Annotated in this window: 52 protein-coding genes; 27 read left to right on the forward strand and 25 right to left on the reverse strand. The window is 62.7% G+C overall.

Annotation, left to right across the window (positions count from 1 at the left end; all coding sequences use genetic code 11):
• Positions 1–1,139: porin (locus NKH93_RS30730; RefSeq protein WP_352974892.1), on the forward strand; the 1,139-nt coding region annotated here is incomplete at its 5' end.
• Between the two features lie 230 nt (positions 1,140–1,369).
• Here the strand turns inward: NKH93_RS30730 and NKH93_RS30735 are convergent.
• A complete protein-coding gene (locus NKH93_RS30735; protein ID WP_352974894.1) occupies positions 1,370–3,037 on the reverse strand; it encodes a tetratricopeptide repeat-containing sulfotransferase family protein in 1,668 nt (555 codons plus the stop codon).
• A 119-nt stretch (positions 3,038–3,156) separates the two neighbouring features.
• Between NKH93_RS30735 and NKH93_RS30740 the strand changes: the two genes are divergently transcribed.
• Positions 3,157–4,269: a pyridoxal phosphate-dependent aminotransferase gene (locus NKH93_RS30740; RefSeq protein WP_352974896.1), complete on the forward strand. Its 1,113-nt coding sequence runs from the start codon at positions 3,157–3,159 to the stop codon at positions 4,267–4,269.
• A 32-nt stretch (positions 4,270–4,301) separates the two neighbouring features.
• Here NKH93_RS30740 and NKH93_RS30745 read toward each other — a convergent pair whose 3' ends face one another.
• Positions 4,302–4,802: a MarR family winged helix-turn-helix transcriptional regulator gene (locus NKH93_RS30745; RefSeq protein ID WP_352745063.1), complete on the reverse strand. Its 501-nt coding sequence runs from the start codon at positions 4,800–4,802 to the stop codon at positions 4,302–4,304.
• A gap of 199 nt (positions 4,803–5,001) precedes the next feature.
• Here NKH93_RS30745 and NKH93_RS30750 point away from each other — a divergent pair, with 199 nt between their 5' ends.
• From NKH93_RS30750 to NKH93_RS30800, 11 genes are all read left to right on the forward strand, one after another.
• Positions 5,002–5,280, forward strand: coding sequence for an acylphosphatase (locus NKH93_RS30750; protein ID WP_352974898.1), 279 nt, complete (start codon positions 5,002–5,004; stop codon positions 5,278–5,280).
• A 145-nt stretch (positions 5,281–5,425) separates the two neighbouring features.
• Positions 5,426–6,088: a TetR/AcrR family transcriptional regulator gene (locus tag NKH93_RS30755; protein ID WP_352540763.1), complete on the forward strand. Its 663-nt coding sequence runs from the start codon at positions 5,426–5,428 to the stop codon at positions 6,086–6,088.
• Between the two features lie 47 nt (positions 6,089–6,135).
• On the forward strand, positions 6,136–7,299 hold the full coding sequence (locus NKH93_RS30760; RefSeq protein WP_352566160.1) for an isovaleryl-CoA dehydrogenase: 1,164 nt from the start codon (positions 6,136–6,138) through the stop codon (positions 7,297–7,299).
• A gap of 82 nt (positions 7,300–7,381) precedes the next feature.
• The gene (locus NKH93_RS30765) at positions 7,382–7,774 is read left to right on the forward strand and encodes an AbrB/MazE/SpoVT family DNA-binding domain-containing protein (RefSeq protein ID WP_352540761.1); all 393 of its coding nucleotides are present in this window, start codon (positions 7,382–7,384) and stop codon (positions 7,772–7,774) included.
• Complete coding sequence (locus tag NKH93_RS30770; RefSeq protein ID WP_352827042.1) at positions 7,771–8,154, forward strand: type II toxin-antitoxin system VapC family toxin; 384 nt, start codon at positions 7,771–7,773, stop codon at positions 8,152–8,154. Before NKH93_RS30765 ends, NKH93_RS30770 begins: the two co-directional genes overlap by 4 nt.
• A 4-nt stretch (positions 8,155–8,158) precedes the next feature.
• Positions 8,159–9,766 (forward strand): carboxyl transferase domain-containing protein, encoded by a 1,608-nt coding sequence (locus tag NKH93_RS30775; protein ID WP_352974901.1) that lies wholly within the window; start codon positions 8,159–8,161, stop codon positions 9,764–9,766.
• Between the two features lies 1 nt (position 9,767).
• Positions 9,768–10,298, forward strand: coding sequence for an O-acetyl-ADP-ribose deacetylase (locus tag NKH93_RS30780; RefSeq protein ID WP_352616871.1), 531 nt, complete (start codon positions 9,768–9,770; stop codon positions 10,296–10,298).
• 115 nt (positions 10,299–10,413) lie between these two features.
• Positions 10,414–10,788 carry a hypothetical protein gene (locus NKH93_RS30785; protein WP_352471111.1) on the forward strand — a complete coding sequence of 125 codons (375 nt, stop codon included), beginning with the start codon at positions 10,414–10,416 and terminating at the stop codon, positions 10,786–10,788.
• 29 nt (positions 10,789–10,817) lie between these two features.
• Positions 10,818–11,198 carry a hypothetical protein gene (locus NKH93_RS30790; RefSeq protein ID WP_245274740.1) on the forward strand — a complete coding sequence of 127 codons (381 nt, stop codon included), beginning with the start codon at positions 10,818–10,820 and terminating at the stop codon, positions 11,196–11,198.
• 43 nt (positions 11,199–11,241) lie between these two features.
• Positions 11,242–11,616: a hypothetical protein gene (locus NKH93_RS30795; RefSeq protein ID WP_023677798.1), complete on the forward strand. Its 375-nt coding sequence runs from the start codon at positions 11,242–11,244 to the stop codon at positions 11,614–11,616.
• Positions 11,617–11,727: 111 nt separating this feature from the next.
• Positions 11,728–13,716, forward strand: coding sequence for an acetyl/propionyl/methylcrotonyl-CoA carboxylase subunit alpha (locus NKH93_RS30800; RefSeq protein ID WP_352974903.1), 1,989 nt, complete (start codon positions 11,728–11,730; stop codon positions 13,714–13,716).
• A 99-nt stretch (positions 13,717–13,815) separates the two neighbouring features.
• On the opposite strand, the gene NKH93_RS30805 is transcribed toward NKH93_RS30800, so the two are convergent.
• A complete protein-coding gene (locus NKH93_RS30805) occupies positions 13,816–14,937 on the reverse strand; it encodes a branched-chain amino acid ABC transporter substrate-binding protein (protein ID WP_352974905.1) in 1,122 nt (373 codons plus the stop codon).
• A 390-nt stretch (positions 14,938–15,327) separates the two neighbouring features.
• A complete protein-coding gene (locus tag NKH93_RS30810; RefSeq protein ID WP_010915070.1) occupies positions 15,328–15,594 on the reverse strand; it encodes an SEL1-like repeat protein in 267 nt (88 codons plus the stop codon).
• 459 nt (positions 15,595–16,053) lie between these two features.
• Here NKH93_RS30810 and NKH93_RS30815 point away from each other — a divergent pair, with 459 nt between their 5' ends.
• From NKH93_RS30815 to NKH93_RS30835, 5 genes are all read left to right on the forward strand, one after another.
• Positions 16,054–16,398 carry a DUF2147 domain-containing protein gene (locus NKH93_RS30815; RefSeq protein ID WP_023677801.1) on the forward strand — a complete coding sequence of 115 codons (345 nt, stop codon included), beginning with the start codon at positions 16,054–16,056 and terminating at the stop codon, positions 16,396–16,398.
• A gap of 210 nt (positions 16,399–16,608) precedes the next feature.
• Positions 16,609–16,761: a hypothetical protein gene (locus NKH93_RS30820; protein WP_023677802.1), complete on the forward strand. Its 153-nt coding sequence runs from the start codon at positions 16,609–16,611 to the stop codon at positions 16,759–16,761.
• 41 nt (positions 16,762–16,802) lie between these two features.
• Positions 16,803–16,997: a hypothetical protein gene (locus tag NKH93_RS30825; RefSeq protein ID WP_352454349.1), complete on the forward strand. Its 195-nt coding sequence runs from the start codon at positions 16,803–16,805 to the stop codon at positions 16,995–16,997.
• 80 nt (positions 16,998–17,077) lie between these two features.
• Entirely contained in the window at positions 17,078–18,580 is a 1,503-nt protein-coding gene (locus NKH93_RS30830; protein ID WP_352540756.1) for an AMP nucleosidase, read from the forward strand.
• Positions 18,581–18,660: 80 nt separating this feature from the next.
• Positions 18,661–19,698, forward strand: a complete 1,038-nt coding sequence (locus NKH93_RS30835; RefSeq protein ID WP_352974908.1) for an endonuclease/exonuclease/phosphatase family protein — start codon at positions 18,661–18,663, stop codon at positions 19,696–19,698.
• A gap of 30 nt (positions 19,699–19,728) precedes the next feature.
• Here the strand turns inward: NKH93_RS30835 and NKH93_RS30840 are convergent, their stop codons facing one another.
• The 3 genes from NKH93_RS30840 to NKH93_RS30850 all read right to left on the reverse strand — a co-directional run bounded on the left by NKH93_RS30840 (position 19,729) and on the right by NKH93_RS30850 (position 22,408).
• Positions 19,729–20,328, reverse strand: coding sequence for a DUF922 domain-containing protein (locus NKH93_RS30840; protein ID WP_352974909.1), 600 nt, complete (start codon positions 20,326–20,328; stop codon positions 19,729–19,731).
• Between the two features lie 111 nt (positions 20,329–20,439).
• On the reverse strand, positions 20,440–22,119 hold the full coding sequence (locus NKH93_RS30845) for an electron transfer flavoprotein-ubiquinone oxidoreductase (RefSeq protein WP_352974910.1): 1,680 nt from the start codon (positions 22,117–22,119) through the stop codon (positions 20,440–20,442).
• 106 nt (positions 22,120–22,225) lie between these two features.
• Positions 22,226–22,408, reverse strand: coding sequence for a hypothetical protein (locus NKH93_RS30850; protein ID WP_198023574.1), 183 nt, complete (start codon positions 22,406–22,408; stop codon positions 22,226–22,228).
• Here NKH93_RS30850 and NKH93_RS30855 point away from each other — a divergent pair.
• From NKH93_RS30855 to NKH93_RS30865, 3 genes are all read left to right on the forward strand, one after another.
• Positions 22,359–23,003, forward strand: a complete 645-nt coding sequence (locus NKH93_RS30855; RefSeq protein WP_352974912.1) for a hypothetical protein — start codon at positions 22,359–22,361, stop codon at positions 23,001–23,003. The genes NKH93_RS30850 and NKH93_RS30855 overlap by 50 nt on opposite strands.
• Positions 23,004–23,040: 37 nt before the next feature.
• Positions 23,041–23,922, forward strand: a complete 882-nt coding sequence (locus NKH93_RS30860) for a uracil-DNA glycosylase (RefSeq protein WP_352501793.1) — start codon at positions 23,041–23,043, stop codon at positions 23,920–23,922.
• A 105-nt stretch (positions 23,923–24,027) separates the two neighbouring features.
• Entirely contained in the window at positions 24,028–24,843 is an 816-nt protein-coding gene (locus NKH93_RS30865; RefSeq protein WP_352471021.1) for a helix-turn-helix domain-containing protein, read from the forward strand.
• Here the strand turns inward: NKH93_RS30865 and NKH93_RS30870 are convergent, their stop codons facing one another.
• Together NKH93_RS30870 and NKH93_RS30875 are read right to left on the reverse strand one after the other, a co-directional pair.
• A complete protein-coding gene (locus NKH93_RS30870; RefSeq protein WP_502896524.1) occupies positions 24,844–25,821 on the reverse strand; it encodes a DMT family transporter in 978 nt (325 codons plus the stop codon).
• Entirely contained in the window at positions 25,818–26,042 is a 225-nt protein-coding gene (locus tag NKH93_RS30875) for a hypothetical protein (protein WP_352685916.1), read from the reverse strand. Before NKH93_RS30875 ends, NKH93_RS30870 begins: the two co-directional genes overlap by 4 nt.
• 154 nt (positions 26,043–26,196) lie before the next feature.
• Here NKH93_RS30875 and pepN point away from each other — a divergent pair, with 154 nt between their 5' ends.
• Entirely contained in the window at positions 26,197–28,842 is a 2,646-nt protein-coding gene (pepN, locus tag NKH93_RS30880; protein ID WP_352974915.1) for an aminopeptidase N, read from the forward strand.
• Between the two features lie 188 nt (positions 28,843–29,030).
• Positions 29,031–31,358: a PAS domain-containing sensor histidine kinase gene (locus tag NKH93_RS30885; protein ID WP_352974916.1), complete on the forward strand. Its 2,328-nt coding sequence runs from the start codon at positions 29,031–29,033 to the stop codon at positions 31,356–31,358.
• A 51-nt stretch (positions 31,359–31,409) separates the two neighbouring features.
• Here NKH93_RS30885 and NKH93_RS30890 read toward each other — a convergent pair whose 3' ends face one another.
• From NKH93_RS30890 to NKH93_RS30955, 14 genes are all read right to left on the reverse strand, one after another.
• Positions 31,410–31,892 (reverse strand): EF-hand domain-containing protein, encoded by a 483-nt coding sequence (locus tag NKH93_RS30890; RefSeq protein ID WP_352974918.1) that lies wholly within the window; start codon positions 31,890–31,892, stop codon positions 31,410–31,412.
• 145 nt (positions 31,893–32,037) lie between these two features.
• Positions 32,038–35,004, reverse strand: coding sequence for a bifunctional [glutamine synthetase] adenylyltransferase/[glutamine synthetase]-adenylyl-L-tyrosine phosphorylase (locus NKH93_RS30895; RefSeq protein ID WP_352974919.1), 2,967 nt, complete (start codon positions 35,002–35,004; stop codon positions 32,038–32,040).
• A complete protein-coding gene (locus NKH93_RS30900) occupies positions 35,004–36,473 on the reverse strand; it encodes a sensor histidine kinase (protein WP_352974920.1) in 1,470 nt (489 codons plus the stop codon). Before NKH93_RS30900 ends, NKH93_RS30895 begins: the two co-directional genes overlap by 1 nt.
• Before the next feature lie 6 nt (positions 36,474–36,479).
• On the reverse strand, positions 36,480–37,154 hold the full coding sequence (locus NKH93_RS30905) for a response regulator transcription factor (protein ID WP_254819962.1): 675 nt from the start codon (positions 37,152–37,154) through the stop codon (positions 36,480–36,482).
• A 399-nt stretch (positions 37,155–37,553) separates the two neighbouring features.
• Entirely contained in the window at positions 37,554–39,110 is a 1,557-nt protein-coding gene (locus NKH93_RS30910; RefSeq protein WP_352540748.1) for a Do family serine endopeptidase, read from the reverse strand.
• A 116-nt stretch (positions 39,111–39,226) separates the two neighbouring features.
• On the reverse strand, positions 39,227–39,691 hold the full coding sequence (locus NKH93_RS30915; RefSeq protein WP_084641257.1) for a cytochrome c-type biogenesis protein: 465 nt from the start codon (positions 39,689–39,691) through the stop codon (positions 39,227–39,229).
• Entirely contained in the window at positions 39,688–41,676 is a 1,989-nt protein-coding gene (locus NKH93_RS30920) for a heme lyase CcmF/NrfE family subunit (RefSeq protein WP_352471013.1), read from the reverse strand. The genes NKH93_RS30915 and NKH93_RS30920 overlap by 4 nt, the downstream gene beginning before the upstream one ends.
• A 14-nt stretch (positions 41,677–41,690) precedes the next feature.
• On the reverse strand, positions 41,691–42,134 hold the full coding sequence (gene ccmE, locus NKH93_RS30925; RefSeq protein ID WP_352471012.1) for a cytochrome c maturation protein CcmE: 444 nt from the start codon (positions 42,132–42,134) through the stop codon (positions 41,691–41,693).
• 3 nt (positions 42,135–42,137) lie between these two features.
• Positions 42,138–43,274: a c-type cytochrome biogenesis protein CcmI gene (gene ccmI / locus NKH93_RS30930; protein WP_352471011.1), complete on the reverse strand. Its 1,137-nt coding sequence runs from the start codon at positions 43,272–43,274 to the stop codon at positions 42,138–42,140.
• Between the two features lie 276 nt (positions 43,275–43,550).
• Entirely contained in the window at positions 43,551–43,985 is a 435-nt protein-coding gene (locus tag NKH93_RS30935; protein ID WP_352471010.1) for an RT0821/Lpp0805 family surface protein, read from the reverse strand.
• A gap of 121 nt (positions 43,986–44,106) precedes the next feature.
• Positions 44,107–45,534, reverse strand: a complete 1,428-nt coding sequence (locus NKH93_RS30940; RefSeq protein ID WP_352471109.1) for an ATP-binding protein — start codon at positions 45,532–45,534, stop codon at positions 44,107–44,109.
• Between the two features lie 10 nt (positions 45,535–45,544).
• Positions 45,545–46,210 (reverse strand): response regulator transcription factor, encoded by a 666-nt coding sequence (locus NKH93_RS30945; RefSeq protein ID WP_023718390.1) that lies wholly within the window; start codon positions 46,208–46,210, stop codon positions 45,545–45,547.
• 64 nt (positions 46,211–46,274) lie between these two features.
• Positions 46,275–46,574, reverse strand: coding sequence for a hypothetical protein (locus NKH93_RS30950; protein WP_352471009.1), 300 nt, complete (start codon positions 46,572–46,574; stop codon positions 46,275–46,277).
• A 380-nt stretch (positions 46,575–46,954) separates the two neighbouring features.
• Entirely contained in the window at positions 46,955–47,365 is a 411-nt protein-coding gene (locus NKH93_RS30955) for a DUF3168 domain-containing protein (protein ID WP_352471008.1), read from the reverse strand.
• A 276-nt stretch (positions 47,366–47,641) separates the two neighbouring features.
• Between NKH93_RS30955 and NKH93_RS30960 the strand changes: the two genes are divergently transcribed.
• Together NKH93_RS30960 and NKH93_RS30965 are read left to right on the forward strand one after the other, a co-directional pair.
• On the forward strand, positions 47,642–47,875 hold the full coding sequence (locus tag NKH93_RS30960; RefSeq protein WP_352974921.1) for a hypothetical protein: 234 nt from the start codon (positions 47,642–47,644) through the stop codon (positions 47,873–47,875).
• 25 nt (positions 47,876–47,900) lie between these two features.
• On the forward strand, positions 47,901–48,092 hold the full coding sequence (locus NKH93_RS30965) for a hypothetical protein (protein WP_352501784.1): 192 nt from the start codon (positions 47,901–47,903) through the stop codon (positions 48,090–48,092).
• Positions 48,093–48,122: 30 nt separating this feature from the next.
• Here NKH93_RS30965 and NKH93_RS30970 read toward each other — a convergent pair whose 3' ends face one another.
• A complete protein-coding gene (locus NKH93_RS30970) occupies positions 48,123–48,389 on the reverse strand; it encodes a DUF1488 family protein (RefSeq protein ID WP_254819951.1) in 267 nt (88 codons plus the stop codon).
• The gene (locus tag NKH93_RS30975; protein WP_352471005.1) at positions 48,386–48,658 is read right to left on the reverse strand and encodes a hypothetical protein; all 273 of its coding nucleotides are present in this window, start codon (positions 48,656–48,658) and stop codon (positions 48,386–48,388) included. Before NKH93_RS30975 ends, NKH93_RS30970 begins: the two co-directional genes overlap by 4 nt.
• A 242-nt stretch (positions 48,659–48,900) precedes the next feature.
• Here NKH93_RS30975 and NKH93_RS30980 point away from each other — a divergent pair, with 242 nt between their 5' ends.
• The gene (locus tag NKH93_RS30980; protein WP_352471004.1) at positions 48,901–49,239 is read left to right on the forward strand and encodes a co-chaperone GroES; all 339 of its coding nucleotides are present in this window, start codon (positions 48,901–48,903) and stop codon (positions 49,237–49,239) included.
• 101 nt (positions 49,240–49,340) lie between these two features.
• Positions 49,341–50,139 (forward strand): chaperonin GroEL (gene groEL / locus NKH93_RS30985; protein ID WP_352974923.1); only part of this gene is annotated, 799 nt, incomplete at its 3' end.

The raw sequence follows: 50,139 nt of genomic DNA on the forward strand, positions 1-50,139 counted from the left end.
GCCTTCTTCTCGGCTCCGCTGCGGCACTGATCGCAGTTTCCGGTGCGCGCGCCGCCGACGCCGTCGTCGTCGCCGAGCCGGAACCCGCTGAATACGTCAAGATCTGCGACGTCTACGGCGCTGGCTACTTCTACATCCCCGGCACCGAAACCTGCCTGCGCATCGGCGGCTACGTCCGCTATGACATTGGCATCGGCGACGTCGGCTCATTCGACGGTGCAAAGACTACCGATCAGCAGGACGGCGACTCGCAGGATACCTACTACAAGCACGCCCGCTTCACGCTGAAGACCTGGACCGGCCAGGAAACCGAGCTCGGTACCTTGAAGACCTACACCGAGACCCGCTTCAACTGGGGTAACCACAACGATTACCTTGATGACAACTTCAATGGCGGTACGAGTGTTTCGCTGAACTTTGCCTGGGTCCAGCTCGGTGGTTTGCGCGTCGGTAAGGACGAATCGGCCTTCGATACCTTCATCGGCTACGCCGGCAACGTCATCCAGGATACGCTGGTCCCTTACGGCGGCTTCGACACCAACGTCGTCCAGTATTACTTCGATGCTGGCAACGGCTTCTCGGCCGTGGCTTCGTTGGAAACCGGTTCGGGCAGTGCCGCCGCAGATCCTGGCATTTTCCAAGACAGCAACAGCGGTAATGATTCCATCGACAGCTATGTCCCGTATGTCGTCGGCGGTCTCAAATACACGCAGGGCTGGGGCTCGATCACCGGTGTTGCCGCCTATGACAGCACCTGGGAAGAGTGGGCCGGCAAGGTTCGCCTCGACGTTACGCCGATACAGAACCTGACACTGTTCGTCATGGCCGGTTACGGTTCTGACGACAACATCGACCGCAACTTCTACAAGCAGTGGGGCGGCAACTGGGCAGTCTGGGGTGGTGGCACCTACACCATCAACGAGAAGACCTCGTTCAATCTCCAGGCCTCGGTTGACGACGACAAGAACTACGGCGTCGCGGCTAACGTCGCTTACGACATCGTGCCCGGCTTCACGATCACGGCTGAAGTCGATTGGGCCCACGACGGTCAGTTTGATAAAGCCTATGATCGCAACTGGACCAATGCCGACGACAAGGACAGTATTGGCGGCATGCTCCGCTTCCAGCGCTCATTCTAACAGTCCGAGCCAGATTGAGATTGAACCCGGCGGGCGACCGCCGGGTTTTTCTATCAGGGCGACTCCGCTATCAAGCCGCGTGAGCATGGCGCCGGTTACAGGTCGCGATCGTTCTCTGCCAGTTGCTGAGAAATTCTACCGACTGATATCTGGCCGCACGCTGGAAATCAGCCGTAAGCCTGCGCGGTTCAGATATCACGATCCACGCAATGTGGACCGCCAACTCCAAATCAAATCTCGGCGAGATCGCCAAGCGACTGGATCAGCGGCTGGATCGTACTCTCATACTTTTTCCAGCGTTTGACCGATGATGTATAGATCGGCTGCCGCACCTGCCAGCGGCTGGGGGTATTGACCGACCTGTCCTTCTCGAAAAAGCGAAGGCAGGAATCGTCCCACGGCAAGCCGAGATGATCGATGAGACGGCGCGATTGAGCCTCCTGATCCGCAACCAGCGTTTCGTAGCGGCTTTCGAAGATACGTCCGGGAAAGATCTTGTCCCAATGCCGTATCAGACGATCATATTCCCGGTAATACAGTCCGAGAGTCTCAAGGTCGGCGTTGTAACCATGCTCCTTGCTGAAATTCAGGACGAAGCACGAGACGCAATTGTCGATGGCATCGCGGCGGCAATGAATGATGCTCGCGTTGGGAAAGAGAATTCCGATCAAGCCGACAAGCTCGAAGTTGTGAGGCATCTTGTCGACGATGCGCAACGCGCCAGGCGCGTGTTGACGCAGATAGGACAGGTATTCTTCGGCCAGCGCTCTCGACTGATCCCTCGTCATCGACATGATCGAACTGCGCAGGTCCTCATCCGAGTGCGTTCTAAAGCCCATCGAGCTTGCGATTCGCCGCAGCTTCGTAAGCTCCCCGGCGCCATGAACATCCGGATGGCTCGCACAGATTTGCTCGGTGAGCGTCGTCCCCGACCGGGGCATGCCCAGCACAAACACGGGCAACGCGGACGGGCTACCGTGGCCGGCTTTGGTTGCCAATAGTGACGGGGTGAATATCCCGATCATGGAATCGACACTGCGGCGGTAGGACGCCAGGTCATAATCGTGGCCAACGGCCTTTTTTGCCTTCTGGAAGTGATCCATCGCCTCTTCATAACGCTGAAGATCGTTCAGCACTTTGCCTGCGGCGTGATGGAGCTGCGATGCAATATCCGGGTCAAGCTTGGGATTGGAGAGTTCGCGCAGGATAGAGTCGAGCTCGGCAGGTTTTTCGGTGAATTTGCGCGTGTCGACCAGGCTATTGTAGGCCTCTCCAACATCGACGCGACGTTCGATTGCCTGCTTCAGATACGCTCCGGCTTCGTCCATGCGACCGACGCTGGTGAGCGCACCAGCCAGACCAATCCGGACCATGGGATGGTCGCCGTTGATCTTTAGCGCCTTCTCGTAAAGGGGCAAAGCCATCTCGGCCTTGTCGAAGTTGACGTAGGCACGTGCTAGTCCGCAAAGCGCTTCCACCAGGTCGGGCTTCAATTCGCAGGCGCGCTGCAGGTGCCTGATCGCAAGCAAGCTGTCGCCAAGCTTCAGACCGGCCTCTCCCAGGCTAAGGTGGAAATATGGATTTTCAGGCGCCTGGCTTGCCGCCCGTGCGAAATATTTGAGAGCCAACTCATCGTCGACACCGAGCCCCAGCGTGCCGAGGATATACAGCGAAAGCGGGTGGTTGGGCGTGCGGGCGAGAACGCGATGGCATAATTCCTCGGCCTCCGGGAGTCGCTTGGCTTGCTGGAGTTCGAGCGCCTGTCGCAACAACATGTCGTCGGCCTGCGCGCGCGACGGCGGTTTCGCTTTCGGCGGTTTCGCTTTCGGCGGCTGCACTTTCGGCGCCGGGCGGGACTTTATGTGCTTGGACCAAGCGGGCGGCAGTCGGTTGCTCATCATGTCTCGCTAGCAAAATGATCCGGGAGAATCCAGCCTGACGTGCCCGCCTGCCGCGGAACTTGCGCAGGCCAAGCCGGCAGGCTAGCAAGAAGGCCCCCTTTCGAACGAGCCCTATCATGCGCCTGCGCCCTCCCCTTACGCCGCTCATCGACGCGCTTCCCTCCACGGTGCCGTTTGTCGGCCCGGAGGCGCAGGAGCGTGATCGCGGCCGCGCCTTTCGCGCCCGCATCGGCGCCAATGAGAGCAGTTTTGGCCCTTCCCCGCGCGTCGTTGCCCGCATGGCTGAGATTGCCGCCGACATGTGGATGTATTGCGACCCCGATAATCACGATTTGAAGGTAGCTGCCGCCGGGCATCTCGGCGTCGGCGCCGAAAACGTCGTCATCGGCGAAGGCATAGACGGGCTGCTCAGCCTGGTGGCGCGCATGTATGTGGCGCCCGGCGACGCGGTGGTGACCTCGCGCGGCGCCTATCCGACCTTCAACTTTCATGTTGCCGGCGTCGGCGGCCGGCTGGTCGCAGTGCCCTACGAGAACGATCGGGAAAACCTCGACGGCCTGCTGGCGGCAGTGGCCAAGGAAAAGGCGCCACTGGTCTACCTGTCCAATCCGGACAATCCGATGGGCAGTTGGTGGGAAGCCGCCGAGCTCAGCCGCTTCATCGAAGCCTTGCCGGAGACCACAATGCTGGTGCTCGACGAAGCCTATGGCGAATTAGGGCCAGCCTCAGCGCTGCCGCCGATCGATGTCGCGCGGCCGAACGTCATCCGCATGCGCACCTTCTCCAAGGCCTATGGGCTGGCCGGCATACGCTGCGGCTATGCGGTGGCCGAGGCCCAGGTGATTCGGGACTTCGAGAAGATCCGCAACCACTATGGCGTCAGCCGCATGGCGCAGATCGCCGGTGTCGAGGCGCTTGCCGATCAGGCCTGGCTGGATAGCGTGGTGGCGCGGGTCGCCGCCGGCCGCCGGCGTATCGCCGCAATAGCCGAGGCGAACGGGCTGAAGCCGCTGGCTTCGGCGACCAATTTCGTCACCATCGACTGCGGCCGCGACGGCGCTTTCGCACTGAAAGTGCTGCAGGCGCTGTTGTCACGCGACGTCTTCATCCGCAAGCCGATGGTGCCGGTTCTCGACCGCTGCATCCGGGTCAGTGTCGGCCTCGACCACGAGCTCGACATCTTTGCCGAGGAACTGCCTGGCGCACTGGCGGCAGCGCGGGGGAACTGAAGAGCGCAACGCCGGGATTCCAGTGCTGCCCGCTATTTCTCCCCGAGCAGGCGCATGACGCGCTTCAAGGCGTCCGATAATTCGGCAGCCGCGTCATCGGCGAGGCCGGCCGTCAGCCGGGCGAGGTCGCGATCCGCCGCAGCCTGAAGCCTGGCGAGCTCAGCACTTCCGCGAGCGGTCAGCGACAGGATACGTCTGCGCCGATCGGCTGGGTCAGAGCGTGTCTCGGTCAGGCCAGCGGCGGCGAACCTCCTCAGGACGCGCGAGACATAGGCCGGATCGAGCCGGAGTTCGGCAGCGATTTCGGAGGCCGCCGGCCGGAGATCGAGGTGGAACGCCCGTGCAAGAAACCCTGCCTCACCGCCGCTATTGGCGACAGCGCGGGATCGGCCGCCCAATTCGAACAGCAGCCGCGCCTCGCCCAGCGTATAGGCGCTGTGCGTCAAGGTCAGGTCGAGCAGCCCGATCAGGCGCGTGTAGAAGCGATTGAAGCCACGTATCTCCGCGACAAGGGCATTCCGATCGGCCGGCATGTCGACCTCCTTCGGACGGACCGCTCCGTCAGGGCCATGATCGCCTATTATTTGACTTAGTCAATCATCGGCGGAGGCGCCACCCATCTCGCAGTGCGAAATCTGGCGGATAGCGACCGGAGAGAAACCTTCGATGCACGTTGCGCGGTTGAATTTGCGCGGCGATGCGCCAGACTCGATTCAAAGGATGGAGAGCGCGATGACCGATCGTACGGTGCAGGTTCGCATATACGGCAAGGTGCAAGGCGTCAGCTACCGGGTTTGGGTGCGGCGCGAGGCGTCGGCGCTTGGCCTTGCCGGGTGGGTGCGCAACGAAGTTGACGGCTCGGTGACAGCCTTGATTGCAGGGACCGATGCGGCGGTCTTGGCAATGATCGAACGGCTTCGGCAAGGGCCCCCAGGGGCAGCGGTTTCGAAGGTCGATGTCGAGGAGATCGAGGCTCGCGACATGTCGGCCGATTTCAGGATTGTTGCCTAGCAAGGCATGGTCCTGCTCATTCGCTTCCATCGCACAAAGTTCTCGAGGGTGCAGATAGAGCAAATCTGAAGCCATTGCCCTGCCCGGACGCGCCTCTTGAATTAATTGAACGTTTGTTTTATTTTCCGCGAAAAGGCGGCTTGTCATGGCGCGTACGACCGGTTCCGACGGAGAGAAGACCGAAGCTGCGGTCCGCGAGGCGGCAGTCAGCCTGATTGCGCGTCTCGGCTACGAGGCGATGTCGATGCGCCAGCTGGCGGCCGAGGTCGGCGTCCAGGCAGCGGCGCTGTACCGCTACTTCCCGACCAAGCAGGACCTTCTGTTCATGCTGATGCGTGAGCATATGGAAGGCTTGATCGAGGCGTGGCGCGCAACACGCCCTGTCGGCGCTGATCCGGCAGCGCGGCTTGCCGCTTATGTCGAAAACCACATCGCTTTCCATATCGAACGCCGCCACTCCACCCATGTCTCGAACATGGAGCTGCGCAGCCTGTCGCATGAAAAACTCACGCAGATCCTGCGCATGCGCACGGCCTACGAGAAGGAGCTGCGCGCCATCCTGCGCGACGGCGTCGAAGCGGGGTTATTCAGCATCGAAGACACCGGGCTCACCGCCATGGCGCTGATCCAGATGATGACCGGCGTCATTGTCTGGTTCCGGCCGGGCGAGCGGCTGTCGATCGCCGAAGTCACCGCTACATATCTGGCAATGACAATGCGCCTTGTTGGAGCAAAGAGCGATGGCGCGTCAACGAGCTACGACGCCGCGCCTCTATTCGGGCGCGCAAAGGACGCTCTAGCAACTTGATTTCGCGCATGATCCCGATTTCGGGATCGTGCGCCGGGAGGAACGGCATGTACATGCATACGCTCAACTTCGGGCTTGACGAAGACATCGAGGCGCTGCGCGACCTGGTGCGGCGCTTCGCCCAGGAAAAGATCGCACCGATCGCCGCCGAAATCGACCGCTCGAACGAATTCCCGGCACATCTGTGGGCCGAACTCGGCGGGCTCGGCCTGCTCGGCATCACCGCCGATCCCGATTTCGGCGGCACCGGCATGGGCTACCTTGCCCATGTCGTGGCGATGGAGGAGATTTCGCGCGCCTCGGCCTCGGTCGGCCTCTCCTACGGCGCCCATTCCAACCTCTGCGTCAACCAGATCAACCGCTGGGCAACGCAGGCGCAGAAGGAAAAGTATCTGCCATCGCTCTGCAGCGGCGAAAAGGTCGGCGCACTGGCGATGTCGGAATCGGGTGCCGGCTCCGATGTCGTGTCGCTGCGCCTGCGCGCCGAAAAGCGCAACGACCGCTATGTGCTCAACGGCACCAAGATGTGGATCACCAACGGGCCGGATGCCGAGACGCTGGTCGTCTACGCCAAGACCGATCCGGAACTCAATTCGCGCGGCATCACCGCCTTCATCGTCGAAAAAGCCTTTGCCGGTTTTTCGGTGGCGCAAAAGCTCGACAAGCTCGGCATGCGCGGCTCGAACACCGGTGAGTTGGTGTTCGAGAATGTCGAAGTGCCATTCGACAATGTGCTGCACGAGGAAGGGCGCGGCGTCGAGGTGTTGATGTCGGGCCTCGACTACGAACGCGCCGTGCTGGCCGGCGGGCCGGTCGGGCTGATGGCAGCGTGCCTCGACGTGGCGATACCTTACGTGCATGAACGCAGGCAGTTCGGTCAGCCGATCGGCGAATTCCAGCTGGTGCAAGGCAAACTCGCCGACATGTATGCGACGATGAACGCGGCGCGCGCCTACGTCTATGCCGTAGCCGCCGCCTGCGATCGCGGTGAGACGGCCCGCAAGGATGCTGCCGGCTGTATTCTCTTCGCCGCCGAAAAGGCAACGCTGATGGCGCTCGACGCCATCCAGCTTTTGGGCGGCAACGGCTACATCAACGACTACCCGACCGGCCGGCTTTTGCGCGACGCCAAGCTCTACGAGATCGGCGCCGGCACCAGCGAAATCCGTCGCTGGCTGATCGGACGAGAAATCATGGCGGAGGGCGCCTGATGGCGTCTTTTTGAGATTTTGCCAGAAGCCGCACGATGTGGCATACATGGGGTAATGTGCCACAATCCAGGCGAGACGGACCATGGCTGGCAGAACGGGAAAGTCCGGATTTGACGAAGACCCGCAAGCACGGTTCGATGCCGGCGCTCGCAAAGCGCCGTTTCGGCTTCCGGCGAAACGCGAGCGTGTCAAGCTTGGCGAGGGCGGGCGCTTCGTCATCCCTGCCGCGATGCGCGAGCAGATGGGCGTGAAGCCTGGCGAGGATATGATCCTGCATGTCGAGAACGGCGAGCTGCGGGTAAGATCGTGGCTGCAGAATCTGCGACGCGTCCAGGCCGAATTGTCAGCGTTGAAACAGCCCGGTGAAAGCGTCGTCGACGAATTTCTGAAAGAGCGACGGGAAGAGCAGCGTCGAAGCGACAAGCGTCTCGACCGTCTTCACGCCGAAGGGACGACGGGAAAGCGGACGAAATGAAGCCCTACGTCATGGACAGTTCGGCGGCGCTCGCAATCCTGCTCAACGAGAAAGGCACCGACAATGCTTTGGGGTTCGCGCCGGACGCACAATGCAGTTCGGTCAATGCGGCCGAAATCATCGCCAAGCTGATCGACAAGGGACGCAGCATGGAACAGGCCGCGGACGACCTCGCCAGTCTCGGCATGCCGATCGCCGTTTTCGACGACGCGATGGGCATCGCCGCCGGGCAGCTTCGCCAATTGACGCGGCATCGCGGCTTGTCGCTGGGCGATCGGGCTTGCCTGGCGCTGGCAATTCGCGAGAATGCCATTGCCGTCACCGCTGATCGCGATTGGGGCGACCTCGATGTCGGCTGCAAGATCGAGCTGATCCGGTAGCGCCATGGCCCCCCTCACCTCGCAGATGTCGCCCGCCTCCGATATTTTCCGCGGCAATGCCGAGCGCATGCGGGCGCTGGTCGCCGATATTGCTGAAAAAGCCGCCGCCATCGAGCGCGGTGGCTCGGAAGAGGCGCGTGAGCGGCACGTCTCCCGCGGCAAGCTCCTGCCGCGGCAACGCCTAGCCCAATTGCTCGATACAGGCTCGCCCTTCCTCGAAATCGGCCAGTTCGCGGCATGGTCGATGTATGGCGAGGACATCCCTTCGGCCGGCCTCATCGCCGGCATCGGCCGCGTCGAAGGCACCGAAGTGATGGTCGTCGTCAACGACGCCACGGTGAAGGGCGGCACCTATTATCCGCTGACGGTGAAGAAGCATCTGCGTGCACAGGAGATCGCATTGCAGAACAATCTGCCTTGCGTCTATCTGGTCGACAGCGGCGGCGCCAATCTGCCCAACCAGGACGAGGTGTTTCCCGACCGCGATCATTTCGGCCGCATCTTCTACAACCAGGCCAACATGTCGGCCGCCGGCATTCCGCAGATCGCCTGCGTCATGGGCTCGTGCACGGCCGGCGGCGCCTATGTGCCTGCGATGTCGGATGAGACAATCATGGTGCGCAACCAGGCGACCATCTTTCTCGGCGGGCCGCCGCTGGTGAAGGCGGCCACCGGCGAGGACGTCACCGCCGAGGACCTCGGTGGCGCCGACGTGCACACAAGGCTTTCCGGCGTTGCCGACCACTATGCGCTCGACGACGAGCATGCGCTGGCCATATGCCGGCGTATCGTCAAAAACCTGAATCGGAACAAAAATGTAAGCCTGGCCTTGCAGAAATCGATTCCGCCGCTTCACGATCCACATGAACTCTACGGCATCGTGCCGACGGATCTGCGCCAGCCCTATGACGTGCGCGAGGTAATCGCCCGCACCGTCGACGGCTCCGAGTTCGATGAGTTCAAGCAGAATTATGGCACCACGCTGGTCACCGGTTTCGCCCATCTCAGCGGCATGCCGGTCGGCATCGTCGCCAACAATGGCGTGCTGTTTTCGGAAAGCGCGCTGAAGGGCGCGCACTTCATCGAGCTGTGCTGCCAGCGCAAGATCCCGCTGATTTTCCTGCAGAACATCACCGGCTTCATGGTCGGGCGAAAATACGAGGCCGGCGGCATCGCCAAGGACGGCGCCAAGCTGGTCATGGCGGTCGCAACGGCCAAGGTGCCGAAGGTGACCGTGATCATCGGTGGCTCGTTCGGTGCCGGCAATTACGGCATGTGCGGACGCGCCTATTCGCCACGCTTCCTGTGGATGTGGCCGAATGCCCGCATTTCGGTGATGGGCGGCGAGCAGGCGGCAACGGTGCTGGCCGTGGTCAAGCGCGAAGGCATCGAGCGCAAGGGCGGGGAATGGAGCGCTGAGGAGGAAGCGAAATTCAAGAAGCCGATCCTGATGAAGTACGAGCACGAGGGACACCCGCTCTATTCGTCGGCAAGGCTCTGGGACGACGGCATCATCGACCCGGCCAAGACCCGCGAGGTGCTGGCGCTCAGCCTTTCGGCCGCGCTCAACGCCGAGATCGAGGAGACAAAATTCGGCGTGTTCAGGATGTGAGATGAGCGAAATCGGCCAGAGGATTCGCATTCAAACCGGCGACATCACGAAGCTGGCGGTCGATGCCATCGTCAACGCCGCCAATACCTCTCTTCTCGGAGGCGGCGGCGTCGACGGCGCTATCCACCGCGCGGCCGGCCCCGAGCTTGTGGCAGAATGCCGGACCTTGCATGGCTGCAAGGTCGGAGACGCAAAAATCACCAAGGGCTACAGGCTGCCCGCGCGCTACGTCATTCATACGGTCGGGCCGGTCTGGCAAGGTGGCAGCAAAGGAGAAGCCGAACTGCTCGCCTCCTGCTATCGCCGGTCGCTCGAAATCGCCGCCGCAAAGGACTGCCGGACGGTGGCGTTTCCTGCGATCTCGACCGGGGCCTACCGCTATCCGAAGGATCAGGCGACGCAAATTGCTGTCGGGACCGTGAGCGCCTTCATCGGCCAGAACATCGCTCCGGCAACCGTCATTTTCTGCTGCTTCGACGAGCCGACGGCCGAATTGTATCAGCGGGTCGTCGCTGCACTCGGCAGGGTGTGACCCTGCGCGGGAGACAACCCACCACATCTCCAGACTATTTTTTGCTTCTCGATCTGGCCAGACGAAAGAATCACGGCTATTGATCATCGCAAATACCAATGGGGATTGGGCGAAGATGAGGCGGCGGGTTTTTCAGAGAACAACTGCGCATATACTTGCGGCGTTGCTTATATTAGCGACGCCTGGCATCAGTGCAGCGGAGTCGCTGGCGGGAAGCAAGGGCGAGACCCGTTTCTATCCCTATTTGCCGCAGAGCCCGAAGGATCCGTGTACCAGGGCCTACAAGGCCTATGTAGCGGCCGGCGGCCATTCAGCCTATGCAACCACTCCGTATTCCCGGGTGCGTTTTCTGTACATCATCTGCGGCTCGCGCTTGAATGCACCGTCACAGCAAGCTGCCGAAGAATTGGCGTTGAAATCCTGTCAGGCCGCCCGCAACAGTTACAGAGTTACAACAGGCGGCGGCTGCGAAATCGCTGCCTCCAAGTAGGCGAATATATTTCAGTGTTTGGGGTTCAAATGGGTTTGGCAATGAAATCTTTATCAATCAAGCGAGCAACCATGTCGGTACTTGCACTGCTTGTGGCCTCTGCACCGAATGTCGGCGCCGCCGAATCGCTGGCGGGAAGCAAGGGCGACAGCCGCTTTCCGGTCTATTTTGCACCGGGTACAATCGGAGGCTGCGGCAAGAATTACAAGGACTATGTGGCGGCTGGCGGTCACTCGGCCTATGCGATGACGCCATTCAACTGGGCAACCGAATTCACTATTTGCGGTGCTTATCTGAATGCAACATCCCAGAAGGCTGCGGAGGCGCTGGCGTTGAAATCCTGCCAGTCCGCGCGCAGCAAGTACAAGGTCACGACTGCAGGGGCCTGCGCCATAGCTGCCTCCAAATAGACCGACACTCGTCGGCCTTCGACATATTCAATGGGTGGGAAAAATGAAATCTATAAGCGTCAAACAAGCAGTCTTCTCGCTAATAACCGGGTTGCTTCTAATCTCGAGCCCCAATGTCGGCGCGGCGGAATCGCTGGCTGGAAGCAAGGGCGACGTCCGCTTCTACCCGTATTTTCCGGCGACCGCGGATCGGCCATGCACCAAGGCATATAAGGCCTATGTCGCGGCCAGCGGCCATTCAGCTTATGCGACCACTCCGTATTCCCGGGTGCGTTCGTTGTACATCCTGTGCGGCTCGCGCTTGAATGCGCCCTCGCAAAAGGCTGCCGAGGATATGGCGATGAAATCCTGCCAGGTCACCCGCGACCGTTACAGGGTCACGACCGGGGGAGCTTGCGAAATCGCGGCCTCAAAGTAGGCAGGCCTCGCTTGCCTACCCTTTGACCGCCAGACTACAAAGCAGGGCATTGCCGCAGTTCGCGTGACGAGAATTCGCGCCGTTGGCGGCAGCTCTGCCTGTGGAGGCCCGATGTTCGCCAAGATCCTGATCGCCAACCGTGGCGAGATCGCCTGCCGGGTGATCCGCTCGGCACGCAGGATGGGTGTGCGCAGCATCGCCGTGTATTCCGACGCCGACGCTCACGCCCTGCATGTCGAAATGGCCGACGAAGCGGTGCATATCGGCGCCTCTCCCGCCAACGAAAGCTATCTGCGCGGCGACAAGATCATCGCGGCGGCCTTGGCCACAGGTGCCGAGGCCATCCATCCGGGCTACGGCTTTCTTTCGGAAAACCCCGATTTCGTCGACCAGGTGGTCGCGGCGGGGCTGATCTTCATTGGCCCGTCGGCGGCCTCGATCCGTGCCATGGGACTGAAGGACGCGGCCAAGCGGCTGATGGAAAAGGCCGGCGTGCCTGTCGTTCCGGGCTATCACGGCGAAGCGCAGGAGATCGTGTTGCTCGCCTCCAAGGCGCGCGAGATAGGCTACCCCGTACTGATCAAGGCGCGCGCCGGCGGCGGCGGCAAAGGCATGCGGCGCGTCGAGCATCCCGATGAGTTTTCGGAAGCACTGTCGGGCGCGCGGCGCGAGGCGAAAGCCGCGTTCGGTGACGACCGCGTCTTGGTGGAAAAATATGTCGACAAGCCTCGCCACATCGAAGTGCAGGTGTTTGGTGACAATTTCGGCAACGCCGTGCATCTTCACGAACGCGACTGCTCGGCGCAGCGCCGCCACCAGAAGGTGATCGAGGAGGCGCCTGCCCCCGGCATGACGCCGGCACTGCGCAAGGCGATGACGGAGGCGGCGGTGAAAGCCGCCAAGGCAATCCACTATTCCGGCGCCGGTACCGTCGAGTTCATCGTCGATGCCTCGCAAGGTCTGAAGGCCGACCGTTTCTGGTTCATGGAAATGAACACCCGTCTGCAGGTCGAGCACCCCGTCACCGAAATGGTTACCGGCATCGACCTGGTCGAGTGGCAGTTGCGGGTAGCCGCCGGCGAAAAACTGCCGAAGACGCAGAGCGAGATCGCGCTCTCCGGCCACGCCTTCGAGGCGCGCATCTATGCCGAGGACGCGGCAAGAGGGTTTTTGCCGGCGACCGGCACCTTGCACCATTTGAAATTTCCGCAGCCGGCACCGGTGGGTGCGACCATGCGCGTCGAAACCGGTGTACGCGCTGGCGATGCGATTTCGCCGTTCTACGATCCGATGATCGCCAAGCTGATCGTTCATGGCAAGGACAGACGGACGGCGCTCATCGCGCTTGGCACGGCACTGTCGCAGACCGAAATCGCCGGCTCGACGGTCAACACTGGCTTTCTTGCCGCGCTGACCGCTGATGCGGATTTTGCGGCGGGCGATGTCGATACCGGCCTGATCGCCAGGCACCAGCAGGCGTTGACGGCGGTTCCGCCGCCGAGCGGTGAGACGATTGCCGCCGCGGCACTTGCCGCGTCCGGTGCGCGCGACTTGCCGTCCTCGGACGATCCCTGGTCGTCACTGGCCGGCTATGCGCATTTCCACGCTGTAGCGCGGAGCACCCTGCTGAAGTTTGGCGAGCAGGAGATCGGCGCGCGCGTGTCGGTGCGGCCGGACGGGCGGTTCGAGGTGGCGCTGGATGCGCCCTATGACAGCGTCAATTCGCGGGATCTCCGCGCGGCGCCTCGCCTCGCCCGCTGGCCGGGCCACGTCACGGTCTTCGATGGCGCCATCGGCTACGGTTTTGCCGTGCCGGATCCGCTGGCCCGAGCCGACGAAGCCGCCGCCGCTTCCGTCAGCCTGCGCGCTCCAATGCCCGGCCTGGTCAAATTGGTGCGTGCAGGCAAAGGCGAGTCCGTGATCAAGGGCCAGCCGCTGCTGATCCTGGAGGCGATGAAGATGGAGCACACCATTGCCGCGCCCCATGACGGGGTTATCGCCGAGATTGCTGCCGAAGGCGCGCAGGTAACCGACGGGACCGTGCTGGTTCGCTTTGTCGAGGAACCTCAGTTGACTGCTGTTTCCCTATCCACGAAGTGATCTCGAACGCGTGACAAAGGCGTCGCCAAAAAAAATGTGGCCGGGTTTGACCCCCGGCCATGTTCGATTACAGCAGCGCGTCTTGCGGCGCCGCGGCCATCACGGCTGGATCGGCGCGTATTTGCCGTCATGCCACTGGTTGATGTCGTAGCTCGCGTTCTTGAGGTCGCCCTTCTCGTCGAAGGTGACCGAGCCGACAACCGTGCTGATCGGCTGGCCGTTCTTTAACGCTTCGGCGACTTTTGCCGGATCGTCGCTGCCGGCGCGTTTGATGCCTTCGGCGAAGGCCTGGATCACCGCATAGGAAAACAGCGTGAAGCCCTCCGGCACGAAGCCGCCGGCCTTGATCTTGGCGATGGCTTCCTTGGCTTCGGGCTTCGCCTGCGGGTCCGATGGGAAGACGAACATGGTGCCTTCGCCGGCCGGACCGGCAACCTGCCAGAATTCCGGCGAAGCGATCGAGTCCGGCATGATCAACTGGAACTTGAGGTTCTGCTCCGCCGACTGGCGCAGGATCAGGCCGGCTTCGGGGTGATAGCCGCCGAAATAGACGACGTCGGCTTTCAGCTCCTTGAGCTTGGTAACAAGAGCGGAATAGTCCTTCTCGCCAGCGTTGATGCCCTCGTAGAGGATTTCATTGAGACCGTTCTGGTTCATCGTTGCCTTCACGGCATCGGCCACGCCCTGCCCATAGGCGCTCTTGTCGTGCAGGATGACGACTTTCTTGCCGGCATATTTCTTGGCGATCCAGGGACCGATGAAAGCGCCCTGCGCATCGTCGCGCGTGTAGAGGCGCATGATCGTCGGCCAGCCGGCTTTCGCCGCTGCATCGGTCAACACCGGGTTCGAGGAAGCCGGACTCATCATCAGCGCACCGGCTTCGGCGTAGACAGCGGAGGCCGGGATGCTGGAGCCCGAGCAGGCGTGGCCATCGATGAACTTGACACCGTTGGCGATGATGCGGTTGGCGACCGAAACCGCCTGCTTCGGATCGCACTGGTCATCCTCGATGTCGAGCTTGATCTGGCGGCCGTCGACGCCGCCCGCCGCGTTGATCGCGTCGGCGGCGGCTTGCGCGCCTTGCTTAAACTGATCGCCGATGTTGGCAAGCTGACCGGTCATCGGTCCGACCACCGAAAAGGTGATGTCATCGGCGAAGGCGACCGGCGCGGTCATCATCAGGCCAAATATGGCTGCGCTGAAAATACTGAATTTCTTCATGGTGACACAACTCCTCCACTCTCGCGCGACCATCCCGGCCGCGCCTCTTCCAGAATGGCGGGAGAATTTCATCCTTCACCGGAGCTGTCTAGACGCATCGTCGGCGCTCGATTGGGCCTGTAATGCGCTGTTCCAAAGACAAAGCCGCGCCAGCCTTGTTCCGGCCGGTCGCAGCTTTTCTCATCGAGTTCCCGAGGTATCCCCACCAGGATCCGCTCGCCTTCCCTGTTTGTACGGTTTATGGCGCGGCTCGTCCGCCGTGTTCTTGATCTTGTTGGCCCGGCCGTCTTGCGCGGCCTTGATTTTTCGGGCCCGGCCCTCTGCGCGGCCTTGACCCGAAGCGTCCCTGTCGTGAGGTCAGTACCCCTTGTGAGGTCGATGCCGGCGAATTCAGTGCATCGTCATCCATTCGCGAGCTTCGCGCAGCGCCTTGGCGATCTCGACCTTCGACATGGCGGCAGACAATTCGGAGCGCAGTTCCGCGGCGCGGGCCGAACCCTTGATCGCGGCGATGTTGAACCATTTGTGGGCGGCGACGACGTCGGTCTCGCAATCGCGGCCAGTCGCATACATCATGCCCAACTCGAAAAGAATATCGGCCTGGGCGGTTGCCCCCATGGCGCCGAAGCCGGCTTCAAGCATTTCAAAACGTGCCATTTCAAATCCCCTGTTCTGGCTCCCGAGAGCTGTCTCCGTATGTCCCTCGGTGTCCTTGATTACCGTCGGGGGCGGCCGCTCTTTCGATGCTTTCGAGAATGCCCCGGAGGCTTGAATCCGTCGTTAAATGGCTTGCTTAATTTGAGGAAAACAAAGCTAAAACAAGAGGTAAACACGAAAATTCGTTAAGGATACAAAGCCAGCAATCGCGCCGGTTTGCACAAGATTTGAAGAAAACTTGCGAGGCGCGGATCAAGACTCCGCTAACCACAGAAGACAAAGACGTGTGCGGCCCGTTTCATTTTTCGCCGGCGCGGCCGTTCGGGAGCGGGCAAAAACCCGCAACCCTTCCGTGGCGGCACCGCTTTTGTTTTTCCGGGAGCTGGACTAGCTTACGTTTGCGTAAGGGGCAGACACCCGGGACGGAGCCCGATTGGACTTACCTGAGGGAGGAAAGACATGTTTCGACAAGTGAGCCTGGCCCTCGCGGCCGCAATAATGATGACCGGCGCGGCATGGGCCGATCCGATCGAAGGCAATTGGAAAACGCAAGCCGGATCGACTGCCGCCATTTCGGGTGGCGGCGGGGCATTTTCGATTACGCTCAAATCCGGCAAATTTGCCGGCAAGAACATCGGTTCACTGAAGGTTGCCGGCGACAACAAATATGCCGGCACGATAACCGACCCGGAAACCGACAAGACCTATTCGGGCAAGGCTTCGCTTTCCGGCAGTTCTCTCAAGATGAGCGGCTGCGTGCTCGGCGGGCTGATCTGCAAGAGCCAGACCTGGCACAAGCTCTGATCGTGCCCTTCCTGCCGGGGTGAGCGGGGCCAGTCGGCCCCGTTTTCATGTTATCGGTCTCGCAGCCATGGTGTCGCCATGGGTCGCTGCACTCACAGCGGACCCTCTCAGAGATCATCAACCATTTTTGAACCGCAGATGAACGCCGGGATCAGAGCCGGTTCAGCCGGGGCAAGGCATTGTCATGCGTGTTGAAGGAGACACCGCGCAATGCTTGCCCGCCGCTTCACCATCGTCTGCCTGCTGATGAGTCTGTTCGGCATGTTGTTCGCCGTCCTTGTCGCCGAAGCCGGCCGGCCGTCCCGCTCCTGGGACGTCGCCAGTTCCTGCCGACTCGGTTGCTTGAACCATCTTCACCACTGAAACGACAAAGAGCTGAACCTTTAGAGAAAAGCAAAACGCCAATGAACCGCCTCGCCGCCAACACCCTCAAGACGCTTCGGCTGCTGCCGCGCGCGGCGCTCATCCTGACTGTTCTTTCGGTACCGGTACTGGCCGTGCCGACGATGCGCACCAATGCCGGCTCGACGATCGAGGCGCCTGCGTTGAGGAAGTCAGGCCTCGGCTTTGTGCTGCTGGTTAGCCTGCAGCGCGGTTAGCAGACCGAAAAACGCCGACAGCGCGTATTGAGGCCGCCTTACCCCCTCCCAACCGCGCGTCCAACTCTCTATATTGGGTCATGGAAAAGCGAATCTATCCCCAAGCCATTGAATCGGTGGTCACGCCGGAGCCGTTTGGCCGGCAGAGCTTCAACGACGCCAAGAAGGCGGTCGCCGCCCTACAGGTGCTTTACGACCGCAACACCAAGTTCCTGCGCGATTCATTTACCGCGCTCGCCGCGGGCGGCGACAACAACAAACGCTACCGGGCTTTCTATCCGGAGATCGGCGTCACCACGAGTTCCTTCACGCAAATCGACTCGCGGCAGGCCTATGGCCACATGCCGACGCCGGGGCATTTCTCAACCACCGTCACCCAGCCTGCTCTTTTCGAAAGCTACCTCACCGAACAGCTTCGGCTGATCATGCGCAACCACGGCGTTCCCGTCACGGTTTCGGAATCGACCACTCCCATCCCGCTGCATTTCGCCTTCCTCGAAGGCACGCATGTCGACGGGACTGCTGCCGAGCGCATCAAACGGCCGATCCGTGACCTGTTCGACGTGCCGGATCTCGACGGCACCGACGACCAGATCGCCAACGGCACGTTCGAAGTGGCATTGGGCGAGGCACGGCCGCTGGCGCCGTTCACCGCGCAACGCATCGACTATTCGCTGCACCGGATGTCGCATTATACGGCGACCAGTCCCCAGCATTTCCAGAACTTCGTGCTGTTCACCAACTACCAATTCTACATCGACGAATTCGTCGCCCGTGCACGCGAATTGATGGCCAATGGCGGTGATGGATATGTCGAGTTCGTCGAGCCGGGCAACATCGTGACCAAAGCAGGGGACGGCGCGCCCGGTGAGGGTGCTGCGCCGCCTCGCCTGCCGCAGATGCCGGCCTATCATCTGAAGAAGCCGAATCATGGCGGCATCACCATGGTCAATATCGGCGTTGGGCCTTCCAACGCCAAGACGATCACCGACCATATTGCGGTGCTCCGGCCGCATGCCTGGGTGATGCTCGGCCATTGCGCCGGCCTGCGCAACACGCAGGCGCTCGGGGATTATGTGCTGGCCCATGCCTATGTACGAGAAGACCATGTCCTCGACGACGATCTTCCGGTCTGGGTGCCGATCCCGCCGCTAGCCGAAATCCAGGTGGCTCTGCAGGAAGCGGTCGCCGAGGTCACCGGGCTTTCCGGATATGATCTCAAGCGCATCATGCGCACTGGCACCGTCGCCACTATCGACAACCGCAATTGGGAGCTGCGCGACCAGCGCGGGCCGGTCCAGCGGCTGTCGCAGTCGCGGGCGATCGCGCTCGACATGGAATCGGCGACGATCGCCGCCAACGGCTTCCGCTTCCGGGTGCCCTATGGCACGCTGCTTTGCGTATCCGACAAGCCGCTGCATGGCGAATTGAAGTTGCCGGGCATGGCGACCGAGTTCTACAAGCGGCAAGTAGCGCAGCACCTGACCATCGGCATCAGGGCGATGGAGAAGCTGGCTGAAATGCCGATGGACCGACTGCATTCGCGCAAACTCAGGAGCTTTTCGGAAACTGCCTTCCAGTAAATGCCGAATCGCATGTGTCGGTCCAGGTCAGGACATTTCGTCATCTTGATTGAGCCGCACTTCTGCCGATAGACAAAGCGATGGCACGTGTTCGGGACATGACGGTTGCGCTGGCATTCGTCGCAATGCTTGCACTCTCGGCCGCGCTGGTGGCCGGGTTCTTCGGATCGCTGCATCCGGCCCTCGATTCCTTTGCTCATTTCCGCGTCCATTTTTCGGTGCTGATGGCGCTTTGCGCGCTGCCGCTGCTCGCCACCTCGTTTCGCCTGCAGGCCGCGGCCGCATTGCTGTTTGCGATAGCCTCCTTTGCCACCACGCAGAATGCCTTGCCGCTTTCGCGGCTATGGCAGGTGCAGGCCGCCTACGAAGCCAAACTCGGTGACGAGCCAGTCTACCGCCTGCTGCAGATGAACCTCAGGTTCAACAATCCAACGCCTGAGAAGGTGCTGTCGCTGATCGGCCGGACCCAGCCTGATGTTATCACCCTCGACGAGGTGTCCGAAACGTGGAAGGCAAAGCTTGGGCTGCTATCCGGCGGCTATCCCTACCGGATCCTCTGCCCATATCCCAATGGCGTGTTCGGCGTTGCGCTGCTGTCCAGACGACCGTTTGGCATAGGCACGGAGCCGCACTGCGACAGCCGCGGCGCGATGGCGATCGCCACGGTCGATTTCGGCGGAACCGACGTCGATGTCGCCGCCATCCACCTCACCTGGCCATGGCCGCACAACCAATCACGGCAGATTGGAGGGTTGTCCGACGAAATCGCCTCGCTTGGCGAGACGTCGATCCTGGCAGGCGACTGCAACGCAGCGCCATGGAGCGCCGCCGTCCGGCGCGTCGCATCGCTTGGCAAGCTGACTGTAATGCCGTCGGTCGGGCCGACCTGGCTCTACAGAAGGCTGCCGGATTTCCTGCGCTTCGCCGGACTGCCGATCGACCAGGTCTTCAGCAAGGGCGCCATTGTTATCCATTCGGCGTCGACCCTTGAGGACACCGGCTCAGACCATCTGCCGGTGCTGGTGGAGTTTTCGCTTCGGTCGGATGAACAAAAGCCGCTCGACGAGCACCAGACGGCGACCGCGCTTGCGGCGCTGCCTGGCGGGACGCGAAGCTGAAAATCCGCAGTCCAATCTCGACCTGGCTTATTACTGGCCCACAAAAGCGCGGATGAGGTGCTCGACAGGGCCGCCGTCGCGATGCTCGTGCACATCGAAGGCGATCTGCTTTGCCTCGTATTCGGCATAGATGGCATTGATCCGGCGCTTTGCCTCGCGACGTGCCTCGAAACAGTGCGGGTCATCACCGACTGTCAGCCCTCGAACCGACTTTTCGGTGGCCCGCATCATCTGTCTGGCGATGCGGCCATGGGTCTCTTCATGGGCGCGAACGCCAGCGAAGAACCACTTCCAGCGCTTCTGCAGCGCAGGCGACGTGGCTGAGACTAGTTTGGGATAGGTATAGAAGAGATTGAGCGTCCCGTTGGCCTGGCGCAGGCGGCAGACGCCGTTTTTTTCCCGTTGGGCGTCGAAGGTCCAATCATCGACGCTGTAGCCGGTCTGCGCGATGGCGTGGGTCATGAAGCCGTGCTTCGGCCCACTGCGATCCATGGCCTCGATCAGGGCCGCGCCGGTGGTTCCGGCAATGTTGTAAGTTCGTGTCTTGACCAGCACCTTAGTGCCGGCCAAGGCTGCAGGGGCGCACAATGCCCCGATCGCCACAACGCTCGTCAGAACTGCCAGGCGCATTTTTCCTTCCTCCCTGTCGCCGCAGAAAGGAAACACAGGCAGGCGGTTTATTCAACAATCCTACGGTTGCGCTGCTCCTCATCTTGTTTAGTCCGGAGCAAACCTTGTGACTTACATGTTCTGGTAGACCGGGCCCTCGCCGCCCTGTGGCGGCACCCAATTTATGTTCTGGTTCGGGTCCTTGATATCGCAAGTCTTGCAGTGCACGCAGTTCTGCGCGTTGATGACGAAGCGCACATCCTTGGCCGCAGGATCGGCGGCGGCATTGCCATCCTTGTCGACCCATTCGTAGACGCTGGCCGGGCAGTAACGCGTCGAGGGTCCCGCATAGACGTCATGCTCAGAGCGCTTCTGCAGGTCCATGTCGGCGACGAGCAGATGCACCGGCTCGTTCTCCTCGTGGTTGGCGTTGGACAGGAACACCGACGACAGCCGGTCGAAGGTCAGCACCCCGTCCGGCTTCGGGTAGGCGATCTTCTGGTGCGCGGCGGCCGGTTCCAGCGTCGCATAGTCGGCCCTGCCGTGCTTCATCGTGCCGAAGGGCGAGAAGCCGAACAGCGTGTTCAGCCACATGTCGAGGCCGCCAAGGCCGACGCCGACAATGGTGCCGAAGCGCGACCATAGCGGCTTGACGTTGCGCACTTTCTTCAGGTCCTTGCCGATATCGGTGGCGCGCCAGGCGGCCTCGTAGGAGGCCAGCTCGTCATTGGTGCGGCCGGCGGCTATCGCATCACAGACATGCTCGGCCGCCAGCATTCCGGAGAGCACGGCATTGTGCGAGCCCTTGATGCGCGGCACGTTGACGAAGCCGGCTGCGCAGCCGATCAGCGCACCGCCAGGGAAGGACAGTTTCGGCACCGATTGCCAGCCGCCTTCGGTGATGGCGCGGGCACCATAGCCCAGCCGCTTGGCACCCTCGAAGGTGCCGCGGATCGCCGGATGGGTCTTGAAGCGCTGAAACTCGTCAAAGGGCGACAGATAGGGATTCTTGTAGTTCAGGTGAACGACGAAGCCGACTGCCACCTGGTTGTCCTCGAGATGGTAGAGGAAGGAGCCGCCGCCGGTCTTCAAATCGAGCGGCCAGCCGAAGGAATGCTGGACAAGGCCCGGCCGGTGGTTTTCCGGTTTGATCTGCCAGAGTTCCTTGAGGCCGATGCCGTATTTTCCGGGCTCACGACCGTCGGAAAGGTGGTATTTGGCGATCAGTTGCTTGGCCAGCGAGCCGCGCGCGCCCTCGCCGATCAAGACATATTTGCCCATCAGCGCCATGCCCGGCGCAAAGCCCGGACCGTGCGTGCCGTCCTTCTCGACGCCCATGTCGCCGGTGACGACGCCAGTGACCGCACCGGCCTCGTTGTAGAGCAGGCCGACCGCGGCAAAGCCCGGATAGATCTCGACGCCCAGCGCCTCGGCCTTGGTCGCCAGCCAGCGGCAGACATTGCCGAGCGAGACGATATAGTTGCCGTGATTGTTCATCAGCGGCGGCATCAGGATATTGGGCAGACGGAACGAACCGGCGGGGCCGAGAACCAGGAAATGGTCGTCGGTGACCGGCGTCCTGAAGGGATGACCCTCCTCTTCGCGCCAGCCGGGCAGCAGCCGGTCGATGCCGATCGGATCGACGACGGCGCCGGACAGGATGTGCGCGCCGACTTCGCCGCCCTTTTCCAGCACGACGACGGAAAGCTCGGGATTGACCTGCTTGAGACGGATCGCGGCGGCGAGGCCGGCCGGGCCGGCGCCGACGATGACCACGTCGAATTCCATGCTTTCGCGTTCGATATCGCTCATCGATCCCTCACTGGCTCGCTATTCCCGGCATCTTGCTGGCTCACGCGCTGCATAGCGCATCAAATAGCGACGGGAAACCGGCGCGGACGTGACAATACCGATTTCATCAAAAAGTCGCGTCCTGCCGCACAGATTCGCGGTGACGAGCATCAATCTTCAATCCTATTCCGTTTGCACAGATATGTCGCACTGATGTTTTTAATTGTTCGACGGCTTGCTTATCGGCCATACTTCCCGCCATGCGCATATTCGGGCCGGCTGGCTTTTCATCGACGCGCTTTTTTTTCACGCCCGGCCGGTTTTGCCGTGCGGCGCTCTTGGCGCTTCTGCCACTGACGGCCCTCGATGCCAGTGCCGAGCAGCAACTGGTCTGGGCGACCGGCGCCTATTCCTTTTCCGACGAGCGCGGCGGTTTCCGCATCACCGGGGCTTCCGGCATCGGCACGAAAGAGGATCCGCTGGTCATCACCGAAGAGCTGAATTCAGCGACGCCGGTAACGCTGGCCATTCGCACGACAAGGCCGATCCAGCCGTTCGGCAAGGCGGGAGACTTCGCCAATGGTCTGATGTATATGCGCATCGACGTGCTCAACAATAGCGGCCAAGCCTGGGTCGAGTTCCAGTTCGAACTCCAGGAGATCCTCGACCAGCCGAGCGTGTTCGGCGACGGCCTGTCGTTCGACCAGCGCAACAAAACGCCCGAAAATATCTGGTCGAGCAGCTACGCCGATTTCGACCGCAATTTCGAACCGTATGACCGCCTGCTGTTCAAGAACGGCAAGATCGATCCGCTGAAGACCGCCAGCTTCTATTTCCTGATCACCGACTACACGCCGCGCTGGACGTTCTATCTGGTGCAGGATCCGCGCATACCGTCGAGCTGAACTTGCAAATTCAAGCTCCGCGGCCGAATGTGAAACCATGACTGCCGCCCCCCACACTAGCCGAGCCGATCTCGCCGAGCTGCTGGCCTTCTACGCCAGCGCCGGCGTCGACGAGGCACTTGAAGAACAGCCGGTAAACAGGTTTGCAGAAGCCAGGCCGCCCGAGCGGGTGCCTGCGGCGGCCGCTCTGCCGGCCGGTGAAAACGCATCGCCTCATCGCTCGACGAGCGTGTCGCGCGGCGAAATGGGCGAGAGACCGAATACGGCACCGGCAGTGCGAACGTCCCCGGCCATGTCAACGGTGCCCGACGAGGCGCAGGCGGCATTGGCGCGGCAACTGGCGAGATCGGCGGCAAACCTCGACGAGCTTCGCCAGCACATGGCGGCATTCGACGGCTGCAATCTTAAATTCACCGCCAAGAACCTGGTGTTCGCCGACGGCAATCCGACTGCCGCGGTGATGCTGGTCGGCGAAGCGCCGGGCCGCGACGAGGACATAGAGGGCTTGCCGTTCGTCGGCCGCTCGGGCCGGCTGCTCGACCGCATGCTGGCCGCGATCGGTCTTGACCGGACATCTGCCTACATCGCCAACGTGATTCCCTGGCGGCCGCCGGGCAACCGCACGCCGACGCCGCACGAGACCGAGATCTGCCGGCCGTTCATCGAGCGGCAGATCGAACTGGTCAATCCGAAGGTGCTGGTCAATCTCGGCGGCCCGTCGGCAAAGACCCTGCTCAACACCTCCGAAGGCATATTGCGGCTGCGCGGCAACTGGCGCGTCCACACGACCCCGTCTGGCGTCGCCATTCCCGCCATGCCGACCCTGCATCCGGCCTATTTGTTGAGAACGCCTGCGCACAAGAAGCTGGCGTGGCGGGATTTCCTCGAAGTGAAGGCGAAGTTGCGGGCACTTGGGTAACGGTGCAGAACGCGTCTTCCGTCCTCCCCTTGCGAGGAAGGAAGGGCGGCATCATGATCTCGCAGGTAATTGAAATGCGCCCACTGCCGGCCTAGTCATCTCGTTATGACAGCAGCCCAGATTTCCGCCGGCAGTCTCATTCGCGAATGGCGTACACGCCGGCGCATGAGCCAGCTCGACCTCGCCATGGAGGCCGAGATCTCGCAGCGGCATCTGAGTTTCGTTGAAAGCGGCCGCGCCGCACCCTCGCGTGACATGGTGCTGCATCTGGCGGAGCAGCTTTCGATCCCGCTCAGGCAGCGCAACCAGCTGCTGCTGGCCGCCGGCTTTGCCCCGAGCTTCAGCGAACGACCACTTGACGATGCCTCGATGGCACCGGCGATGGCGGCGGTCGAGACCGTGCTCAAGGCGCACGAGCCGTTCCCGGCGCTTGCCGTCGACCGGCATTGGAACCTGGTGTCGGCGAACGCCGCCATCGGCCCGTTCCTCGCCAATGTCGCCGACGCCTCCCTGCTGAAGCCGCCGGTCAACGTTTTGCGCCTCAGCCTGCATCCCGGCGGCATCGCGCCGCGCATCGTCAACCTTGCGGAATGGCGGACGCATCTTCTGGAGCGGCTGAAGCGGCAGAACGACGCTGCCGCCGATCCGGTTCTGGTCGAGCTCGAGCGCGAGCTTCGGGCCTATCCGTCCGGCCTTAAAAGCAGCCGGCCGGCGCCGGTCGAACCGAACGCGATTGTCCATCCGCTCAAGCTTGCCCATGGCGACGCGGTGCTGTCGTTCATCAGCACCATCACCGTGTTCGGCACGCCGCTCGACGTGACGCTGGCGGAGCTGGCGATCGAATCTTTTTTCCCCGCCGACGAGCAGACGCGGGCGGTGCTGATGCGGCTGGCGAAAGAGCGGACCGACGCAGCGGGCTGATCACCCTTCCGGCGCGACGGCCTTGCGGGTGCGGGTGCGTTCGAGACCCAGCTGGCGCTCGCGCCAGATGATGAAAATCCCCGCCGCAACCACGATCATGCCGCCGACCAGCATGTTGATCGTGGCGATATCGCCAAAGACCAGATAGCCGACGACGACGCCGAGGATCATCGAAGTGTATTCGAAAGGTGCTACGACGGAAGCCTCGGCATGGCGATAGGCCGAGGTCATCAGAATCTGGCCAAGCCCGCCGCAAAAACCCGCGGCAATCAGAAGCCCCGCCTGTGCTGGCGTCAGCGCCTGCCAGCCGAATGGCAGCGAAAGCAGCGCCATGACGCTCGCGGTTACCGAAAACCACAGCACGATGGTCGCCGTCCGCTCGCTCTGGACGAGGTTGCGAACCAGGAGCATGGCGATGGCCGAGATCGCCGCGGCTATCAGGGCGGCGATGACGCCAAGCACCTCCTGATCGCCAAGGGCAGCGCCCGAACTGAGCAGCGTCAGTTCCGGCCACGAGATGATCAGCACCCCGACCAGGCCGACGGCAACCGCACTCCAGCGATAGATGCGGATGGCTTCGCCGAGGAAGATCGAACTGAACACCACGACCAGCAGCGGCTGCGCGTAGTTCAGTGTGATCGCCTCCGGCAGCGGCAGCCGCGTCAGCGCGAAGAAGCCGAGCCCCATGGCACAGACACCGACGACGCCGCGCGCAATGTGGTTGAGCGGGCGCTTTGTCGAAAAGGCGGTTCCGAGTTTTCCCTGGAAGGCGAGGAAGGCGATGATCGGAAAAATGGCAAAGAAGGAGCGGAAGAAGACGATCTGGCCCGCCGGCACGGTGCCTGCCGCCTTGATGCAGGACGACATGCCGACGAAGACCGCCACCGATACGATCTTGAGCAAGATCCCGGTCAGCGTGCTGTGCTCGCCGGCAAGGTCGCCAGCTGCAAGCACTGGCAAGTCCGGTCTGGCTGTCACGCCCCTTTTGCTTCCTCGATCGCCGCCCAGATGCACGCCGGCGTTGCCGGCATGTCGATATGCCTGATGCCGTAGGTGCGGTAGAGCGCGTCGGTCACCGCATTGAGCGCGGCAGGCGTCGATCCGATCGTACCCGCCTCCCGCGCGCCCTTGATGAAGGCCATATCCTCGCGACGCGACAAAGAGGCGCTCGTTCCGAATTTCGGCGTGACGACGGTCATGGAAGCCTCGCGATGATGCTTGGGAAATGATCGCCTGAAATAGACGTCGCTGCAGTTTTGTCGAGGGAACGTTTCGTGTAAAGAGCGCAGACTTCAAATTATTTGGACCAGCGGACCCGCCCGCCGCTCCCGGATCGACAGGAAAAATCAAGGAATGCGCACAGATACCGGCCAGGTCTTCAAGCTCGAAGACTATCGCCCCAGTGATTATCTCATTCCGGAAACCAGCCTGACTTTCCGCCTTTCGCCTGAAGCAACGCATGTGACCGCCGTGCTGACGGTCGAACGCCGCGACGGGATTGCGGCGTCGGTGCCACTGGTGCTGGATGGCGACGGGCTGACGCTCCGCGGCATTGCCATCGACGGCCAGGAGCCGAGCCCTGCGGATTTTCTCGTCACGCCCGATCAACTGACAATCATCAGCCCCCCTGCGACAAGGCGCTTCCAGCTAAGAATTGAAACCGTGTTGGCGCCGGCGCAGAACGAAGCGCTGATGGGCCTCTATCGCTCGAGCGACGTCTATTGCACGCAATGCGAGGCCGAAGGCTTTCGCCGCATCACTTATTTCCTCGACCGTCCCGACATCCTGTCGGTCTATACGGTGCGTATCGAAGCTGAGCGCAATGAGGCGCCGCTGCTTTTGTCCAACGGCAACCCGGCCGATCGCGGCGAGCTTGCCGGCGGCTGGCACTATGCGGTCTGGCACGACCCCTTCCCCAAGCCGTCCTATTTGTTTGCGCTGGTGGCGGGCGACCTCGGCAAGATCTCAGACAGTTTTGTCACCCTGTCTGGCCGCAAGGTCGAGCTCGGAATCTATGTCGAACCGGGCAAGGAGAGGCTCGCCGGCTACGCCATGGACGCTTTGAAACGGTCGATGAAATGGGACGAGGAGGCATTCGGCCGCGAATACGACCTCGATGTCTTCAACATCGTCGCTGTGTCCGACTTCAATATGGGAGCAATGGAGAACAAGGGTCTCAACATCTTCAACGACAAATATGTGCTGGCCGACCAGGAAACCGCGACCGACGCCGATTTCGCCAATATCGAGGCCATCATTGCCCATGAGTATTTCCACAATTGGACAGGTAACAGAATCACTTGCCGCGACTGGTTCCAGCTTTGCCTGAAGGAAGGCCTGACCGTTTTCCGCGACCACGAATTCTCCGCCGATCAGCGCTCGCGCGCCGTCAAGCGCATCGCCGAGGTTCGTACGCTGCGCGCCCATCAGTTTCCCGAGGACCAAGGGCCGCTGGCGCATCCGGTCCGGCCTCGCCGCTACCGCGAGATCAACAATTTCTATACGGCGACGGTCTACGAAAAAGGCTCGGAAGTCGTGCGCATGATCCATACCATCCTCGGCGCCGAGACGTTCCGCGCCGGCATGGACCTCTACTTCGAACGTCACGACGGCCAGGCAGCGACGATCGAAGACTTCATCAAAGTGTTCGAAGACGTCTCGGGTCGCGACCTGTCGCAGTTTTCGCTGTGGTATCATCAGGCCGGTACGCCGAACCTGACCGTCAGTTCGGCGTATAATCCGGCAGCGCGGGAATTCACGCTCGAAATCGAGCAGTCGGTGCCGCCAACGCCGTCGGAAAGCCGCAAGCGGCTGATGCACATTCCGCTTGCCTTCGGCCTGGTTGGCGCCGGTGGCGAGGCGATAGCCCACAGCGGCGCCGAAGGGGCGAACGTCGAGGACGGTGTCATCCATATCCGCAAACGCCGCCATATCGTCAGGTTTTCCGGGATTGCCGAGCGTCCGGCCATGTCGCTCAACCGCGGCTTTTCGGCGCCGGTGACGCTTTCGGTCGAGCAGCGGCCCGACGACCAGTTTTTTCTGGCTGGCCACGACAGCGACGCCTTCTCGCGCTGGCAGTCGTTCAACACGCTTTTGACTGATGCGCTGATTGCCGGTTTCCGCCAGATCCTGGACCACAGGCCAACCGAGATCAGCGCCCGGCTGACCGAGCTTGCCGGCAAGACAGCCGGCGACGAAGCACTCGAACCCGCCTATCGGGCACTGGCCCTGGCGCTGCCCGGCGAGGCCGATATCGCCCGCGACATCGGCAAGAACATCGACCCCGACGCCATTTTCGCGGCGCGCGAGGCGCTGGCAGTTGCGATCGCCGAGGCCAACCGCGAGATATTCTCCAAACTTTACGATCGGCTCGCCGACAATGGCCCGTTCAGCCCGGACGCGGCCAGTGCCGGGCGGCGGGCGCTGCGCAATGTCCTGCTGGACTATCTCTCCTTGCTGCCGGGAGGTGCGGGACTCGCTGCCGGGCACTTCCAATCGGCGACCAACATGACGGATCGGGCCGCGGCGTTGACCGTGCTTGCGCACCGTCACCACGGCTCACCGGAGGCAACCAAGGCGCTGGCCGATTTCGAGGCGAAATATGCAACCGATGCGCTGGTCATGGACAAATGGTTCCAGACCCAGGCCAGCGTGCCCGGCCCGCAAACCGTGGACGCGGTGCGCGCCTTGACCAGCCACCCAGCGTTCTCGATGGCCAACCCGAACCGGGTACGGGCACTCATCGGTACGTTTTCCAGCGCCAACCAGACCGGCTTCCATCGCGCCGACGGCGAAGGCTACCGGCTTTTCGTCGAAACGGTGCTGCAGGTCGAAAAACGCAACCCGCAGGTGGCCGCCAGGCTGGCGACGGCGCTCAGGTCGTGGCGCTCGCTCGAACCGGTGCGGCAGGCCAAGGCAAGGGAGGCGTTGCTTTCGATCGCCAATACCGAGAAGCTGTCGGCCGATTTGCGAGACATCGTCGAGCGCACCCTGGCGTAAGCGACCTCCGTTGTCCCCTTGTGGGAAAAAGGGAAGACCCCCCGAAAACCCAGTTATTTTAGTCGATTTTTAATCTTTTTTCGCCGCGCCTCTGGACAAGGCGAATCACCTTTGATTCTTTAGTGACGATTCGGAAGTGCGGCGTTGCCGGATCGTCAAGCGGGACAGAAAATCGGGGAGTGCCATTTATGGCGAAGGCGGACGCGTGGGGCGCGCCCGGTGGGACGGCTTTTGGGCGGCGCGAGGCGCGAAGCGACGGTCTCGCGGGCAATACGCGGCTCATCGCCGAACCTGCCTACCGACGGCTGCTGGCAGCCGAGCCGCTGTTGCGGCGATCGATACCGGCCCTCATTATCATGTTTCTGTTGATCATCGCAGTACTGCGCTTTCTGTCACTGATGAACGAGCGCGACGAGATCGAGCGCGACGCCAAGGCGATCCTTGCGCTGGCCGCCGGCCAACTGGCCAGTTCGATCGCTGCCGATGCGACCATGGGTTCCACGCCCGGCGCGATCCAGGACCTGCTGGAGAGCACCGGTCGTCAGGGCGCGATGGGCCGAAGCCACGTACTGGCGATCACCGATAGCGCCTTCAAGATCATTGCCGTATCGCCGCAGTCGATGCACTGGGAGGGCCGGTCGCTCGATGGCGTCGTACAGGGCGGGCAGCCGCTGTTCATGTTCGGCGACCGCGCCGGGGTGATGGAGGTCAGCATCGGCGGACAGGACTGGTACGCGGCAGTGAGCCTGGCGAATGGCCGAAGGGGTGCCGCGGCAGCGTTCGTGCCGCGGGAGGCAGTTTTTGACGCCTGGCGCAAGACGGTCTCACTCAACGTCACGCTGTTCGTGCTGACGGCCGGTGTGCTGATCATCATCCTCTACGCCTATTTCGGCCAGGCGGCGCGCGCCCAGGCCGCCGATCGCATCTATCTCGAAGCCCACCAGCGCATCGACATGGCGCTGGTGCGCGGCCGCTGCGGCCTGTGGGATTGGGACATGGTGCGCGGCAAGATGTACTGGTCGCGCTCGATGTACGACATGCTGGGCTACGAGCCTTGTGACACGATGCTGTCGTTCGGCGAAGTCGATGAAATCATTCATCCCGAGGACGGCGATTTGTTCGAACTCGCCAACAGGATCGTCGCACGCGAGATCGACCATATCGACCAGGTGTTCCGGATGCGCCATGCCGACGGGCAATGGGTTTGGATGCGCGCAAGAGCACACGTTATCGACCCGGAAGCGCCGGAGATCCAGCTGATCGGCATCGCCGTCGACGTCACCGAGCAGCGGCATCTGGCGCTGCGCTCCGAAGCGGCGGACCTGCGCCTGAGGACGGCCATCGAAAACATCAACGAATCTTTCGTGCTGTGGGATTCGTCCGAGCGCCTGATCATGTGCAATTCCAAATACCAGCAGGACAACGGCCTGTTGGATCGCGACGTGATGCCGGGCGCTCCGCGCGCCGTTCTGGAGGAACGCATGCTGGCCTTCGCCTCGGAGCGGCGGCTTGCCAACACCAACGGACCGCAGGGAGGCGTTACCTTCGAGCGCCAGCTTGCCGACGGCCGCTGGCTGCAGGTGAACGAGTTGCGGACAAGGGACGGCGGTACCGTCTCTGTCGGCTCCGACATCACCCAGATCAAGCTGCACCAGGAGAAGCTGGTCGACAGCGAGCGCCGGCTGATGGCGACAATCCATGACCTCAGCCTTGCCCGCCGCGCGGAAGAAGAACGGGCGCGCGAGCTCGTCGAACTCAATCGCAAATACATGAAGGAAACCGAGCGCGCCGAAGCGGCAAACCGGGCCAAATCCGAATTCCTGGCCAACATGTCGCACGAGTTGCGCACCCCGCTCAACGCGATCATCGGCTTCTCGGAACTGATGGAGCGGCGGCTGTTCGGGCCGCTGGGCTCGCCGCGCTACGAAGAGTATGCCACCGACATCAACGGCAGCGGCAAATATCTTCTCGGTGTGATCAATGACATCCTCGACATGTCGAAGATCGAGGCCGGCCAGTTCGCCCTGGATCAGGAAGAAATCGATCTCTGCCCGCTCATCAGGGAGACGGTTCGCGTCGTTTCTCTGCAGGCGGCCGAAAAGTCGATCACCGTCGAAACCCGCATCGCCGATTCGCTGACGCTGTTCGCCGACCGCAGGGCGATCAAGCAGATCCTCATCAACCTTCTGTCCAATGCGGTGAAGTTCACCGGGCAAGGCGGCCACATCTCGGTCAGAGCCCGCAGCATTTCCAGCGCGCTGATCCTGACGATCGAGGACAATGGCTGCGGCATCCCGAAGGCGGCGCTGAGCAAGCTCGGGCGGCCATTCGAACAGGTGCAAAACCAGTTCTCCAAGAGCCATGCCGGCTCCGGCCTCGGCCTCGCCATCTCGCGCTCGCTGGCCGAGCTTCAGGGTGGCGCGTTGAAGATCCGCTCGACCGAAAGCGTCGGCACGATCGTCTCGGTACGCATCCCGATCAAGAAAGCCGCGCAGGCGGTCAGGGCGGCTGCCTGAATGACAAAATAAGGCTCCGGCGGCTCACACCGCCGGAGCGTTGTCAAATTCTCACTGCACGCCGTCAGTGTCATCATTGCCCCCGCCGTCCCATTGGCGGTGACCGCCGGGAAGACCCTTCGGCAGTTCGTTCTTCTCGATTTTCCCGTCATTGTCACGGTCGAGCATGGCAAAGACCTTCTTCTGGCGGCTTGCGATGTCATCGGCGGTCAGGGTGCCGTCGCCCTTGGTGTCGTAACGGGCGATGATGCGCCTGGCCATCTGCTCGAAGCGTGCTTTCTCCAGCGCGTCGGCGAGCTGTGCCACGGTCAGCTTGCCGCCATTGTCGGCGACCATCTTCTTCAGCCGCGCGTTCATGGCGTCGGAGAACTGGTCGAAGGTGATCGTGCCGTCATTGTCCTTCATGACCTTGCCGAGGCGCATCATCATGCCGTCGCGCGGCCCGGCCACGGAGTGCTCGTCTGCATAGGCAGCGGTGCCGACGGCGCCGGCCAGGGCTGCGAAAACGAGTGCAAGTCTGGTTGTCTTTCTCATGGTCTTCTCCTGTTGCATCGTCACCCCCGATGCTAGAGCGGCGGACCTTCAATCCCCCGCTCTATCTCTTTGATTGAACATCGGAACCTCCCAAAGCAGGTCGCAATTTTGGGCCCGATGCTCTCGCCCGTACGGCTGGTTGCCGTCACGGTTGTTTCGCACGAAGCAGAAGGTTGAAATCCTTTCTGACCTTCTGCGACGTCTCCTTGAGGTGCGCTTCAAGCACCCCGAAATCCGGCAGGTCGGTGACCGCAAGAAGCAGATCGGAAAGCCCTGGCGGAACGTCGTCGCGTTCGAACGCGCCGGTGAGGCAAAGCCGTATCATCTGGGTCAGCGCCAGATAGAGCGAATAGGCATCCACCAGTTCCTGCCTGACCTGGGCGTTGGCGAAATCCGGCGCCAGGCGCGACAGGACCTCAGCCGTGCCGGTGGCCCTGCGGCCTGCCTCGATCTTTCCCGTTATCAGCGCAACCTGGGCAATGAATTCGAGATCGATGAGGCCGCCCGGGATCAGCTTGATGTCCCAGGGATCGCGCGGCGGCTTCTCCTTGTCGACCATGGCGCGCATCTCGGATGCCTCGGCCATCACCTTGGCTGGATCGCGCGGCAGAGCGAGCACTGCGGCAACGTCCCCTTCGATCTCGCGGCAGAGCTCGGCATCGCCGCCGATCGCGCGGGCGCGCGCCAGCGCCATGTGCTCCCATGTCCAGGCGTCCTGGCGCTGATACTTCTTGAAGGCCTCGACATGGGTGGCCACCGGCCCCTTGTTGCCGGACGGCCGCAGGCGAAGGTCGAGCTCGTAGAGCACGCCCTCGGCGGTCGGCGCGGAAACGGCGGCGATCAGCCGCTGCGTCAGCCGGCTGTAGTAATGCGACGGGGCAAGCGGCTTGTCGCCGTCGGACTCCTCCGCATCGGCGTCGTGATCGTAGAGCAGGATGAGGTCGACGTCGGAGCCCGCCGTCAGTTCGCGGCTGCCGAGCTTGCCCATGCCGAGCAGCGCGACCCGGCCGCCGGCAATATAGCCATGACGCAAAGCGAATTCCGCCATCACCGCCTGCAATGCCGCCTCGATGGTCAGATCGGCGAGATCGGAAAAAGCGCGGCCGGCGCGCGACGGGTCGATCGACCCGGCAAGCAGCCTGACGCCGATCAGGAATTTTTGCTCCGAAGCAAAGATGCGCAGCCGGTCGAGCACGTCTTCATAGGCTCTGTCGCCTTCGAGGAAGGCGGCAAGGCGCGCCGACAGATAGGCGCGGTTTGGCAGTTCGCTCAGCAGCGCCGGATCGAGCAGCCCATCGAAGACATGCGGCCGGCGCGTGATGATGGCGGCCAGCCGCGGTGCCGCGCCCATGATAGTCGCCATCAGCTTCAGCAAAGCCGGATTCGACTGCAGCAGCGAAAACAGCTGGATGCCGGCAGGCAGGCCGGCAAGGAATTCGTCGAAGCGGATCACTGCCTCGTCCGCCCGCCGCGTCTGGCCGAAGGCTTGCAGCAGCGCCGGCGTCAGTTCGGTCAGCCGCTCGCGCGCCTCCGCCGACCGGGTGACGCGGTAGCGGCCGAAGTGCCAGCCGCGGATAACCCGGCAGATGTCGCTCGGCCGCTGGAAGCCGAGCCGCTGCAAGGTCTGCAAGGTATCGGGATCGTCGACGTCCCCGGTAAAGACCAGATTGCCGATGCCGGCCGAAAGCTCCGGCGCGGTTTCGAACAGCGCTGCGTAGTGGCGCTCGACCTGGTGCAGCGCCGCGCGGAACGTTTCGGCAAAGCCTGCCGCATCGGCAAAGCCCAGCATGCGGGCGACGCGCTCCAGCCCCTCTTCGTCCTCCGGCAGGATATGCGTCTGCTGGTCGGCAACCATCTGGATGGCATGTTCGACGCGGCGCAGGAACCAGTATTGCCTGGTGAGCGCATCGCGCGCGTCGGCGGTGATCCAGCCGCGCGCGGCGAGCTCGCCGAGCATCGGCACGGTCTCGCGGCCGCGCAGTTCGGGAAAGCGGCCGCCGGCGATAAGCTGCTGGGTCTGGACGAAGAACTCGATCTCGCGGATGCCGCCGCGACCGAGCTTGACATTGTGGCCTTTGACCGCGACCTCGCCATGGCCTTTGTGGGCATGGATCTGGCGCTTGATCGAATGGACGTCGGCAATCGCCGCATAGTCCATGTATTTGCGCCAGATATAGGGCTGGAGTTCCTTCAGGAACGCGGCGCCGGCGGCAAGATCGCCAGCCACCGGGCGGGCCTTGATCATGGCGGCGCGCTCCCAGTTCTGGCCGCGCGCCTCATAGTAGCGCAGCGCCGCCTCGACCGGGATCGCCAGCGGCGTCGAGCCGGGGTCGGGACGAAGCCTGAGATCGGTGCGGAAGACGTAACCGTGCTCGGTGCGGTCCTGGAGGATACGAACAAGCCGGCGGGTCAGGCGCGAAAACAGCTCTGTGGCATCGAGCGGATCGACGACGGCAGGCGCATCGGGGTCGAAGAAGACGACGAGGTCGATGTCGGAGGAGAAGTTCAGCTCAAGCGCGCCGAGCTTGCCCATGCCGAGCAGGATCCAGCCCGAGCGTCGCGCCGGATTTTTGGCATCCGGCAATCGGAGCTTGCCTTGCTCATGCGCGTCGCGGAGCAGGAAATCGACAGCCGCACGCGTGCAGGCGTCGGCAAGGTCGCTCAGTCGCCGCACCGTCAGCGAGGTCTCGGCCTCGCCGGCGAGATCGGCCAAGGCGATCAGGAAATGCGCCTCCGCCTTGCATTGGCGCAGCTCCATCATCAGGCTGCTTTCGGAGACGGCCTCTACGCGTGCTGCCTTGTCGACCGCGGCGCCGATCGATGACAGCCGCGCCTCGACGCTCCCGTCGAAAAGCGCATCGAGTATCCGTGGCCGGCGGCGCGCGGTATCGCGCAGGAACGGCGACAGGTCGAACACGGCGGCGAGGAAATCCTGGACGACCCCCTTGCCGGCGAGAAATTTCGCCAGTCGCGGCAGTTCCTTTTGCCGCGCGGCGTCGGCGATCTCCGACAATTCCTGCCTGGCGCGGCTTGCATCCAGCGGAACGAGCTCTACCGCTGGCTTCAACAGCCAGTCCGTTTCGAGGCGTCGCACTGCCATCCTCGCAACCATCAGCGATCCTCCCGCCCGGGAAAACTCATGACGACCGACAATCCGGGATTGCCGGGCAGAAGCTCAAGCCGTCCATTGTGGAATGTCATGATCGCCTTGGCGAGGCTCAAGCCAAGGCCGGAACCCGGCTGCGAGCGGCTCTTTTCCAGCCGCACGAAACGCTCGGTCACCCTGGCGCGGTCGACATCGTCGGGAATGCCCTGGCCGTTGTCGGAGACGGCGAGTCTGATCTCGCTACCGACACGCTCCAGCGTCACGCGAACCGTAGGCCTGGAGGTCGAGTCGGTCGAATATTTGATCGCGTTGTCGACGATGTTGGACAGCGCCTGGCCAATCAGCTCGCGATTGCCGTTGACGGCGAAGGAACCTTGCACCGAAGTTTCGAGCGTCACGCCCGCCTCCTCCGCTACCGGCTCGTAGAGTTCGACGACGTCGTGCACGGCAGCGGCCAGATCAACCCTGGTGGTGCTTTCCGAGGAATAGCCAGCTTCCAGTCGCGAGATCATCAGGATGGCGTTGAAGGTCTTTATCAGCTGATCGGATTCGGCGATCGTTCCTTCCAGCGCCTGCCGGTAGTCGCTGGTGTTGTGCTTGCCGGAAAGCGTCGCCTCGGCGCGATTGCGCAGCCTGGTGAGCGGCGTTTTCAGGTCGTGGGCGATGTTGTCGGAGACCTGCTTCAGGCCCTCGTTCAGCGTGGCGATCCTGGCCAGCATGGAATTGAGGTTTTCCGACAGCCGGTCGAACTCGTCGCCGGCGCCGGTGACCGGCAGCCGGCCGGAAAGATCGCCGCCCATGATGCGGCGGCTCGCCTCCGACACGCTGTCGATGCGCTTCAGCGCCGCGCGCCCGACGAAGAACCAGATCAGCAGCCCGCCGACGCCCATCATACCGAGCGCCAGCATCAGAGCGCGGCGAATGACGGCGCGGAAGCGCTCCGGCTCGCCGAGGTCGCGGCCGACCAGCATGATCATCTGGTTGGGCAGGCGCAGCACCAGGGCAATGGCGTTATGGCCCTTCTCGCCTTCGGCCTGTACTTCGCTCTGGGCGGGCTCGTTCGGGTCGGAGACCGGGTTGCGCTGCCGCTCGAGCTCGCCCTCGCCGAAGCGGCGGTAGGAGAACGGCTCGGTGGTCCAGCCCTCGGCCTCGATCACGCCCGGCTCCAGGCTCTGCACGTTTCCGGTCAGGATCTGGCCGTTGGCATCGGCGATCAGATAGAGATTGGCGCCGGGCTGGCGGGAGCGCTGCTCGACGACGCGGACCAGCAGCGGCAGGCCGCCGCGCTGATAGGCGCGGGCGAGGCCGAGCACCTCGTCGTTGATCGTCTCCTGCGTCTGGGCGGTCAGCATGCGCGCCGAGAGCGAGGTCATGTACAAGACCAGCAACACCGCGCACAGCGCAAAAAGCAGAAGATAAAGCGCTGAAAGCCGCGCTGCCGTCGTCTTCATGATGGCCGGCACGGAAAGAGCCATGGGGTTCTAGCCGCTTTTCAGCATATAGCCGGCGCCGCGAACCGTGTGCAGGATCGGCTTGTCGAAGCCCTTCTCGATCTTGCCCCGCAGCCGCGAGATATGAACGTCGATGACGTTGGTCTGCGGATCGAAATGGTAGTCCCAGACATTCTCGAGCAGCATGGTGCGCGTCACCACCTGGCCGGCATGGCGCATCAGATATTCGAGCAGGCGGAACTCGCGCGGCTGCAGCGTTATCTCGCGCCCGGCGCGGCGCACCGAGTGCGACAGCCGGTCGAGTTCGAGATCACCGACCCGGTAGACGGTTTCGGCTTCCCTGGCGCTGGCGCGGCGGTTCAGCACCTCGACGCGGGCGAGCAGTTCCGAAAAGGCGTAGGGTTTGGTCAGATAGTCGTCGCCGCCGGCGCGCAGACCGGTGACCCGGTCGTCGACTTCGCCGAGCGCCGACAGGATCAGCACGGGTGTCGTATTGCCCCGGGACCTGAGCCCGGCAATGACGGACAGGCCGTCGCGGCGCGGCATCATGCGATCAACGACCATGACGTCATAGTCGCCGGAATCGGCGAGCGCGAAGCCGGTTTCGCCGTCGCCGGCGACATGGGCGGTATGGCCGGCCTCGGCGAACGCCTTCTGCAGGTAGTCGGCTGCCTCGCGATCGTCTTCTATGACGAGAATCTTCATAGAACCGTTATACGCGATTTCGCTGGAAGATTGAGTGGCCGGCATATGCATCGTGGCCTTCTCCATGGCGTATCGCGAACAAATTGATTCAGGGATACGCGGTAAGTCTTTGTTTTAGCATGTCGTAGCCTAAAACCGCTTCACGCCTTGAGCGGCATGTTCGAGCGGCAGCGGGCGATGGGAAGCCCGCTGCCGCTGGGGCGGAACACGATGACTGACGAACGTATTCAGGCCCCGTGCTTTCCCGTGCGGCGGCTCGGGGGTGTTGAAAACCGCCGCACCGGAAAAGTCGACCACTAGAGCGCCGCGCGTCCTCTTGAACGCGCAAAGGGCGCTCTAGCACCTTGAATCGGCGCATGTGCCTTTCCGAAAACGGAATACGTGTTCGGGGTCATGCGCTCAGCCCTTGGCGACAGGCAGTGCGACGAAGCGGTTGCTGTCGTCGCGGGTGATCTGCATCAGCACCGCCTTGCGGCCGGACTTCACCGCGTCGGCCATCGCCTTGTCGACGTCGCCGGCGCCGTTCACTTCCGCCGAATTGACGGAGGTGATGACGTCGCCGGGCTGGATGCCGCGATCGGCGGCATCGCTGTCGGGGTCGACATCGGTCACCACAAGGCCCTTGCCATTGTCAGACTTGGTGACGGTCAGGCCGAGATCGGCGAGCGTGTCGGTCTTCGGCGCTGGGGCAGGCTGCTGGTCGGCCGAGGCCTGCTTGTCGCTCGACGGCAGCTTGCCGAGATCGACCTTGACCGCCTCGCTCTTGCCGTTGCGCCACACCGTGACATCGACAGATTTGCCGGGCGGGTAAGCGCCGATCAGGCGGGCGAGTTCCTTCGGCGAAGCAACGTCCTTGCCGTCCACCTGGGTGATCACGTCACCGGCGGTGATGCCGGCCTTCTTGCCGGGACCGGTGTCCTGCGCGCTGGCAACGAGCGCGCCCTTGCCGGACCCAAGGCCAAGCGACTCGGCGATTTCGGGGGTGACCGGCTGGATCTCGACACCGAGCCAGCCGCGCTGCACGGTGCCGTTCTTCATCAGATCCTGCACGACCTGCTTGGCGGTCGAAGCGGGAATGTCGAAGGCAATGCCGACGCTGCCGCCCGAGGGCGAGAAGATCGCGGTGTTGATGCCGACAACCTGGCCGTTGAGGTTGAAGGTCGGGCCACCCGAATTGCCGCGGTTCACCGAGGCGTCGATCTGGATGAAGTCGTCATAGGGACCGGCGCCGATGTCGCGGCCGCGGGCCGAAACGATGCCTGCGGTAACCGTGCCGCCGAGGCCGAACGGATTGCCCACAGCCACCACCCAGTCGCCGACGCGAACCTTGGAATCATCGGCGAAGTCGACATAGGTGAACTTGTTGCCGTCATCGACCTTGAGCACCGCAAGATCGGTGCGCGGATCGGTGCCGATCAGCTTGGCGTCGAGTTCCTTGCCGTCATTGGTCACCACGGTGAAGGCGGTGCCCTCCTCGACGACATGGTTGTTGGTGACGAGATAGCCGTCATCGGAGATGAAGAAACCGGACCCTTGCGCCACCGGCCGCGGCTGGTCGTTGTTGCGGTCACGGTGTCCAAAACGGCGCATTCCGTTCGGGCCCTGATCGCCGCCTTGATCGCCAAAGCCGCGGAATTCGCGGAAAAACCGGCGCAGCTGCGGGTTGTCGGGAAGATTGCCTAAACCGTCCTCGTCGTCCATCTGGCCGGAACCGTCATCGGCCGTCGACTGGATCTTGGCCTTGACGCGCACGCTGACGACCGCCGGCGAAACGCGCTCGACCACATCGGCGAAGCTCGGGACCTGCGGTGCCTCGACACGCACGGCGTCGGCCAGCACCGGGGCTGTCCCGGTGGCAACAGCACCAAAGCCGATCGCGCCGGCAATGGCCAGGGATGCGGCTGCGGCCAAAAGGCGTTTGCGGGTGCGTAGATATGAATTGGGGGCAACATTCATGGTTATCGTATCCTCTTTTCAAGGGACGCCCCTTGATTGGCATCCTCGACAAAGGAAATAGAGGGCCGCACATTACGGCGCCATTTCCGGTACATGAAACTTTCGTAATGTATCGATCAATCGCGGCGGAGCATCTTGTCCAGCGCCGCCTGTTCCTCGGCAGTTAATGCAGCGGTCACCGTCGAACGGCGCGAGCGGGCGGCCAGCAGGATGAATGTCCCGCCAACGAGCAGCAGAAGAACTGGCGTCCCCCAGAGCAAAACATTGCGCAGATTGAAGCGCGGCTTCAGCAGCACGAATTCGCCGTAGCGCGAAACGACATAGTCCATCACCTGCCGGTCGGTATCGCCGGCGACCAGGCGCTGGCGCACAAGGATGCGCAGGTCGCGGGCGAGGTCGGCATCGGACTCGTCGATCGACTGGTTCTGGCAGACCATGCAGCGCAAGCCTTCCGACAAAGCGCGGGCCCTCGCCTCGAGTGCCGGGTCGGCGAGCACCTCGTCGGGCTTGACCGCCTGCGCGGCGCCGGCGAACAACAGCGCCAGCAGCAGGACCAGCGAGGCCAGCGTGACCCTTTTCATTGCGGGCTCGCCGATGGCACGCCGGCCGCAGCCTTGCGGCGCGACGGTGCGCCGACGCGCAGGCGGCGGTCGAGCAGCGACATCGCCGCGCCCGCCATCATCACCAGTGCGCCGCCCCAGATCAGCGTCACCAGCGGCTTCCACCACAGACGAACGACCACAGAGCCATCGCTGCCCTCGTCGCCAAGCGAAAGATAGAGCTGGCTGAAGCCGATCGTCCTGATGCCGGATTCGGTTGTGGTCATCTGGCGCACCGGATATGAGCGCTTGGCCGAGGTGATCTCGCCTGCGACGCTACCGTCGGCGCCAAGCAGGGCGAAGCGGCCGCGATCCTCACTGTAGTTCGGCCCCTGGGCCGGGTAGAGCCCCTCGAAGCGCAGCTTGTGGCCGGACAGTTCGACGGTCTCGCCGGCATGCATCGACAGGATTTTTTCGGTCCCGAAGCAAAGCGTGCCGACAATGCCGAGCGTTGTCAGCCCGAGGCCGAGATGCGCAAGCGCTGTGCCGAAGACCGAGCGCGGCAGGCCGGCGAAGCGCCTGAGCATGGTGGCGGGCGCGACGGTGCCGAAGCCGGATTTGACGGCGAGATCGGTGAGCGCGCCGCAGATCAGCCAGAAGGCAAGGCCGACACCGAGTGCCGCCAACACCGAAGCGCCATCGATGAACAGGGCCGTCACCAGCACCGCGAGCAGCGCCGCCGCGAAAGCCGCCATCAGGCGCTGGGCGACCGCGAAAATGTCGCCGCGCTTCCAGGCGAGTAGCGGCCCGAACGGCACGACGACCAAGAGCGGCACCATCAGCGGGCCGAATGTCAGGTTGAAGAACGGCGCGCCGACCGAAATCTTGTCGGCAGATAGGGCTTCGACGACGAGCGGGTAGAGCGTGCCGACCAGCACGGTGGCGGTGGCGGTGGTCAGGAACAGATTGTTCAGGACCAGCGCGCCTTCGCGCGAGATCGGGTGAAACAGGCCGCCGGCCGTCAGCCGGGAGGCGCGCAAGGCAAACAGCGCCAGCGAGCCGCCGATGAACAGCGTCAGGATGCAGAGAATGAACACGCCACGCGTCGGATCGGTGGCGAATGCGTGCACCGAGGTCAGCACGCCGGAACGCACCAGGAAGGTGCCGAGCAGCGACAGCGAGAAGGTCAGGATCGCCAGAAGCAGCGTCCAGATCTTCAGCGCCGAGCGCTTTTCCATGACGATCGCCGAATGCAGCAGCGCCGTGCCCGCCAGCCACGGCATGAAGGATGCGTTCTCGACCGGATCCCAGAACCAGAAGCCGCCCCAGCCGAGCTCGTAATAGGCCCAGTAGGAGCCCATGGCGATGCCGCCGGTGAGGAACATCCAGGCAACCAATGTCCACGGCCTTACCCAGCGCGCCCACGAAGCGTCAATGCGGCCCTCGATGAGGGCAGCGACAGAGAAGGAAAAGCAGATCGAGAAACCGACATAGCCGAGATAAAGCAGCGGCGGATGGATGGCGAGGCCGAGGTCCTGCAGGATCGGGTTGAGATCGCGGCCCTCGATAGGCGCCGGATTGAGCCTGACGAACGGGTTCGACGTCGTCAGGATGAACAGGAAGAAAGTGGCGCCGATCGCTCCCTGCACGGCAAGCACATTGGCCCGGAGCGTCGCCGGAAGATTGCCGCCGAAGACGGCGACGAGCGCGCCGAAGAAGGTCAGGATCAGCACCCAGAGCAGCATCGAACCTTCGTGATTGCCCCAGGTTCCGGTGATCTTGTAGATCAGCGGCTGCAGCGAATGCGAGTTCTCCCAGACGCTCTCAACCGAGAAGTCGGAGCCGGCGTAGGCGGTTGCCAGCGCCACGAAAGACAGCGCCGTCAAGGCAAAGCCGGTCAGCGCGGCCGGTGCGCCGACGGCCATCATCTTGTGGTTGCCGGTGCGCGCACCGAACAGCGGCACCATCGTCTGCACCAGGGCCAGCGCAAACGCCAGGACCAGGGCGAAATGTCCGGTTTCAACCATTGTCACCGCACCCGCTAGTCACTCTTGCTCTCCTGCCATACGCCCTTGGCCTTGAGGCCGTCGGCCACTTCCTTGGGCATATAGGTCTCGTCATGCTTGGCCAGCACGCTGTCGGCGACAAAGATTCCGTCAGGGCCAAACGAGCCTTCGGTGATCACGCCCTGTCCTTCCCGGAAGAGGTCGGGAAGAATGCCGGTATAGGTGACCTTGACGTCCTTCTGGTTGTCGGTCACCGAAAAGGCGACGGTGGCGCCTTGGCCACGCTCGACCGTGCCTTTTTCGACAAGACCGCCGAGCCTTATGCGCTGGCCCGGCTGAAGGCTGGCGGTGGCCAGATCGGCCGGCATGTAGAAATAGGAGGCCTTCTGGCCAAGCGCATAGAAGGTCAGCCCCGTGGCAACACCGAGAAACCCCAGCCCCGCTGCGATCACCGACAGTCGTTTCTGCTTGCGCGTCATCGTCTACTCCGTCGCCGTCACGCCAAGCGAGGCGGCAAAGGCGGTGAATTTCCTGGCCTGGTCACTGTCCGCGCCAAAGACGGCGATACCGCGATTGAGCGCGTCACGCGCCTGATCTGTCTTGCCCAGCACGGCATAGGAACGAACGAGCTGCATCCACCCTTCCTCGTCGCGCGGATTTTGCCGAAGCCTTTCGTCGAGGCCGGCAACCATGGTGCTGATCATGGCTTGCCGGTCCTGCGGCGACATCGAGGAGGCAGCATCGATATCCTCGGCGCTCGGCCCTTTCGCGGGCGCCTCAGAAGCGACGCTGCGGGCGGCGGATTCGGCCAGCGCCTGCTCGACGGCGCCGCGCCACGGCGAGCCCTGCGGCAAGGCGGCAAGCATCTTTTGCCAGGCCGCCGTGGCTTCAGCTATGCGGCCTTCCTGTGCCATGCCCATGGCGAGATAGAACGAGGCCTTCGGATTGGCCGGATCGAGCTTCAACGCCGCCTCGAAAGCCGCCTGCGCTTCGGCGGAGACAATGCCGCCGGCCGCATTGGCGATCGCCTCGCCAAGACCCGCCTGGCGGGCGGCGCTGTCGCCGTCGAGGCGGATGGCGTTGCGATAGGCGGTCACCGCATCGGCGTATCGCTGCATGCGCAGATAGACCGGCGCCAGCACGTCCCAGCCGCGGCCATCGGATGGGTTGGCCGCCAGGTGCGCCTCGGCGCGGGCTATCAGCTCGTCGACCGAGCTGTCGGCGGGGTTCTTGGCCAGGCGTTCGCTGAGCGGCTGCGACGGCAGGTCGGGTGAGCCGAGCTGGCCATAGAGGCCCCAGCTGACCAGCGGAACCAGCAGCACGGCCGCCGTCGCCACCAGCCTTGTCGACCGCGACGGCTGCGTCGCCGTCTCGTCGGCGTGGCCGGCATTGCTCAGGCGAAGGATGCGGCGGGCGATTTCGGCGCGTGCCTCTTCGGCCTCCATTGGCCGGATCAGGCCACGCGCCATATCGCGGTCAAGCTCGGCCAGCTGGTCGCGATAGACTTCAAGGTCGTGATCGCCGGCAGCGGACGCGTTCTTCGATCCGCCGGCCAACGGCAGCAGCACCGCCAAGCTTGCGCCCAGCGTCAGGAGTGCGGCTATGACCCAAAACAGCATGGCTCTTCCAATAGAACGAGACCCTTGCCCTGCCAACACAAGCGTGCTGCGACGCTTTGGCGGGGCCGCTCCGATCGATAATGCATGTCGCGCAAAAGTGTGCAGCGGTTTTGCGATAACGACCATGCATCAAAACAAGAACCTATAGCGCGTCGCATGACGACGGTCGAACGCGACGCGCTTTAGTGCCGGATCGGTATCGGCGGATCGACGGCCGGGCGTCTTTGTTGCGCAATTCCGGACGGAAAACCGTTTCACACTTTTCCTGGAATTGCTCTACGTCAGCGGCGTCCAGCTGCCGTCGGCATTGCGGCAGGCGGTTCCGCGCGCGGTGGCGCCGGCGGTGCCGGTAAACACCGTATGGGTGTATTGCCGGCAGTCCTGCGAGCCGACGCGATAGGGCTGGGCGGCGACCACTTCGCCGCGATGGGCCGAACTGTCGCTCTTCCAAGCCACTTTCTGGCCGCTCGCCGTGTATTCAAGCGCCTTGTATTCCGCCTCGAGCGCGCTGCGCTTCTCGGTCTCGCTCAGGCCGGCGCCGATAGAGCCGCCGACGAGGCCGCCGCCCATGGCGGAGATGATCGTCGTCGCCACCTTGGCGCCGCTGGGGGGCGTCAAGGCCGGCGTCACCGTAACGGCCGGGCCCTTGCCGAGCGTCGTGCAGCCGGAGACGGCGAGCAGGGCGGAAACGAGCGCGACGCGAATCTTCATGCCAATACCGGCTTTCTTGAGCTGGACCGCCGCGCTGTCAGCAGCTGGCGCGGCCATAATGTCGATGTTTGTCGGAAATTTGGCCGCAGCCAGCCACCTGGAAAAGCAATCTGGAAAAGCATTACTGAAGGCTCCGCAATCGAACCATCGCCTTCAATCCACCCATGATGGATCGTTCCAGCGCCAGAGAGCCTCCATACTCGTTGACAAGGTCGGCGACAATGGCAAGTCCGAGCCCGCTGCCCGGTTTTGTCTCGTCGAGCCGCCGGCCGCGCTGCAACACCTCGCGCGCCTTGTCGTCGGGAATGCCGGGGCCGTCATCCTCGATGCTGATCTCGAACAGGTTGGCTGCGCCTTCCGTGCCAGCGCCACCTTTGCTGGAGATTGGCTTGACCGAAACGGCGACCGCGCTCCTTGCCCATTTCATCGCATTGTCGAGCAGATTGCCGAGCAGCTCCTCCAGGTCCTCGCGTTCGCCGGCAAAGACGATGTCGGTGGCCGGCAGCGACAGCGACAGCGCCGTCTGCGGGTTGAGCTTTTGCAGCACCCGAACCATGCGCTGGACCAGCGGCGCCACCGGCGTACGGTAGACGACGCTGTCGCGCTGCGCGGCGACGCGAGCACGTTGCAGATAATGGTCCACTTGCTTTTGCATGGAAGCGGCCTGCTCGGCGATCAGCTGGCCCTTGGCGCCACCCAGCGCCCGTCCCTCGTTGAGCAGCACGGCAAGCGGCGTCTTCAGCGAGTGCGCGAGGTTGCCGACCTGCGTGCGCGACCGCTCGACGATACGCCTGTTGTTCTCGATCAGCGCATTGGTCTCGTTGGCGAGCGGCTCGATCTCGGCCGGGAAACGGCCATCTAGGCGCTGCGCGGTTCCTTCGCGCACCATGGCAAGCGCATTCCTGACCCGGCGCAGCGGCTGCAGGCCGAGCAGGATGGCAATCGCATTGATGGCGATCATGCCGACGCCGAACAGCGACAGATAGGTCAAAAGGCGCCGCTGGAAGGTGGCGATTTCCTGCTCGAGCTCGGTCTGGTTGCCCATGACGCGGAAGCGCGCGGCGCGGTTTTTCGCATCGAGCACGAACTCGCTCTCGAACACCTCCAACTGCTCGCCTTCGATGCCGTCCGCTGAATAGCTGCGCTGGAAGCTGGCATTGAAGGGCACCTCGGCAACGCTTGGCGACGGGATCGCCTTGGTCATCGACGACGAATGGAGATCGCCGTGCACGCCTTCCGAGGCAGGCTCGACCGACCAGTACCAGCCGGAATTCGGTTCCGAGAACCTCAAATCACCAAGGTCGGGGGCGCCGGTCAATTGGCCGCTTTCAGAAACGCCGACCGAGCCGATCAGGTTGAACAGATGCGCCGAAAGCAGGCTGTCGAAACCGCGCTCGCTGGCCTGGCGATAGAGCGTGGTGATCAAGGTGAAGATGACGACCAGAGTGAGGATCGCCCAGACCGTGGAAAAGGCGATGACGCGAAACGCCACCGAACGCGGCCATGACCGCAGCGACGGCGTGTTCGAGACGGCGGGTTTTGTAGGCAGCGGTTCCGCGTTACGCCTCCGGCTTACGCATGCGGTAGCCCATGCCGCGAACAGTTTCGATCATGTCGATGCCCATCTTCTTGCGAAGCCGTCCGACAAAGACCTCGATCGTGTTGGAATCGCGGTCGAAATCCTGGTCGTAGAGATGCTCGACCAGCTCGGTCCGGGACACCACCTCGCCCATGTGGTGCATCAAATAGGCAAGCAAGCGAAATTCGTGCGAGGTCAGCTTCAGCGGCACGCCGTCGACGTCGGCCTTGGAGGCCTTGGTGTCGAGGCGGAGCGGCCCGCAGGTCAGTTCGGACGAAGCGTGCCCGGCAGCACGCCGGATCAAGGCCCGCACCCTGGCCAGGATTTCCTCGATGTGGAAGGGTTTGGTGACGTAGTCGTCGGCGCCGGCGTCGATGCCGGCAACCTTGTCGCTCCAGCGGTCGCGTGCCGTCAGGATCAGCACCGGCATCTTGCGGCCGCCGCGCCGCCATCGCTCGACCACGCTGATGCCGTCCATCTGCGGCAGGCCGATGTCGAGCACCACGGCATCGTAGGGCTCGGTGTCGCCGAGAAAGTGCCCTTCCTCGCCGTCGAAAGCGCGGTCGACGACATAGCCGGCATCGACCAGCGCGTCGCCGATCTGCCGGTTGAGATCCTTGTCATCTTCGACGACGAGTACGCGCATGCGGAAGGCCTGTTGAAGCTGTTCAGATATAGGCCGATTCCGGCAGTCTGGGAAACGGCACGGTTCAGTTCAGCGGAACGACGATCTCCGAGCGACGCGGACGCTGCCCTTCCTTGCCCGGAACCAGCACGACGATGACGCAGACGGGCTGGCCGCCGCGTGTCGACTGCGAGGCCTTGGCCAAGGTGCCGCCATTCTGCTCGGCCACCTGCTGGCCGATCGCATAGCAGTCGGAGGCGGCGAGGACGACCGGTTGGGGCTGCTCGGGCACGACAACGGGGATCGCCATCGCCTGCGACGCAAGCAGACCGGCGGCTGACAGCGCCAGTGCCGCGGTCCGGAAGTGGGAGCGAAGGGTTTTCATGGTCAGCGTTCTAACGCGCCGGTGCTGAACGTGATATGAACGGTGAACGCTCGAATGCATGCCCGCCACACCCCTGAAGCGCGAGATTACCGGATTGCCATTTCGCCGCCCATCCCGCGAAATTGCCAAGTTTAACCTAGCCCTCCGATCCTTCGCCGACAACCGGGCATCGTTTGGCAGTGAAAGGCAATCGCTTCAGGTTTGCCCCGACTTCGATAATCGATCCGGCAACCGAAGGCAGATTCAGGCGAACCGACCGGAAATAAAAACCCGCCTCTGCGGCGGGTCGCTGGCGCCATCAGCACCATAGGCGAATTAGTAGCATAGCTGCCGGCACAAAGCAAGAACAAAATTGCCGGATTGTAAAAAATGCCCGGTGGTCAGCCCTCGTCCTTGATCACGGCGCGGAAGCGCAGCAGCCCGTGATGGGCCGAAAGGTCCTCGTCGTAGCGGGCTTCGGCGAATTCGAGCTTGAGGTAGGCGCGGCGATGTTCGCCGAGCGAGAGAGCCGTATCGCGCAGGCGGGTGCTAACAAGGTCCATGATGTCATTGGTTTCCTTGCTGGCCTCTGATTTCGACCAGACATGCAACGTCAGCAACTGTTCTGCGTCGTTCTCCATTCCCGTTGCCCAATCGTAGACGCTGGTGCGGCCGAAGGTCATGTGGGGGAACGCAACATTTTCCGGCGCACGGTCGAACAATCGTGCGTCGCCCAGTGCCGCCGATAAATCGGGATCGTCATTCACTGCCTCGAATATGGCCTTCTGCAATTCGACGGCCGGCGCGGTCATCGTCTTTCCCTTCGTCCGTCGCGTCGACCTCCCGGCTGCGTAGCTGCGTTGCATGAAGGCATCCCGCCAAAGCGCGAATCAGCGCGTCTCATGCGGATTATGAACCTTCATGATCTCGGCAATAAGCCCTGCTCCTGGAATGCGCGACGCCCCGGCCGTCCGCGCCACGGACCCTTGAGGGTGATGCCAACCTGCGCGAAGTCATTTGGCATGCAGGAGTTCGAAAAAAGGATGCTATGACGATGTCTGGTTTCCAGACATTCGAGGTCGTTTTTCGTGCGCGAGCCGTCGCTGCTGCCTGTCTTCGGAAAGCTTGGGGCCAAGGCGCCGCCGGTCGCGATTGCGGCGTCGACCATGTCGATGACCGTCAAGAGTCTGGTCAACCACACTCGGGAGGTGCTCTCGGCGTACGGTAGCCTGGCCCTGAAGCTGTCCGTCGTTTTGTGGACGGTGCTTGTCGTGGCGGCAGTATTCTTCATCGCCCAGGCCCGATCGAGCGACATTCATTGATTGGGCGGAAACGAAAGGACCCAAGATGGCAAAGCGCTACGCGCTCCGTATGGAACATCCTCACAGCTGGACCGTCTTCGACGTCTTCACCGGCCAGCCGGTCGAGCTCAAGCAGCAACTCACGGCCAGTTTGAACACGCGCGATGCGGACGCGATGGTCGACCGGCTGAACGGTCGCGACGTCAAGCGGCGAGCGAAGGCGGACCGGAAGCCCTGACAAAGCGTCTTGTGGACGGATCGCGACGGACTAGCGAAAATCGGCCGCAGTCAGCACATATATGCTCCTGCGGGTGCGGGCATAGGCATTCCTGGCGACATCGTGGATCGAGTTGGAAGCCGTGTCGAAGGCTGCCAGGTAGGTAGCTTCTGAGGCCGCCGTTCCCGGCTGCATCTTGGAGATGGCATCGGTTGCGACAGAGAAGGAAATCTGGAACATCCCGTCATGGCCGACGAAGCGGATGCGTTTGCTTGCCTCGTCGTAGCTGCGGCTGGGATTGGGAAATGTCAGGCTCATGATTTCGCCTCCGTCGATGCAGATACGGCCTTCTTGACTGCCCGTGACGCCCGCTTCTTCTTTGGTGCGACCGGATTCAGAGCTTCCGCCGCGCGGTCCGCCTCTTCCTTGGCCAGTCGCAATTCCCTCAGCCTTGCCGTTTTGATGCTCCTCGCCTTGGCTTCCGAGAGATATTCGGCAGTTGCTTTGTTCCGCTCCGCCGTCTTCTTTTGATTTTCCATGAAGCGGGCCTGAGCTTTTTCCATGATGTTCTGATTGCCTTCGGCCATCGGTAAAATCTCCCTTGCAGCGAAAGTCGTGAATGTGAATTCACCATAAAATAGGTGTTCAAAGATAGAAATTCAATTTCATTAATATTCGGCAAGGCCCGAACACCAGGGGATAACCAGGCAAGATAATACGTTCAATATTTCATGTGCCCTATGAATATTTTTTGGCGCTCCTATCAATCGAGTGCCAGGGCGCCTATAGAGAGGGGCGGCCGCCTAAGCTGGCCCCAGAAAGAGTCCCCATGAAATTCCGGCCACTCCACGATCGCGTCGTCATTCGGCGCGCCGAAAGCGACACCAAATCCAAGGGCGGCATCATCATCCCCGACAATGCCAAAGAAAAACCGCAGGAAGGCGAAGTGATCGCTGTCGGGCCGGGCGCGCGGGACGAAAGCGGCGCGCTGATCCCGCTCGACGTCAAGGCCGGCGACCTCATTCTGTTCGGCAAATGGTCCGGCACCGAGGTCAAGATAGACGGCGAGGACCTTCTGATCATGAAGGAGGCCGATATCATGGGCATCATCGAAAAAAGCGAGACGGGCATCATCGACAAGACCGTGGCTGCCAAGAAGGCCGCCTGATTGGAAGGCCGCGCGCCCTCCCGCGCGCGCGCAAAGGACGCTCCGAGCTTTGATTCAGGCGCTGCAAGCGCCTTGCCACGACAACCGAACTGGAAAAGATCATGTCTGCCAAGGAAATCAAATTCTCCACCGACGCGCGTGACCGCATGCTGCGCGGCGTCGAAATCCTCAACAACGCCGTCAAGGTGACGCTCGGCCCCAAAGGCCGCAACGTCATTATCGACAAGGCCTACGGCGCGCCGCGCGTCACCAAGGACGGGGTGGCCGTGGCAAGGGAAATCGAGCTTTCCGACAAGTTCGAAAACATGGGCGCGCAGATGGTGCGCGAAGTGGCCTCGAAGACCAACGACCTTGCCGGCGACGGCACCACCACCGCCACGGTGCTTGCCGCTTCCATCCTGCGCGAGGGCGCCAAATTCGTTGCCGCCGGCATGAACCCGATGGACCTCAAGCGCGGCATCGACCTTGCCGTCAGCGCCGTCGTCAAGGAAATTCAGGCGCGCGCCAAGAAGGTCAAGTCCTCAGCAGAGATCGCGCAGGTCGGCACCATTGCCGCCAATGGCGACACCAGCGTAGGCGCCATGATCGCCAAGGCGATGGACAAGGTCGGCAATGACGGCGTCATCACCGTCGAGGAGGCCAAGACCGCCGAAACGGAGCTCGACGTCGTCGAAGGCATGCAGTTCGACCGCGGCTATCTCTCGCCCTATTTCGTCACCAATGCCGAGAAGATGCGTGCCGAGCTGGAAGACCCTTACGTCCTCATCCACGAAAAGAAGCTCGGAAATCTGCAGGCACTGCTGCCCATCCTCGAAGCCGTGGTGCAAAGCGGCAGGCCGCTGCTGATCATCTCCGAGGACGTCGAGGGCGAAGCGCTGGCAACGCTGGTCGTCAACAAGC

Source organism: Mesorhizobium sp. M0954, assembly GCF_040319155.1.
GTDB lineage: Bacteria > Pseudomonadota > Alphaproteobacteria > Rhizobiales > Rhizobiaceae > Mesorhizobium.

Excerpts from the sequence above, each read along its gene's own strand:
- NKH93_RS30950 (WP_352471009.1), bottom strand. The coding sequence starts at position 46,574 with ATGAAAACCCTTCGCTCCCACTTCCGGACCGCGGCACTGGCGCTGTCA.
- NKH93_RS30900 (WP_352974920.1), bottom strand. The coding sequence starts at position 36,473 with ATGGCTCTTTCCGTGCCGGCCATCATGAAGACGACGGCAGCGCGGCTT.
- NKH93_RS30845 (WP_352974910.1), bottom strand. The coding sequence starts at position 22,119 with ATGAGCGATATCGAACGCGAAAGCATGGAATTCGACGTGGTCATCGTC.
- NKH93_RS30770 (WP_352827042.1), top strand. The coding sequence starts at position 7,771 with ATGAAGCCCTACGTCATGGACAGTTCGGCGGCGCTCGCAATCCTGCTC.
- NKH93_RS30840 (WP_352974909.1), bottom strand. The coding sequence starts at position 20,328 with ATGCGCCTGGCAGTTCTGACGAGCGTTGTGGCGATCGGGGCATTGTGC.
- NKH93_RS30890 (WP_352974918.1), bottom strand. The coding sequence starts at position 31,892 with ATGAGAAAGACAACCAGACTTGCACTCGTTTTCGCAGCCCTGGCCGGC.
- NKH93_RS30775 (WP_352974901.1), top strand. The coding sequence starts at position 8,159 with ATGGCCCCCCTCACCTCGCAGATGTCGCCCGCCTCCGATATTTTCCGC.
- pepN (WP_352974915.1), top strand. The coding sequence starts at position 26,197 with ATGCGCACAGATACCGGCCAGGTCTTCAAGCTCGAAGACTATCGCCCC.
- NKH93_RS30740 (WP_352974896.1), top strand. The coding sequence starts at position 3,157 with ATGCGCCTGCGCCCTCCCCTTACGCCGCTCATCGACGCGCTTCCCTCC.
- NKH93_RS30895 (WP_352974919.1), bottom strand. The coding sequence starts at position 35,004 with ATGGTTGCGAGGATGGCAGTGCGACGCCTCGAAACGGACTGGCTGTTG.
- NKH93_RS30805 (WP_352974905.1), bottom strand. The coding sequence starts at position 14,937 with ATGAAGAAATTCAGTATTTTCAGCGCAGCCATATTTGGCCTGATGATG.
- NKH93_RS30885 (WP_352974916.1), top strand. The coding sequence starts at position 29,031 with ATGGCGAAGGCGGACGCGTGGGGCGCGCCCGGTGGGACGGCTTTTGGG.
- NKH93_RS30785 (WP_352471111.1), top strand. The coding sequence starts at position 10,414 with ATGAGGCGGCGGGTTTTTCAGAGAACAACTGCGCATATACTTGCGGCG.
- NKH93_RS30760 (WP_352566160.1), top strand. The coding sequence starts at position 6,136 with ATGTACATGCATACGCTCAACTTCGGGCTTGACGAAGACATCGAGGCG.
- NKH93_RS30825 (WP_352454349.1), top strand. The coding sequence starts at position 16,803 with ATGAACCGCCTCGCCGCCAACACCCTCAAGACGCTTCGGCTGCTGCCG.
- NKH93_RS30920 (WP_352471013.1), bottom strand. The coding sequence starts at position 41,676 with ATGGTTGAAACCGGACATTTCGCCCTGGTCCTGGCGTTTGCGCTGGCC.
- NKH93_RS30910 (WP_352540748.1), bottom strand. The coding sequence starts at position 39,110 with ATGAATGTTGCCCCCAATTCATATCTACGCACCCGCAAACGCCTTTTG.
- NKH93_RS30905 (WP_254819962.1), bottom strand. The coding sequence starts at position 37,154 with ATGAAGATTCTCGTCATAGAAGACGATCGCGAGGCAGCCGACTACCTG.
- NKH93_RS30765 (WP_352540761.1), top strand. The coding sequence starts at position 7,382 with ATGGCTGGCAGAACGGGAAAGTCCGGATTTGACGAAGACCCGCAAGCA.
- NKH93_RS30735 (WP_352974894.1), bottom strand. The coding sequence starts at position 3,037 with ATGAGCAACCGACTGCCGCCCGCTTGGTCCAAGCACATAAAGTCCCGC.
- NKH93_RS30745 (WP_352745063.1), bottom strand. The coding sequence starts at position 4,802 with ATGCCGGCCGATCGGAATGCCCTTGTCGCGGAGATACGTGGCTTCAAT.
- NKH93_RS30955 (WP_352471008.1), bottom strand. The coding sequence starts at position 47,365 with ATGACCGCGCCGGCCGTCGAATTGCAGAAGGCCATATTCGAGGCAGTG.
- NKH93_RS30865 (WP_352471021.1), top strand. The coding sequence starts at position 24,028 with ATGACAGCAGCCCAGATTTCCGCCGGCAGTCTCATTCGCGAATGGCGT.
- NKH93_RS30820 (WP_023677802.1), top strand. The coding sequence starts at position 16,609 with ATGCTTGCCCGCCGCTTCACCATCGTCTGCCTGCTGATGAGTCTGTTC.
- NKH93_RS30935 (WP_352471010.1), bottom strand. The coding sequence starts at position 43,985 with ATGAAGATTCGCGTCGCGCTCGTTTCCGCCCTGCTCGCCGTCTCCGGC.
- NKH93_RS30855 (WP_352974912.1), top strand. The coding sequence starts at position 22,359 with ATGCGCATATTCGGGCCGGCTGGCTTTTCATCGACGCGCTTTTTTTTC.
- NKH93_RS30800 (WP_352974903.1), top strand. The coding sequence starts at position 11,728 with ATGTTCGCCAAGATCCTGATCGCCAACCGTGGCGAGATCGCCTGCCGG.
- NKH93_RS30915 (WP_084641257.1), bottom strand. The coding sequence starts at position 39,691 with ATGAAAAGGGTCACGCTGGCCTCGCTGGTCCTGCTGCTGGCGCTGTTG.
- ccmI (WP_352471011.1), bottom strand. The coding sequence starts at position 43,274 with ATGCTGTTTTGGGTCATAGCCGCACTCCTGACGCTGGGCGCAAGCTTG.
- NKH93_RS30795 (WP_023677798.1), top strand. The coding sequence starts at position 11,242 with ATGAAATCTATAAGCGTCAAACAAGCAGTCTTCTCGCTAATAACCGGG.
- NKH93_RS30975 (WP_352471005.1), bottom strand. The coding sequence starts at position 48,658 with ATGGCCGAAGGCAATCAGAACATCATGGAAAAAGCTCAGGCCCGCTTC.
- NKH93_RS30835 (WP_352974908.1), top strand. The coding sequence starts at position 18,661 with ATGGCACGTGTTCGGGACATGACGGTTGCGCTGGCATTCGTCGCAATG.
- NKH93_RS30945 (WP_023718390.1), bottom strand. The coding sequence starts at position 46,210 with ATGCGCGTACTCGTCGTCGAAGATGACAAGGATCTCAACCGGCAGATC.
- NKH93_RS30815 (WP_023677801.1), top strand. The coding sequence starts at position 16,054 with ATGTTTCGACAAGTGAGCCTGGCCCTCGCGGCCGCAATAATGATGACC.
- NKH93_RS30970 (WP_254819951.1), bottom strand. The coding sequence starts at position 48,389 with ATGAGCCTGACATTTCCCAATCCCAGCCGCAGCTACGACGAGGCAAGC.
- NKH93_RS30790 (WP_245274740.1), top strand. The coding sequence starts at position 10,818 with ATGGGTTTGGCAATGAAATCTTTATCAATCAAGCGAGCAACCATGTCG.
- NKH93_RS30810 (WP_010915070.1), bottom strand. The coding sequence starts at position 15,594 with ATGGCACGTTTTGAAATGCTTGAAGCCGGCTTCGGCGCCATGGGGGCA.
- NKH93_RS30965 (WP_352501784.1), top strand. The coding sequence starts at position 47,901 with ATGGCAAAGCGCTACGCGCTCCGTATGGAACATCCTCACAGCTGGACC.
- NKH93_RS30750 (WP_352974898.1), top strand. The coding sequence starts at position 5,002 with ATGACCGATCGTACGGTGCAGGTTCGCATATACGGCAAGGTGCAAGGC.
- NKH93_RS30875 (WP_352685916.1), bottom strand. The coding sequence starts at position 26,042 with ATGACCGTCGTCACGCCGAAATTCGGAACGAGCGCCTCTTTGTCGCGT.
- ccmE (WP_352471012.1), bottom strand. The coding sequence starts at position 42,134 with ATGACGCGCAAGCAGAAACGACTGTCGGTGATCGCAGCGGGGCTGGGG.
- NKH93_RS30830 (WP_352540756.1), top strand. The coding sequence starts at position 17,078 with ATGGAAAAGCGAATCTATCCCCAAGCCATTGAATCGGTGGTCACGCCG.
- NKH93_RS30860 (WP_352501793.1), top strand. The coding sequence starts at position 23,041 with ATGACTGCCGCCCCCCACACTAGCCGAGCCGATCTCGCCGAGCTGCTG.
- NKH93_RS30755 (WP_352540763.1), top strand. The coding sequence starts at position 5,426 with ATGGCGCGTACGACCGGTTCCGACGGAGAGAAGACCGAAGCTGCGGTC.
- NKH93_RS30980 (WP_352471004.1), top strand. The coding sequence starts at position 48,901 with ATGAAATTCCGGCCACTCCACGATCGCGTCGTCATTCGGCGCGCCGAA.
- NKH93_RS30780 (WP_352616871.1), top strand. The coding sequence starts at position 9,768 with ATGAGCGAAATCGGCCAGAGGATTCGCATTCAAACCGGCGACATCACG.